Origin of the sequence: Flavobacterium tistrianum, from assembly GCF_003254545.1 — a bacterium.
Lineage (GTDB): Bacteria > Bacteroidota > Bacteroidia > Flavobacteriales > Flavobacteriaceae > Flavobacterium > Flavobacterium tistrianum.
This window is the reverse complement of record NZ_QJRH01000071.1, coordinates 288,357-346,027: the sequence shown is the minus strand read 5'-3', so window position 1 is coordinate 346,027 and position 57,671 is coordinate 288,357. Positions and strand designations below refer to the sequence as shown.

Below are 57,671 nucleotides of genomic sequence, written 5' to 3'. Positions count from 1 at the left end.
ATAGGCTCTAAACTTTGCGATTCTGCGACTTTGCGAGAAATAAATCTTTAACAATTTAATTATGATCAAGCATAGTAAAATTTCAGATTCAGAACTTCGAAATAAAATTAAAAAAGGCGAAATTTGTTTTGGTGGCAACCAAAAACTAAAAATCTACGGAACGCTTAAATGTTCTTCGGGAAAAAGAATGAAACGGGAGAATCGTGTCTTCTTTTCTTCTGAAAATGACGCCAAACAAAATGGTTTCAGGCCTTGCGGTCATTGTATGAAATTGGAATATCAAAAATGGAAAAATGGACTTATTTAATCCGCAAATAGACGAAACAACCAATCTGCTTCCGAAAGATGGAACGGTGAATTATTACGGAAAATTATTCTCGAGAACAGAAGCCGATTTCTATCGTGATATTTTATTAAATACAATTGAATGGAAAAATGACGAGGCCATTATCTTTGGAAAATTAATTTTAACCAAAAGAAAAGTTGCATGGTATGGCGATCAGGAATTTGAATACACATATTCGAATACAACCAAAAAAGCTTTGCCTTGGACACCTGAACTTTTGGAACTAAAAAAAGTTATTGAAGAAAAAACAGGAGAAACTTTCAATTCCTGTCTACTGAATTTGTATCATTCTGGCGAAGAAGGAATGGCTTGGCACAGCGATGCCGAAAAAGATCTGAAGAAAAATGGCGCAATTGGATCTGTAAGTTTTGGAGCCGAACGTAAATTTGCTTTCAAACATAAAGAATCTAAAGAAACCGTTTCTCTTATTTTGGAACATGGAAGTTTATTGGTCATGAAAGATGAAACACAAACACATTGGCTTCATCGATTGCCTCCAACAAAAAGCACTCAGAAACCAAGAGTTAATTTGACTTTTAGAACTATTGTAAGATAGAAATGTTACTTCTTTGAAGCTACCGTTTCGTAAGATCGTATCAAGGCATCTTCAAGCATTTCGGGCCTCACTCTTAAAAGTTCGACAATTGTCCAGCCCTGTTTTCCCCATTTATTTGGAACTTCATAAAAGATCTTTTCGCTTGAAGCACAAAAGACTGATTGATCAATTTCGTTTAATTTTAAAACGGCTTGATTATTTTTTTCATCAAAAGTGGCAAAAATCTTCTTTTTAACTCGAAAGGAAGCTTTCTCAAAATGAGGCTCTTCGGTCGCATTAGGAAATGATAACGCTAATTTTCTAAATTCTTCAATTGAAATCATATCGGCTATTTTAGTTAGACCTAACAGGTTTTAAAAACCTGTTAGGTCTTCGTTATGTAAAATTTACCAGCCTTGATTTAATCCATTCTTCAAGACTTCTTTATATTTGTCCTTATCAAAAGAATATAAGTTTGGGGCTTTGTGGGCCACATTGCTTTTCTTTTCGTCAAGTTTAGTTAGAATTCCAATATTGGTAATTTTGCGTAAAAAATTTCGGCGGTCCAACTTTTTGTCCAAAATCGTTTCGTATAGTTTTTGCAATTCTGGAATAGTAAATTTTTCAGGCAATAAATTATAACCAATTGGCATTAAATTCAATTCGATTCGTAAAGTATCTAGAGCTTTATCCAAAATTTCACGATGATCCAAAATAAGTTCGGGAACTTCTTTATGGTCAATCCATTCTACAACTTGAAGTTTGCCTGCCGGATTTGGATGAATTTTAGAAAAATCCACCAAAGCATAATAACCAATCGTCACAAAACGACGCATAAGCCATTTCCCTTTTTCTTCTTCAATTTTCAGATATTCTAATATCTTTTTATCAAAATGCTGATCGTTACGATTTACTTTTCCAAAAGTTGCAAATTGTCTCAAGAAAACTCCATCAACACCAGTTCTGCTATTCAATACTGTGATTGCAGCCGTATCTATATCCTGATCAACAGGAATAAATCCGCCGGGTAAAGACCATTTATTGGCTCGTTCCACTTTAATCAATAAAACTTTTAACTGATTATCATGAAAACCAAAAATGACACAATCTATAGAAAGTCCCGGCTGGTAATTTTCGTTATTATCTATAATGTCTTTTAACATCAAAAATCTATATAAATTCTTCTTTTAATAACTCTGCAATTTACTTCATTTTTATAAAACACACGTATTTTTATAAAGAGATGATTTTCAATCAAAACAGAAGTGTCCAAACTACAATTTTAACGAAAATTTAAAATCAAATTTAAAAAAAATAAGTACATTGCGTCATAATAACACATTAATGATTTTAATTGTTAAAATTGAAATCAAAACAAAAGAAAAATAATACAAAACTACTATTTATCTTCAAAGTGAGTGTAGAAATTAAATGTAGAAAATCATGAATGCCAATCCGTTAAAAAATTTTAATCAGAAGATTAGAAGTAAAATTCTAAATTCTTTTGGGTTTGTTTCTAAAACCTATCTTTTAGAAGCCTCATTGAAATACAGTGAAGAACAAGAAAGAATTTTCAATGAAATGATTGTTGAAACTGATGCGAAAAACAAAAAAGAAAAGCAAGAAGCATTCGACAAAGCTTTGTACGCTTCTTATAAAGGAATTGGTGCCATGGATTTTGTAAATACTGTCATAAAATAACCTTGTCCCTGTTTATAATTTATAATGTGGCCTCACTTTTAGTGAGGCTTTTTTTTTATTATAAATTTCACAATAAAATGAAAGAAAATGGTCATTTATTAATTATTTTAGCTGTTTTAAAAGTAAGAATATACCCCTATAGAAAAAGTACATGGAAAACATCATTGAATCAGAAAGCTACAAAATTCAAAAACCAGAAAGCTGGGCGCCTACAATTAACGACGATCAACTTATTGACTATATAAAAGAATCCGATTTCTCGAACAAACAAGTTGACGAAGGACGTGATTTCTGCTATTTCTTAGATAAAGTTTATTACACAAGCGATACTGAAAACAGTGAATATGCTTGCGTTGCTTATACACTTAACGAACCATCAAACCTAGAAAGTGCTTCGGTACGAGATGTTGTTGTAGAAGAAAACGAGACTTATGTTATTCATAGAATCAGTGTTTTAAGAGATGGCGTTTTAATTGATAAAATCGCAGATACTAAAATTAAAGTTTTAGATAGCGAAAATCAAAGTGAAGGCGGTATCCTGAGCAGCAATAAAAAAGTAAACATTACTATTAAAGATTTACGTCTTTATGATGTCTTGATTACCGAAGATTCTCGCACAAAGGTTTTTACAGATCGCGATTTTATGCGAAAAGAATTTCTTAAATATGTGTATGTAACGCCAAGTTCTTATTGGGCTTACGGAAAGTATAAGTTTTCTTTTATCAATGATAGAAAGGAAACAATCGCTTACAAAAAAACATTTTTCAGAAATGAAGAAGGGAATGTTATAGAACCCGAAATCAATCACCTGAAAAAAGGAGAGCGTTTTATTATTGAAAAAGAGAATTACATTAATTCTTTTGACGTTAATAGAGAAATTGCTCCTTTTATTGATTTTGCTACAGACCGTAATTGGATCGATTTATCTAATTATATTTCTCCGCTCTATGAAGAAATATACAATAAAGCTTCTCTAAAAGAATTTGCTCCAAATCTTGTTGAAAAGCTCGATGCCATTGCAGATCAGGACGAGAAGCTGCAATTTGCGATTGATTATGTACAGAATCACGTCTACTATATTTTTAATGCTGATGAAATGAACGGCCACAAACCGCAAGAACCATCAGTAACTTATGAAAATAAACAAGGTGATTGTAAAGCAAAATCGGTTTTACTGAAAGTGGTTCTAGATTATATTAATGTTGATTCTTCTGTCGTATTGGTAAACTTTAACTCAGATCATTACATCAAATATTACCTTCCGTCGCTGTTGACTTTTAATCATGTTATTGTAAAAATTAATTACAAAGGCGAAACTTATTTTGTTGATGCAACTTCGAGAGATGAATTTGGTTTAATTGAAAACCGTGGCTACATCTATTTTATGCATTATTTGGAAGTGAAACCAAATCAGGAATTGGCGATTAAAGAACCTCATAAATTTTCTTATTATGGCATAAATGAGAAAGTAGATTTTAGTGCTCAAAATAATACTGGAAAGCTAAAACTGGTTACCACTTACAAAGGAAATCGTGCCAATTATATGCGTAAATATTTCAAAAATACTAACAAAAGAGAAATCATTGACAGCTGGAATAATTTCTTGTTTTATGCTTTAAATTATTCTAGTGATCGAAACGGAACCGATATCAGAACTATTTTTAAAGATGCAGCAATTGAGATTGTAAGTGATGACAAAAAGCTGAACGAGTTTACAATTCAGTATAACACTTCGATCGAAAACCCTTATTTTACAGATACTGAAAAGAATCGTTTTTTAATGTATTTTGATAGAAATGTGGTTAAAAATTCTGCGCGCGATTTTATGCACAGCGATCTTTCTTTCTGGCATAATTTTGATAACGAAAAATACGAGATCAATTTAACGACAGATCAGAAAATAGATACTCAAGAGAAATATACTATTCAGGAAAGTACCATTGCTAATCCGTATTTTGATTATACTAGCCGTAAAAAAGTGACTAAAAATGGCGCTTCTATAATTGTCGATTTTAAACCGTTGATCAATCTAGAAATTCCAAGTGAAGATTTTGAAGATTTTAGAAATGCACATCATGAAGTTGCTGACAGTAATTTCGGAATTGGAATTGATATTATTGAAGAAGGTTTATTGAATATGCTGAAATATAGTTTTAAGAAACGACTTAAATAATTTTGATAAAAAAACGGGGCTCAAAAGAAGCCCCGTTTTTTATTTAGTTTACTAATTCAAAATCAGATTTTAATTTAATATCTGCTGACGAAGCTCCGATCATAACTTCGAAATCTCCTGGTTCAGCAACCCATTCCAACTTATTGTTGTAGAAAGAAAGTTTCTCTTTGTCAATTGTAAATTCGATTGTTTTAGATTCTCCAGCGTTTAATTTCAATTTTTGGAAATCTTTCAATTCTAAAACTGGTCTCACAACAGATCCAAATTTATCTTTCAAATACAATTGAACTACTTCTTCCCCGGCAACTTTCCCTGTATTTTTCAATTGGAAAGAAACTTTAATTGTTTCATTGCTTTTTATTTTCGTTGAAGATAATTTCAATCCAGAATAATCAAACGTTGTATAGCTCAAACCGTATCCAAAAGGAAATTTTGGAGAATTCTTTAAATCGATATAAGCCGAAACATAATTTGTTGAGTCTTCATTTTTAGCTGGTCTTCCTGTACTGAAGTGATTGTAATAAATTGGCACTTGTCCTACTTCTCTTGGAAAAGTCATTGGTAATTTTCCTGATGGATTGTAATCTCCAAATAAAACATTTGCAATTGCATTTCCAGCTTCAGTTCCTAACCACCATGTGTACAAAATTGCAGGAACATTATCTGCAGTCCAATTGAAAACAAGAGGTCTTCCTGCATTAATTAAAACTACAACTGGTTTTCCTGTAGCCATAACTGCTTTTATCAAATCTTCCTGAACTCCTGGCAAATGAATATCGCTTCGGCTTTTCGCCTCACCGCTCATATCGTGTCTTTCACCAACACTCAAAATAACAACATCAGCTTGTTTGGCAGTTGCAACAGCTTCTGCAAAACCATCTTTGTTGTCCCCCGTAACCTCACAGCCTTTTGCGTACAATAGTTTAGTGTTTTTGCCTACTTTATTTTGCAAACCATCCCATTGAGAAACTACCCATTTATCGTAATTTACTTCTGGTAATTCTACAGCCCAAAAGCCCATATTAGCTTTGTATTCTTTTACCATTGGTCCGATAAAAGCAATTGTTTTGGTACTTTTTGAAATTGGTAAAGTCTGATTTTCATTCTTTAATAAAACGATACTTTTCTCAGCCATTTCAAGAGCTGCTTTTCTATGTTCAGGATTTCCCAAAGCCTTTTCTTCTCTTTTTGGATCTGAATATTTATAAGGATCATCAAATAATCCTAATTCAAATTTCTTGCGAAGAATACGTCTTACAGCATCGTCAACTAAATCTATAGAAACTCTGCCTTCTTTTACTAACTCTGCCAAATTCTTGCGGTATGCATTACTTTCCATATCCATATCGCTTCCCGCAGTAATTGCCGAATAAGCGGCTTCTTTTAGATCTTTAGAATAACCATGAGCAACCATTTCTCCAATTGAACCCCAATCTGAAACTACGAATCCTTGAAAGTTCCATTTTCCTTTTAGAATATCTCTTTGCAGATGTGCATTTCCAGTTGCTGGAATTCCGTTAATATCGTTGAACGAATTCATGAATGTCGCTGCTCCAGCGTCTAAAGCTGCTTTGAAAGGAGGCAAATACGTTTCTAAAAGCATTCTTTCGCTCATATCTACAGAGTTGTAATCTCTTCCTCCAACACCTGCACCATAAGCTGCAAAGTGTTTTACGCAAGCCATAACCGAGTTTAAATCTCCCAATTTATTGCCTTGAAAACCTTTTACTCTGGCATAAGCAATTTTAGATCCTAAATAAGTATCTTCTCCTGCACCTTCCATCACACGCCCCCAACGCGGATCACGGCCAATATCTACCATTGGCGCAAATGTCCAGTGAATTCCGCTTGCTGCAGCTTCTGTCGCTGCAACTCTTGCGCCTAATTCGATTGCAGCTAAATCCCAGCTTGCAGCTTCTGCTAAAGGAAGAGGAAAAGTAGTTTTGTATCCGTGAATTACATCTTGTCCAAACAACAATGGAATTTTAAGTCTTGACTGCATTGCCAATTCCTGATATTGTCTGGTATATTTTGTTCCGATAACATTTAGCATCGAACCAATTAAACCTGCTTTTATTTCGGCCTGTTTGTTCGGATTAATTGTAATTGGACCTGTTGCCTGATTGTCGCCAGTATACTGATTCAGCTGGCCGACTTTTTCTTCAATTGTCATTTTTTTCAACAGATCGTTGACTTTCTGATCTATTGTCTGCTGTTGTGCCGACGCAAAAAGCGAAAGTATAAACAGTGTAATTGTAGTTACTTTTTTCATGTATTTAAAGCTATTTACCAAACGTAAGTTGCAACTGCACCTGCGTTTAGAGTGGTTGTGGTTTGTTTTTGGTTGTATTTGATATTAAATGTTTCAGCCGAAGCTCCATCATTTTCTACAATTAAAACGGTTTGTCCTGATGGAGTTTTGAAAGCCACATTATATAAGCTTCCTGCAATATTACTTCCAATCCTTACGGAGCCTTCTGGAACAAATTTAGAAGCATGTCCGATAATATAATATCCTACTTCTCTTTTGATGTTCTGATTCTGATCAATCATCAAGGCTCCTTTACAAGTTGAACATCCTCCTGGCGTAAAAGGTTTGTAGAACTCATCATTTGCCAATCCCCACGAAAGTGCATTTTTACTCCAGTTTCTCATAGAACCAATTACCACATTTTTCACGCTCCATTTTAAATCAGTTTCAAAATTGGTTCCTGTTCCTGTATATTGTTCTGTAAAATACAAATCTTTATTTGGAAATTCATTATGAACAGTTGATAAAGCGCTGATATCTCCTTCGTACAAATGGAAAGCCGATCCTGTTACAAACGGATTTGCTTTTGGATCTCTTAAAATTGTCAAAGGGTATTCTGGTTTGTTACAGTTGTGATCATAAACGATAATTTTGGTTTTGATTCCTGCTTTCGCGAAAGCGGGACCTAAATGATTCCCGATAAAATCTGCCTGCTGTTCTGCCAACATTAACAAACTCGGATTGTTTCCTGGGTGCAATGGTTCATTTTGCGGAGTAATCGCATCAATAACAATTCCGTGCGATTTCATTGCTTGAATATATTTTACAAAATACTGCGCGTAAACTCCATAATATTTTGGCTGTAAACTTCCGCCTTTAGAACTTCCGTTGTCTTTCATCCAAACTGGAGGCGACCACGGAGAACCCATTATTTTAATTTTAGGATTTATAGCTAAAATCTCTTTTAAAACCGGAATTACATCGTCTAAATCTGGACCAAGATTAAAGTGCTCCAAATTCATATCGGTTTGTCCTTCTGGCATATCATCATACGAAAAAACTTTTTCATTCAAATCTGATGCTCCAATACTTATTCTTAAATAACTTAGACCAATTGCATTGTCTTTTCTTGAAAATAATTCCTGAAGTAACGCTTCTCTTTTTTGCTTATCTAATTTTTTGATAGCTTGAGCGCTTCCTCCTGTTAATGAGAATCCGAAACCTTCTATGGTTTGAAATTTCTCTGCTGGATTTACTTCAATAGTCTGATTTGAATTTGTTTCTGAATTAAAAACTAAATCAGTTTGTTTTTTAAGTTTTGAAGTTTCATCTGTAGTAGTAATCCAAGATTCTACTTTTCCAGAATTGGCAGTAACACTTTTTGAAGATCCACAGTTAAACTGCATCGCAATTAATGGCAGCAAAACTAGGATTTGAAGTTTTTTGTTGATGTTTTTCATTTTTAATCTATTTCTATTAAGACAGGCAAATGATCTGACGGATATTTTAAATCTTTAGAATCACTTAACACTGCGTGTTTTTGAACTTTTAAACCACTATTTTTTGAGATAAAAATGTAGTCTAATAATAAGGTTACGGGTTCATTGTGTTTGAAATCATTGAAAGTTCCTGAAGGTCCGAAAGGTTTTTCTATTGAAACATCTTTGGTATCGTCCATCACTTTTTTGATTTCTCCAATTTGCGTTGTGCTCGGTTCAGAATTAAAATCACCCATTAAAAAAGCTGGGTAATTTTTGGTGTTAAGCTCTTTCATTTTAGAAAGAACAAGCTGCACACCTTTCACTCTCGCTTCTTCTCCCATATGATCTAAATGCAAATTGAAAACCCAAAATAGTTTTTTAGTTTTTAAATCTTTAAAAAGTCCGTATGTGCAAACTCTGTTGCAGGCTGCATCCCAACCTCTTGAAACTACATTTGGAGTTTCAGATAACCAGAAAGTGTTAGATTGTTCGACTTTAAAACGGTCTTTTTTATAATAAATCGTACAAGCTTCTCCCAATCCGCCTTCTTCTCTTCCTAGTCCGAATCTGTTATAATTTGGCAGAGCCGATGCAATATCTAAAACTTGATTTGGCGTTGCTTCCTGAACTCCAAAAATTTCTGGACTATAAAACCCAATCTGAGAGGTGAAATAATCCTTTCGTTTTGGCCAAGCATTTTCTCCATCTGAAGCAACATCCAAACGGATATTATAAGTCATAATTTTTAAATTCTGACCATAAAATGAGTTCACGGTTAAAAGCAGCATTACTGCAAAAACAAGTTTGTTTATCTTTTTCATGTTAAAAAATTTTAATCTTGTAAAGCTAGTGTTTACGTGACTTTAAAGAAAAAAATCTATTTAAAAGTTATGTTAATTGTATACTCTTACGTAATCAATTTCGTAAGTTGCTCTTTGAAAGTTTGGATCTACAGTTCCTCCAAAATTTCCTCCCATTGCTAAATTTAAAATCACAAAGAATTTGGCATTAAATGGAGTTGTACTTGAATTTTTGTAGGTATAAAATAAATTATCATCTACATAGAATTTGATGTTTTCGGCATCCCATTCGGCAGCATAAATATGAAACTCTGTTGTCGAATTTGGAGCTGTAGTCGTTTTTGTATCTGGTGTATTTCCTGAACGTCCCGGAGAATGCAATGAAGAATGAATCACATTTGGATTGTTTCCAACTGATTCTAAAATATCAATTTCCCCGCATGACGGCCAACCAACTGTGTCTATATTATCTCCCAACAGCCAGAAAGCTGGCCAAGTACCACCTCCTACAGGTAATTTTGCGCGAACTTCTGCTCTTCCATATTTAAAAGAAAATTTACCTCTCGTTAGCATCCTTGTCGAAGTATATTGGCTTCCTTGGTAAGCTTCTTTGATTGCTGTGATTTTCAAAAGACCTCCTTCGATTTTTACATTTTCAGAGCGGTTTGTATAATATTGTAATTCGTTATTCCCAAAACCATTTCCATTTCCTAAATCATAACCCCATTTATTAGAATCAGGAGCTCCATCTGTATTAAATTCGTCTGACCAGATTAATTTTCTGGCTACGAAAATATTTACTGTTGTAGAAGTATTAGTATATTTTATTCCATTAAATGCGGTAACATCAATAGTATAAGTTTTGGTTCCAGGTTGTGTAAACTCATATGAAAAATTGTTTGTTGTAAACTCTTTTGTTTCGTTGTTTACCACAACTTTATATGACTTTGCATTAGGAGCATCGATCTTTAGATTAATTTTTCCGCTTCCGTCTCCATTTGGCAATTCAGCAGTTTTTCCAACTACATCAACTTGTACTGAGATTTTATCAGGAGCTACGACAGGAGTATCGGTCGTATCATTGTTACTGCTGCAAGACTGAAATACAAACAATAGGATTAAAGTAAATACTGCTGCTCTATTTGCGAGATTGATTATTTTCATCTTTTTATTATTTAAATGGTTTAGTTAATAAATTGAATATCAAGATAAATATTATTTCGTCTACTTTTTGTTTTTGTTTATGACAAAGTCAAAATAGTTCAGATTAAAACCTCCTTTTTCAAATACAGCTTTTACTTTATTTGAACCTGATTTCAATACAACATTAGATAAAACAACCGTTTTCCATTTATCATTTCCTCCCGTTGCAGGAAGCGAAATAACTGCTGATTTTGTTCCTCCATCAATTTCTAAATACAATTTCCCTTCTGCTTTTTCGCTCGAATAACGAATCGCAACATTGTAAGTTCCTTCTTTTCCATCGATAGTGTACTGAATCCATTCTCCATCTTCGATAAATGAAACTTGATAACCGTTTGAATCTTTATCCTTGCATGGTAAAATATCAACGCCATCATTTCTCATACTGTTGCCGCGATTCCATTGCTCGTCTTTTCCAGTTACCGATCTGTAATTTATAAAATCATTATCCGAATAAGCTTTTCCGTTGGTTCCTAAATCGTAATGCGTTGCCGCAATTTTGCCCGGAACTGCGTTCTTCTTGTATGGTTTTGTATCGTCGGTTTGCACTTGTCTAAACATCGCGTCTATTACATCTGGCTTAACAGTTACGTTTTCCATTTTGTAATTGTCTGCTATTTTCATCAAGGTCTTTTTTGCAAATTCTGGTGATGGTTTCTGACCGCCATCTTTCCAATATTTCAACAAAACATCGTATTCTGGAATTTTAGTAACTGATGTTACTCCAGCAATGTTGTCTATTTTTTTCATTGGCCAGAATGCCCATCCGATGTTGTTTGTTTCAACCAATGTCAATGCATCTTTAAACCAAACATTAGAATTTTCACCACTTTCTCCCATCCAGATTGGCACATTGTATTTTTCTCTGTAGCCCAACATCTGTTCGATCGAAGCTTTGTCAGTATAATTCCAATATTTGTGGAAACTTAAAGCTAGATTGTCATCCCATAACGGAAAAATACCGTTGTAGTTATTTCCCCAGCAGTTTCCTTCAATAAAAATTAAATGATTGGTATCAACTTCACGAATGGCTTTTGTAACTGCAACCATCAAATCTCTTAAAGGTCCGTTTGAATTTTCGTCGCAACCATTTTTATTTGATCCTGTGAAATTCCAGTTTGGTTCATTGATGATATCATAAGCTCCAATCCAAGGATTATCTCGATAACGAGAAGCCAATTTTTTCCATAAAGCAATCATTTTTTTCTGATTGGCTTCGCTCTGCCAAAGCGCTGGTTTTGTCGTATCAAAATCTGAAATCGCAGCGTCATTTCCTTGTCCACCTGGAGCAGCGTGCAAATCTAAAATCAGATATATTTTATTTTCTGCACACCATTTCAGCAAATTGTCAGTCATAGTAAAACCTTCTTCGATCCAAGTTATTTCACCGTTTTTTTCCTGCTCAATTGGTGGAGTATAAAGATTGTAATGCATGGGAAGACGAATAGAATTGAATCCCCATTTTGCTAAAGAATCGATATCTCGTTTAGTGATTCCGTTTGCTTTGTACGCTGCGTAGAATTCTTTTGTTCCCTCCACGCCAATTACGTCTTCTATTTTTTGTTTTATCTTATATTGCGGACTAGCAAATGGCTGTGTCTTTAGCATATAACCTTCCTGCACCATCCATCCGCCAAGGCCTAAACCTCTTAAAAGAACATTTTTGCCATTACCGTCGACAATTTTTTGTCCGTCTCTATGCAAAAAACCTTGTCCAAAAGAAGCTATCGAAATGAGAAGCTGTATTGTTAGAATTATTTTTTTCATACTGAATTGTCTTTAAATTTATTTCCAAGTGTAAGTTCCAACTGATCCCGCTTCAAGCGAAGTTGTTACCCATTTCCCGTTAAATTTAATGTTGAATGTTTCTGTTGCAGAGCCATCATTTTCAACGATCAATACTTTAGAACCCGAAGGCGTGATAAAAGCCACATTTTGTAAATTTCCGCCAGAATTGCTTTCAATTCTAGTAGATCCCATCGGAACAAATTTTGAAGCATGCGCAATAATGTAATATGCTACATTACGCTCAAAACTATCGCCTGAAGTTATAGTTATAGCACCTTTACACATGTTACATCCGCCGTCTGTATGAGGGCCAAAACTTGAATTGTTAGCCAGATTCCACTCTAATGCATTTCTACTGTAATTTCTCATTGATCCGATAATTACATTTCGAAGATGCCATTTTAAATCGCCTTCAAATTTTCCGTCAGAAGAAGTCCATTGCTCTGTAAAGTAGACGTTTTTGGTCGGGTACGAATTATAAACTTCTGTGAGAGCACTAATATCTCCTGCATATAAATGAAAAGCTGATCCATCTACAAAAGGAAATGCATCTGTATCTGCTAAAATTGTTTTTGGATAATTTGGATTATCGCAATTGTGATCGTAAGCAATGATTTTTACGTTTAGATTTGCCGCTTTAAATGCTGGACCTAAACTATTTTTTATAAAACTTGCCTGATCTGTTGCAGACATATACATACTTGGATTGTTTCCGTCATGCAAAGGTTCGTTTTGAGGAGTTACAGCATCAATCGTAATTCCTTCAGCTTTCATTTGCTGAATGTATTTTACAAAATATTTAGCGTAGACATCATAATATTCTGTTTTCAGTTTTCCGCCTTTAAAACTAGCAACATCTTTCATCCAAATAGGCGCAGACCAAGGTGTTGCTAAGATTAAAATTTTAGGGTTAATTGCCAAGATTTCTTTCAGCATGGCAATTAGATTTTTGTCTTTTTCTAAGCTAAATTTATCTAGATTTAAATCTGCTTGTCCAGTCGCAAGATCATTATAAGTAAAAGGAATTGCATTTAAATCTGAAGCTCCAATACTAATTCTAATGTAACTTACACCAATTGAGTTTTCGCCAGAACCAAATAACTCCTGTAAAAGAGCAGTTCTTTTTGTTGCATTTAATTGGTTTATAACATCTACACTTCCTCCAGTCAAAGTATATCCAAAACCATCAATGGTCTGATATTTTTGAGCTGCATTCACTTCAATATTAGCATAAGCATTTGCTGTTGTGCCAAATCCCAGTGTTACTGTTTGTTTCTCTAACAATGCACTTTGGTTTCCTTTTGTCAGCCAAAAATCGACATCTTTTGTAACTACCACTGGCGGATTTACCACTGGATCTACAGGCGGATTTTCTACAGGATCACTTGAAGAAGAGCATTTTACTTGAGCCAATACGGCTACCATTAAGAAAAATGCTTTTATGGTATTCTTTAAATTAAACTTCATTTTCTGTGGTTTTTTAGTTAGTCTGACAATTAATATACAATAGTCTGTATAGCGTGTGCTGGAATTGTAATTGTCGATTTTCCTATTTGATTTTCTAAAGAATAAACAATCTCTTTTTCAGATTGATTCATTACAATCGTAATCAATTGTCCGTCAGAATTTTTAAAAGAAGTGCTCAATAAAGATTTATCGCTTATGGTTTCAAGCACTCTTTTTGCGTTTGGTTTAATGAATTTTGAAAAATGCCCGATGTAGTAATACATTGGCGTATAAATTAATTCATCTTTTGTAGTATCAGCATGAATTGGCGCAAAACAGAAATTACCAACGTGATTTGGACCTCCATTCTGGTCTAAGAGAATATTCCAGTCTGTCCAACCAACCGTTCCGTTATTAAAATCATGAATCATATTGATTCCGTAACGCTCTGCATTTCCCCAAAACTGATATTTTGAAGCATCAAATTTTTCGATGCATCCTTCTGTAAAAAGCAGGTTTTTATTCGGAAATGCTTCATGAACTTTTGCCACAGACTCGAATTGAGGCGGGCCACCATTCCACGTTTCGTACCAATGAAATCCAATTCCCCATGCGTATTTAGAAACTTCTGGATCTGAGAAAACGAGATTCGCTCTTCTAGTTAGCATGTCTCCACGATTATGATCCCAAATAATAACATTTTTAGAGCCCAACCCTTCTTTTTCTAAAGTTGGTCCAAGATGATTTTTAAGAAAATCTCTTTCTGCTTCTGGAGTATAGATGCAAGATTCCCATCTTTGTTTGGCCATTGGTTCGTTCTGAACCGTCATTCCCCAGATTGGAATTCCTTCTTTTTCGTATTCTTTTATGAATTTGGTGTAATACAATGCCCAAGCTGGAGCAAATTCAGGCAATAAAACGCCGCCGTGCAAAATATCATTATTGTCTTTCATGAAAGCTGGGGGACTCCATGGGCTAACAAATAAGGTTAGTTTCCCGCCGGCTGTTTCAATTGCTTTTTTGATTAAAGGAATTCTATATTTTCGATCGTGGTCAATATTAAAAGTCTTTAGGTCTTTGTCTCCTTCAGAAACATAAGTATAGCTGTCACTGCTGAAATCGCAACTGTGAATGTTTGTTCTTGCCAAAGAATATCCAATACCTTTGTTTTTATCGTAATAGGCATTTAAGAATTCCTGTTGTTTTTTTGGCGATAATTTTGCAAAAACTTCTGCGCTTGCATCTGTAATTGCACCTCCAATTCCGAGGAAGGTTTGATCTGTTTTTTCAGTATTTACAAGAATAGATACTGTTGATGTTTTTTGTTGTTTAGTGTTGTTTTTTGAAATTAAATCATTCGATAATGACAATTTCATGCTGGTATTTTCGGCAGTAGTATAAACCTTTATTTTATTATTTTTTTGAGCTGTTATTTTTGAAGTAAAACAACTTAATTGCATTAAGACAAAGGCTGATAGAAATATTTGAGAGGTAACTTTCATGTTGCTTAAATAATCGTTTTAAAATTAAAAGCAAGAGAAGACTAAAATGGATGATTCAAATTAGTCCTCTACATTACTTTACTACAAAATATTAATAAACAAGTGTTTGTATAGCGTGCGGCGGAATTTTTACTTCTGCCTTTTTATCTCCAATAATCAAATTGTAGGTAAGGTCATTTGCTGATTGGTTCATGACGATAGTTGCCATGGTTCCGTCAGCATTCAAAAAAGATGTGCTCAATAAAGCGCTTTTGCTTACTGCAGTACTTACTCGCACAGCATCTAGACGGATGAACTTTGAAAAGTGTCCGATGTAATAATAAGATGGTGTGTAGATTAATTCTCCTGTTGTAGTATCTGCATGTATTGGTGCGAAACAGAAATTTCCAACATGATTTGGTCCACCGTTCTGATCTAGAAGAATATTCCAGTCTGTCCAGGCAACTGTTCCGTTATTAAAGTCATGAATCATATTGATTCCATAGCGTTCCGCATTACCCCAAAATTGATATTTCGATGCGTCAAATTTTTCGATACACCCTTCAGTAAACATTAATTTTTTATCAGGATAAGCTTCATTTACTTTTCCAACATTGTCAAACATTGGCGCTCCACCAGACCAAGTTTCGTACCAGTGAAATCCCATTCCCCAAACATATTTTGATGCTTCAGGATCTGAGTAAATTACATTAGCACGATAATTCATTAAATCACGGTTGTGATCCCAAACAATGATTTTTTTATTGCCAAGATTTTCTTTTTTCAAAGTTGGCCCAAGATAATTTTTGATAAAATCTCTTTCAGCTTCAGCTGTATAAATACAAGATTCCCAAGTCTGAACTGCCATTGGTTCATTTTGTGTTGAAGTTCCCCAAATTGGAATTCCTTCTTTTTCATAAGCTTTAATAAATTTCACATAGAAATTTGCCCAAGTCTGATAGTATTCAGGAAGTAAGGTTCCTCCTTTTAATACATTTTTGTTGCTTTTCATAAAAGCATTTGGCGACCAAGGTGCAGCGTATGTTGTCAATTTTCCTCCAGCTTTCTGTATAGCTTGTTTTATTAATGGAATACGGTATTGTCTATCATGATCAATAGTAAAAGTCTTCAGATCTTTGTCTCCTTCTTCGATATAAGAATAGCTTCCACTGCTAAAATCAGAACTTTGAATTGTTGTTCTTAGCAAAGAATAGCCGATTCCTTTCTGTTTATCGTAATAAGCATCTAAAAATTCTGCTTGTTTTTCTTTTGAAAGTTTAGCAAATATTTCGGCACTAGCATCTGTAATAGCCCCACCGATTCCCATAAAAGTTTGAAATTTTTTAGCTGGCTGTACAAAAACAGAAGTTTCTGTTTCTAGAGGCTGTTTTGCGGCAGAGAAAGTTAAATTATCTGTAGTGGTTAATCGTAACTTTGAGTTTTCTGCGGTAGTATAAACGGTTATCTTTTTTCCGTTGGTTGTAAACTCTTTTTTTGTTTTTGGCTGTTGTGCAAAAGCTGCAGCAGAAAACAAAAGGCATAAAATTTTTAGGCTATTTTTTTTCATTCGCTCCCAATTATTATGTTTTTAAATTGAAGTTTAGAAGAAATCAAAATCGAGTTCTACCTATAAAGGATTTAAAAAATAGCCCATACTCATAATGATTATGGGCTATTTACAACCAAACTTAAACTTAAACTTAAACTTAACTTAACTTTTTATTTTCGTCGGAATTCAACTTTTATTGGTAGTTAGGATTTTGTTTCAATTTAGTACCGTTAAGTTCTGTGTACGGAATTGGGAAAATCTCATCTGTTCCAGCATCAAAACCTCTGTCAGATAATGCAGCTGCTGCATCTCCCCATCTTACTAAATCAAAAAATCTGTGTCCTTCACCTGCTAATTCCATTCTTCTTTCATGCTTGATAGCAGCTAATGTTACTGGTACGTGAGGTAGTTTTACTCTATCTCTAACTGCATCAAGTAATGCCTGAGCTCTTGGTCCAGATCCTAAAGCTTCTGCTTCCATTAAGTATGTATCTGCAAGTCTGATTACATAAGAGTTTTGTTTGTAGTTCAACTCTGAGTTACCACCACCTGTACTAACATCTGACTGTCTTGGAAGATATTTGTTCAAGAAATATCCTGTATCTTGGTAAGCTGGAATATAATTTGCTTTACCTGCTGCTTTTAATGCTTTTAAATCAAGAATTGTAGCATCTTTACGTGGGTCACCTTGCATTGCATCATATAATTTTTGAGTTGCAACGTTGAAAGCCCATCCTGAAGGAAGGTTTGGTGCAGTAGAACCTGCTGGTCTAGAATATCCTCTAGGTCCAACCATAATGTTTAAAGAGTTTCCTTCGTCTCTACCAGATCCCCAGAATGTCCAATCAGAGTTACCTGCACTACTGTGAGATACTTCAATTAATGACTCTTCGTTAAATTTGTTTGATGTTACCCATAAATCATTATAATCATCTAATAATTTATTACCATATTGGTTTACAGCTCCTGGTGTACCATTTACTTCTGCTAAAACAGCAGCAGCTTCTGTCTTTTTACCTTCAAACAAATACACTTTTCCTAAAAGCGCTTGAGCTGCTCCTTTGTTAAATCTTCCAGCTTCAGTATCTTTCACCACAGTATTTGGTAAAACTGCAATAGCCTCAGTTAAATCTTTCTCGATTTGAGCATAAATTACTTCTGGTGCAACTTGCTCAGGATTATAGATTGTTTCTGTAGATAATGGCTCTAAAACTAATGCGATGTTTTTGAATAGTCTTACTAGGTTAAAATAGTAAAAAGCACGTAATGTTTTAGCTTCGGCAGCAAATCTGCTTCTAACAGCATCATTCATTGATGCTGCCGGTAATTTCTGTAACAACATATTCGCTCTAGAAATACCTTGGTAGTGATCATTCCAGTAACTTCCAGGAATAGTAATGGAAGTAAGCGAGTGTGTAGAGAAATTCTGTATTCCTGTTCCATCTGTAGAACTACCTCCTCCAGCATAAAAATCATCAGAACCAGCATTTAGCATTGCTACCAAATTTTCAAATCCGCCTGTATTTTTTCTAATTGGATCATACACCCCAATTAAAGCGGCATAGCATTGCTGTTCATTAGAAAAGTAAGTATTTGTATCAAATTTTCCTTTTGGGTCAATGGTCACAAAATCTTCAGAACAAGATCCTAGCACTGCCATTGCCACAGCTACATAAATATATTTAAATTTTATCGTTTTCATGATTCTTTAATTTTTTTAAAATTGAACGTTAGCTCCAAACAGAATAGATCTTGCTTGCGGATAAACTCCTTTATCTACACCATAAACCTGACCTCCAATTTCTGGATCAAATCCAGTGTATTTTGTAAAAGTCACTAAGTTTTCTCCTGTTAAGTAAAAACGAACTTTATCTGCTCCAATTTTAGATGATAAATTAGTTGGCATTGTGTATCCAACAGTTACCACTTTTAAACGTAGGTAATTTCCATCTTCAAGATAAAAATCAGACATGTTTGTGTAGTTTTTATTTGGATCATTGTTTGTCAATCTTGGATAATCGTTTGAAGTTCCTTCTCCATGCCAACGATCTAATGCTTTAGTTTGGTAGTTTGCATTCAATACATCTAACCTTCTTAAACCTTGGAAAATTTTGCTTCCAGCAGCTCCTTGAGTAAATGCCATAAAGTCAAAGTTTTTGTAGTCTAAGTTAACAGTAAAACCAAAAGTATATTTAGGCACGTTAGTTCCTAAGAATTGTTTATCATCATCAGTAATCTTTCCATCGTTGTTAGCATCTACCCAACGGAAATCTCCAGGTTTAGCATTTGGCTGAAGTAATCCGCCGTCTTTGTTTTTGTATGCTGCAACTTCTGCATCATTTTGGAAAATTCCAGCTGTTTTAAATCCATAAAACTCGTTAAATGAGTGTCCTACTTGTGTTCTAGTTACAGGTCCCATAGATTGGAAAGTAGCATCTCCAACAATGAAGTTTGTAGATGATCCTACGTATGTAATTTCGTTTTTCAAGTAAGCAAGGTTTGCATTAACACCCAAATTGAATTCTCCAAGTCTTTTCTTGTATCCTAATTCAACCTCAAAACCACTGTTATCCATATCAGCAATGTTTGCAGATGGTGCATCAACTACCCCAACATATCCAGGAATTACAATGTTTCTTAAGATTCCTTTTGTTGTTTTTTTGTAGTAATCAAGAGTAAGGGTAAAATCATTAAATAATTTTGAATCAAGACCAACTGTAGTTTGAGATGTTTCTTCCCATCCTAAGTTTGCATTTGGAAGAGTAGAGTTTCCATAACCTGTAGTAATACCTCCTGAAGTTCCAACAGCATAGTTATAACCTCCAACAACTGTCGCTCTATATTTGAAATCATCAATATTGTCGTTACCTACAACTCCATAACCTCCGCGTAGTTTTAAAGTATTAACTACATTATTTTCTTTCCAGAAACCTTCTTTTGAAACTACCCATCCTAAAGAGAATGATGGGAAAACTCCCCATTTTTTGTTTTCACCAAAACGAGTTGATCCATCACGACGAACAATACCTGTGAAAAGATATTTCTCCATGTAATCGTAGTTAGCACGTAAGAACAATGAAGATAATTTGTGCTCTACGAAGTCACTAGCTCTGTTAACTCTATCAGATTGTGGAATATCGAAGTTAAAAGAAGCATCCTTGTAGCTCGTAATTGGCAATCCGAACATTGTTACACCGATAGAACCACCAATATTTTCAACATAAGCTCCTTGTCCAGCTAAAACACTTACGTTATGATCTCCAAATTTGTTAGCATAGCTTAAAGTATTTTCAAGTGTCCATGCTAAAGATTTATTGTTGTTTTGGCTGTAGTTATTTCTATCAGCTTTCATGTTTGGGTTCAAGAAGAAAACTGGAGTAAACATTTGATCTCCCCAATAAGCTAATTTACCACCAAGGGTAGTTCTAAATTTTAAGTGGCTTGTAATATTAGCCTCTAAATAAGCGTTACCAACAAAATCATCTGACCAGCTGTATCCTCCTAATCTTGTTTGGATATATCCAAGAGGGTTTGTCATCTCTTGTTGTACTAAAGAAGATATTCCGTAAGGATTACCATTTGCATCTCTAACAACATTTGGATTAGTATAAAATCCTGAATTTGCTTCCGTCGGATCAGTAACCACAAGTGGAGTAAGCGGGTCTAAGTTAATCGCAGAGCTTAAAGGTCCACCAAACTCACTGTTTGTATTACCAATACCTTTTGTTTTTTGGTGTGTATATCCAAAAGTTTGTCCAAAAGTAAAGTAATCAGAAATTTTGTGTGTAGAGTTTAATCTGAAGTTTTTCTTTGTGTAGTTAGAAATATCTGTAGTAACGATACCTTCCTGATCTTGAAGTCCGAAAGAAGCGTAGAATGTAGATTTTTCACCACCACCACTAATACTTAATTCATGTGTGTATCTGAAAGCAGAATCATTAAAGATTGCATCCTGCCAATTTGTACCTTTTCCAAATGCTGAAGGATTTTGGTATTTAATTGCACCACCGTCGTTTAAAGATTTTTCATTCATTAAAGTTGCATACTGAGTAGCATTCAACATATCTAATTTTTTTGCTGGAGCTGATATACCTGCAAAACCATTATAGTTTACAGAAATTTTCCCTGCTTTACCTTTTTTAGTTGTAACTAAGATAACCCCCGTAGCCGCACGAGTACCATAGATTGCAGCAGAAGCAGCATCTTTAAGAACCTCGATAGACTCAATATCGCTTTGGTTGATAAAACCAATTGCGTTTGCATCTACAGCGATACCGTCAACAACCCATAAAGGGTCATTTCCACCTTCTCTAAATGTAGTGATACCTCTAACACGAACTTTTGACTTTTCACCTGGCTGTCCAGAAACGGCAGCAACAGAAACCCCTGCTACTCTACCCTGTAAAGCCTGCTCAACTCTTCCGTTTGGTACTTTTTCAAGATCAGCAGATTTTACACTAGAAATAGCTCCAGTTACAACAGATTTCTTTTGAGTACCATATCCAACAACTACAACCTCATTTAAAGATTGTGATTCTGGTTTTAATTGAATTGTGATTTTTGTTCTTCCGTTTACTGCTTCCGTTACTGTAGCGTAACCAATAAAAGTAATTGTTAATGATCCATTTGAAGGTGCCTGAATCTGGAATTTTCCGTCAAAGTCTGACGCAGTAGATTTTGTAGTACCTTTTAATAAAACTGTTGCGCCTGGAACAGGCAAACCATTTTCATCATTAATTATTCCATTTACTGTGACATCCTGAGCCACAGCTATAACCGAGAATAATAAAGATGAAATACAAAAAACAAGTAATTTTGTTAATTTCATTTTTCTAAAAATTTTGGTTAATTAATTAGTAATTTGATGCAATACTAAAACTAAATTTTCACTTTTCACAGGCAAAAATCATTACAAAAACACATCAAAAAGAAAAAAATAATATTATAAAAACACATCAAAAAAAATATAATAAATTGATTATTAGCATTTTAAAAAAATAAAAAATAGTACTAAAGAAAAGTTAATTTCAAAAAAGAACACTACACCATATTTGTAAAGGAAAACTCTAGCAAAAATTATTAAAACTACAACGTGGTAGTAGCACTAAACACTTCGTAAATGGCTATTTATTAAATAATTACAAGGACAAAGTCTTTATTTTTCATAAAAATCAAAAAATAAAGAATATGATATTTTTACCCTACTTTTTTTACATTATTGGCAATAATTTTTAAAGAAGGAAAAATCTTATTTTTGATAAATTTATAAAAAATACCTTACTTTTAATAAGAACTATAAGCAAGAAAAAACGAAATTTCATCTTCTAAAATTGGGAAAAAAGTCATTTTTTTATAAAAATGATCAAGCAAGTCTTTTTAATGTGTAATTCTAAAATCTTGGGTTGTTTTTTTTATTTAAAATACTTCCGAGGAGACTAAGCATCAAAACAAGCAAAAAATAATGTTCGCTAATATTTGATCTTTTTAACACTGCTTGCATATATGTAGGAAAATGGCATTTAGGTCAAATACACCCTTAAAATTGAACTTTCGCAATTTCATATACACTTTATCTTTTCCATTCATACCATATTTTGCAATAATTCGACCTTGATGATAGTAAAAAAAAAAAAAAAAGCCCATAATCGAAATTATGGGCTACCCAGGCAATAAACTTAACTTAAACTAACCATAGTTTAAATCTTAAAATATGCTTGCACAATTTAGAGGGAAGCATAAAATGTTTGAAATTCGAAAAAGGAATTTTTTAATCTTCCTTTTTCGAAATAACTAACACAAAATATATTATTCAGGTCTGTAAACAAATGTCCAGCCAGTTCCAGCGTCTTTTAAACTTCTAGGAACATACAGCACTAATTTGTCTTCTGTTAGTGTAATAATAGTATACTCATTAGCTGTATTTCCAGCTTCATATCCTAAAATTTTTGATTTATTAATGAATAATTTTTTATTGGCAATATCCATAATGAAACTTCCTTTTTCAGCTGCTGCAGAAGCGGTTTGATAGTGATTATAATTTGCGGCACCATTTAAGTCGAAATGCATTTTACCGCTTGCATCCAAAGGAGGGCAGCAATCACCTGCATTCCACCAAGCACTCATAGCAGAATCTGGATTATCTGGAGGAGACATAAACCAATACTGATCACCTGTACCTGCAACACCATCAAAGACCCATGTCTTACCAGCAGCAGTATTGTTACTAACTAAATCGTACCAGTCCTGATCTAATGGAGTGTCAAGTTTATCAACCTGCACGTCAATGGTTTTAGTAAAGAATTCTGCACCTAAAGTACCCACGAATGTAAAAGTAGATTTTCCTGGAATTGGATAAACAATAGTTACTTCGTTAGTTAGCGCTTTTCCTAAATTATAATCCCAATAGCCTGTAACACCAGGAGTGTTCATGCTTAAAGTAATCTTATTTCCGCCAGCAGGGCTTTGCGAACTCTTTAATTCAACCCCCGCAACGTCAGTAGAATTCTGTAAATGCTGTTCATCTACAATCGGGTCACATGCTGCAAAGACCAGCATAAACGCAACAATTAGTAAATATTTTATATTATGAATTTTCATTTTTCTAATTATTAATAGTTATTAAATATTACCAACCTGGATTTTGATTGTAAACCCCATTTAATAGTCTCATTTCTGTTTCAGGAATCGGAACTAATCCTTTTGTTTCTGCTCTATATTTCACGCTATAATTAGCATCAACACCAGAGTTTCTAACTTGGATTACGTCATTAAACGCTGTGTCAACATCTCCCCAACGAATCAGATCAAACCAGTGAAGACCTTCAAAAGCCAATTCGTGCAAACGCTCCGTTTTAATATTTTCAAGAGAATATGCAACAGCAGGTAATTTAGCTCTCGCTCTTACAGCATTCATACCATTCGCTGTTTTAGTAATTTCAGAATGCATTAATAATACATCTGCAAAACGCATGAAAATAAAATCCTGCGCATGCATTAATTGCATATCTGCATTTGGCCAAGCATACATCTGAACAAACATACCTTTATTTGTCCCTGTACCATCGTTGTGCTGTAGTGAAGTGTATTTTTTATTGAAATATCCTGTTTCGTGATCTCCTTTATCTTTGGCGTAGCCAGCCGTACCTTGATCAGCTCTACTCACTTCAAGTATAGAACCTCTTTTTCTAGGATCGGCATCGTCCCAGCCACTATATAATTTTGGGTTTACCGTACACCATCCCCAGCCTTCACCAAAAGGAACTAATGAATTACCACGTAACGAATTAAATAAAGCAAGTCTGTTGGTATAAATATTACCATTTGTCCAACCCCAGTCACCAAAAGAAAACCTTTGAACAAACATAGTCTCAAAATTTCCTGTTCCAAATGTTGGAGTAACACCATCCTGTCCCACCCATGATAAACCTTCTGCAGCTGCCCAAGGCAATACGGTATTATCTCCTGCACTTTTATTTACATAAGAATAAGGCCAAAGATTTCTAAAATCAGGTGTCAATTTATGCCCACTGTTATTGATACAGTCATCTAAATAAGCTGCAACTTGAGCTCCAGTCAGAGAGCCTCCTCCTACCAGTGGTAAATCTGTTGTTGCTTGCTTTTCAATATTACTCATATATCCTGTGTAAAATAGAAATACACGTCCCATATATGCTTCTGCAACCCACTTATTTGCATGTCCATATCTAGAAGTTGGAATACTTGGAAACGGTGTAGCAGGCATAGTTTCGATAGCCAACTTTAAATCAGATGCTATTTGCGCAAATGTTTCAGTATAAGTTGACCTCGCCACCAATCTATCTCCGTCATATTTTACAATTAATGGAACTCCTCCGAAAAATTTAGCTAATCTGAAGTAAAAGAAAGCTCTCATAAACAAAGCTTCTCCAAGAGCTTGTTTTTTAAAATCTTCTGCTTCTTGTGGCGTATTAAAATGTTTTGAAAAATCTGCTAATGGCACTTTTTCAATAATCGCATTTGCTCTAGAAATTCCATTATAGGATTGCTTCCACATGTCACGATACGTATCTTCTGCAGGATCTTCAAAGTTATCTACCCATTTAGCCGATTTATCATCAGGACCTCCACCACCAAACATCATATTGTCCATTAAATTGGCAGCAACTTGTTCTTCGCTATGAACATTTGCTGTATAGATAGCATTGTAAACCCCTGCCATTGCTTCGTTTATATCTGTCGGACTTTTATAAAAACTGTCTAAGCTTTTTTCTGAAAGATTCTCGGTATCCAGATAGTCGTCGCAGCTTGATGCAACAAACATTGCCGAAATTGCTATTATATATTTTAGTTTTTTCATTGTGATTGTATTAATATTAAAAATCAGCGCTAAATCCAAACATCACTGTTCTAGATTGTGGATATAAACCAAGATCAACTCCTGAAGCCCATCCATAATTTTGATTATCTCCTCCCCAACGAACCTCTGGGTCCATACCATCGTATTTTGTGAATGTATATAAATTATTTACCGCTACGTAAAATTTAAGATTTGAGATAAACTTAACATCTTTCAATAATTCATTAAAATTATAACCTAGCGTTAAATTATTAATTCTTAAAAAGTCTGCATTTTGCATATAGATATCAGAAATATAATTTGAGTTTCTATTTGATACAGAGCTTAAACGAGGCATTTTGTTTGAAGTTCCTTCACCATGCCAACGATCAAAAACATCAGAAGTATAATTTTGTTTTGGATTGTCTGCAAACGATCTGTAAGATTGCATTACTTGCATTCCGTATTTTCCAGCCATTGTAGTGTTCAAATAAACATTTTTGTACTCGAAATTTAACTGAATACCCAATTGAAAGTTTGGGTTTGGATCACCTAACATTACTTTATCTTTTTCATCAATCACCCCATCATTATTCTGATCTACAAAACGAACGTCTCCAGGGCGCTGATCATTAAAATATGGCTGTCCTGTTGGACCTACATAAGCATCAACTTCTTGTTGGTTTTGCAAAATCCCAGCAGTTTTGAACCCATAAAAAGACCCGATAGGATAACCTACTTGTGCTCTTGAAATCTCCGAAGTTCCTTGTGATAGCACGTGTGACAATCCATTAATGATACCATTTCCGTTAGCAATTCTAGTCACTTTATTTTTGTTAAGTGCACCGCTTACAGTCGCTCCATATTTAAAACCGCCAATTTTATCTTTCCAAGTTAGAGAAAGTTCAAAACCTTTGTTTTCAATATCTCCCCCATTAATATATGGGTCATCTGCACCAGCAGTTCCAGGATATTGAGCTTTTACTAGCCAATCTTTAGTTGTTTTCTTATACCAATCAAATGTAATTCCTAATCTTGAATCGAATAAACTTGCATCCAATCCAAAATCTAGCTGTTCTGATGTTTCCCAGCTAACATCTGGGTTTGGTACTGTTGAAGGATATGCGGTCTGTCCTGAAACTGGTTTTGTATCTCCAAAAAAGTAACCAGGAAAAGCATATTTAATACTTGATGAATAATAGAATGCATAATCTGTATATTGATTACCATTTTGCCCCCAACTTCCTCTCAATTTCAAGAAATTAAGATATTTTGAAGTACTAGACATAAAATCTTCTTTAGTAACTACCCAACCTGCTGATACTGAAGGAAAATTACCATACTTGTGACCATCACCAAAATTAGAAGATCCGTCACGGCGTATAACAGCAGAAAAAAGATATTTTTCTTTATAGTCATATTGTGCTCTGGCAAAATATGACATTATTCCTCCGCCACCTGCAGCAGTATCAAAACCTGTAGTATTAATATCAGCTACAGAACCAGGATTTTTTGTATTATTTAAATAAGCATATTTTGGATCATTTGGAAACAATAAACCGTTTCTAGAACCATAAACATTGTTATTTACGACATTCTGAAGCAACTCAGTACCGATAACCGCATTAAGATTATGATTCCCAAATTGTTTTTGGTACGAAAGTGTGTTTGTCCAAGTAGTATTCGCACCGAAATATTCAGATTGCGAAGCACCATCAACAGAATCATTGTAAAGCAATCCTAAGTGATAAGTCGGGTTCATAGATCTACTATAACCAAACCAAGAATCAACACCGTAAACCGTTTTAAATCTAAGATTTGCAATAGGTTCAATTTCTGCAAAAACATTTCCTGTTATCTTGTGGTCTCTTGGATAGTTGTAATTGCTTCTATAGTACATTACCGCTAAAGGATTGGTCTGACCTGTAGATAGACCATCCAAAGTTGGAGTAAAACCATACTCATTAATATTTCTGTCTATAGCAGTTTGCCAATATGCTGGTTGTAATGGATTTTGCGTAAGAGCATTATGCAAGTCATTGCTATAAATGTTTCCATTTGAAACATCTCTTTTTTGGATGTTTGTATAGGTTAAATTTTCTCCAACTGTTATAATACTGTGGCTTTCATTCTTTTTTAAAACCATTTGAGTATTCATTCTTGCAGTTAATCTTTTATAGCCTGCATCGATTATATTTCCTCCAATTATACCATCTTGATCAAAGTAAGAAAATCCAAATGAATAGATAATATCCTCGCTACCACCAGTAATATTAAGCGAATGATTTACAACTGGAGCATCTTTTTTAGACATCTCATTTATCCAGTTAGTCCCTGTCCATCCATTTTGCAGTTTCGCCCAAACTTCTTCTCCCAATTGCTTTCCTGCACCAGGATAATTATTATCCAGCCAAGTATTATTAGTAAGCATAGCATGCCAATCGTTTGGAGCAAGTCCATCATTTACACGACCTTCATCCATGATATACATATATTCTTGTGCATTTAAAGGATCAAGATTCTTGTAAATGTTTTGAATTCCGTAATAAGAATCATAGCTAATTTTTGCAGGTCTTCCTTTGCGTCCTTTAACAGTAGTTATCAAAACGACTCCATTAGCAGCTCTCGAACCATATATCGCCGCTGATGCCGCATCTTTAAGAACATCTAAAGACTCAATATCAGAAGGGTTTAGATAATCAATATCTCCTACCTGTACACCATCTACAATGTACAAAGGGTTTGAATTTCCAATTGTCCCGATACCACGGATCACCACTTTTGTACCTGCACCCGGCGTACCACTATTTCTGGTAATGCTAATACCTGGTGCAATTCCTTGGAGTGCTTCCATCGCAGAGCCTGTATTTAATTCCTGCAATGTTTCTCCTTTAAAATTTGTTGAAGCACCCGTAACCAAAGCTTTCTTTTGTGTACCGTATCCGATAACCACAACTTCATTTAAACTTTGTGACACCGCTTTCAGAGCAATTGTAAGCTTGGTTTTTCCGCCTATTGCCTCATTTACAGTTTCAAAACCAACGAAACTAATTATTAAAGTTCCGTTAGAGGGAGCGCTGATCTGAAATTTCCCATCAAAGTCAGAAGCAGTTGCTTTATTGGTACCCTTTACTAAAACCGTCGCACCTGGGACGGGTAATCCACTTTCATCATTAACGATTCCGTTTATAGTCACATCCTGAGCAAATGCGACAACTGAAAACAGTAAAGATGAAACACAAAAAATAAATAATTTTGTCAATTTCATTTTTCTAAAAATTTTGGTTAATTAATTAGTAATTTGATGCAATTATAATGTTAAATTTTAATAAGTATTAGATTAAATTTCTTTACAAAAACACTTCAAATTAAATTTTAACACTCTACAAAAACACAACATTTATTACATAATTAATTAATTTACAGCTGTTTAATTTAAAAAAAAAAATGTTACAAAAATGTTAATTAAAAAAAACGTATATTACATTAATTTAACAGTCACATTTGCGTTATAAATTAAAAATAATTTAAAAATTACGATTTATTCTAATTGATAAATCAACAATTTAAAACCAAAATAAAGCATTTATAATAAAAATATATTTAAAATTTTATGAAATCCATAGCTACATCTTTTGCATTGATTTTATTATTTTTCTTACAAATAAAAAGTTTTTCTCAAGTAAAAAATATCGGAATTCCAGACATAAAAAATTATAAAAGATCAGAATATAAAGGTGGAACTCAAAACTGGAGTATTGATCAGGATAAAAATGGAAACATTTATTTTGCAAATAATAGCGGTCTAATTCAATTTGACGGTTCAAACTGGCATAAATATTCCTTACCAAATAAATCTGAGATCAGAAGCTTAAAAATTGATGCTATAGGAAGAATATTTGTTGGAGGAAATAATGAATTTGGGTATTTTAAAAATGACGAAAAAGGAATTTTAAAATATCATTCTTTATACAATCTATTAAGCCCGATAGACAAAGAAAACATTAATCTTATCTGGAGAATTCACATCTTTAATGGAGAAGTTATTTTTCAGTCCTTTAGCAAAGTATTTTTTCTAAAAAATGAAAAAGTAACTACTTTAACTGCTCCGCATAAATTTCAATTTTCATTTTTGGTAAACAACCGTCTGTATTTTCAGGACAAAACTTTAGGTCTGCTAGAATATAAAAACAGAAAACTTACTGCTATAAAAGGCACTACTGTTTTTAATGATAAGGAAATATGGTCTCTTTTTCCATTATCAAACAACAGATTATTATATGCCACTTTGGAGAAAGGGCTTTTTGTGTCTGAAAATGGCATTATCAAACCATGGACAACAGAAGCCAACGAGTTTATCAAGAAAAACACTTCTCTTGGAGGAGCCATTATCAAAAACAAATTTATAATACTTAATTCTGTTTTAGACGGGGCTATTATCTGCGATTTGAATGGAAAAATAATTCAGCATTTAAACCGTCAAAAAGGAATTCAAAATAATACCATTTTGGCTTCTTTTGTAGACAAAAAAAACAATATCTGGCTGGGACTTGATAATGGTATTACTTTTATAAATGAAAATTCGCCCTTTTCTTATTTTGATTACAGCTACAATATCGGAACAGTATATGCCTCAACAACTCATAATGGAAATCTATACGTAGCAACAAACCAAGGCTTATTCTATCATCCTTGGGGAGAAACATTTAAAGACAGTCCATTTACAAGAGTTGAAGGAACAATTTCTCAAGTGTGGAATATTCAGGTTATCAACAATGTACTAATATGCGCCAGTAACAGCGGAGCATTAATTATTGAAAACAATAGGGTATCAAAAATACTAGACAATAAAGGATATTTTGGGTTTAAAAAAATACCTGATCATGAAAACTATATAATAGGCGAAAGTTATAACGGATTTTCAGTTTTCAAACGATCAGCATCAGGATACGACTACTTACATCAGGTGAAAGGTTTTGATGAAACGACCAATAATTTTTCTGTAGAAATAGACGCAAATTATTTATGGCTGAAGAAAAATCCTTTCCTTTATCAGGTAAAGCTTTCTGAAGATTTACAAAGATTCGATTTCATAAAAAAGCATGTTAACATTTCGGAAAAATTTAAAGGAATAAATAGTCTTCAAAACATTAACGGCAAAGTATATTTTCAAGTAAAAAATCATTTTTACAGATATTCTGTCGAACAGGAAACATTTTTTGAAGATAAAAAAATCACCAATTTATTCAACGGAATCCCAACAATCAATACTTTAATCGAGGATTCAGCAGGAAATCTTTGGTATGCATTTAATGAATCGCTCGGCGTATTAGTCAAAAATAAAAATGGAACTTTTACGAAGAAACAAGCTATATTTTCTAATTTAACAGGGAATCTAGTAAACAATTATATTTCAGTTAATGCGATAGATCCTCAAAATATTTTCATTGGTCTAACAGATCGTTTGGCACATTACAACTCGACTATTCCGAACACTTTCATGACAAAACCGAAAGCTTTTATTGAAAGCTTTACCAATCCTGGAGATACAATTTTAACCGGCAATCTTACAAGTAAACTGGAATCATACAGCATACCTTATAAATACAATCGTGTCAAATTTACTTTTGCATCACCAACGTATGAAAATCAGGAAAATGTAATGTATTCGTATAAATTAGAACCTTTTGAAGAAAATTGGCGCGGCTGGTCGTCTACTGCCATCAAAGAGTATACGAATTTAAGGGAAGGCAATTATGTAATGAAGTTGAGAGCCAGAAACAGTTATGGCATAGAATCAAATATTACTGAAGTAGAATTTACTGTATCACCTCCTTGGTACAGACATTTTTTGGCTTATTTATTTTACTTGGTACTCATTTTACTTGGAGCTTATTTAATCTCTATCAGAATCAAATTGAAGATTAGAAAAAACAGATATTACGAAACCATCGAACAGAGAAGATTATACCTTGAAAAGGAATCAAAAATCAGGCATGAACAACATGATTTGGAAAAAGAAATTGAAAAACTAAAAAACGACAAGCTTCAAATTAAAATTTTAGCAAAAGATAAAGAACTAGTAAACAACTCGTTACAAGTTGTAAAAAAGAATAAAGTTTTAAATGGAATCATTCATAAACTGAAAGATATCGATACTGCAATATTGGATGAAACTACCAAAGCAGAGTTCAGCAAACTGCACAAAAGTATTGTAAAAGAAGTAAATACAGATAAGAGCTGGAAAGACTTAGAAAAACATATTAAAAACGTTCATTTTGAGTTCTTAAAGCGTTTAAAAGGACAATATCCAACTATTTCTCCAAGAGAATTAGATTTGTCTACTTATTTATTAATGAACATGTCTACAAAAGAAATAGCCGAAATCATGAACATTTCAACTGGCGGAGTCGAATTGGCGCGTTACCGCTTAAGAAAGAAATTAGGCTTAAACAAAAAAGAAAATCTAATCGGATTTCTAATGAGCATTTAAAAATAAAGCCATTCGTATAGAATGGCTTTATTTTTTTTTTAAATATAATCTAATGTCCTCTCTAAGGCCATGCCTCGCGAACCTTTTATTAATATCATATTAGAATCAAATTTGAAATCTTTTAGAAATTCAGCAAAGGCATCAAATGTTTCAAAAAACTGAATGTTCTCATTCGAAATCTTATTAGCAAAAAAAGATTTTCCCAATAAGAAACATTGCGATTCTTTCTGATTTGCTAAAGAATCAACGATAACCTTATGCTCATAAAGACTTTCGTCTCCAAGTTCGAACATATCGCCAAGAATCATAATTTTATTTTTCTTGTCTAATTGCAGGAAATTGGTAATTGCAACAGCCATACTGCTAGGATTAGCATTATAAGCATCTAAGATAATCTCATTTGAGCCTTTTTGCATCATCTGAGACCTATTATTTGCTGGAATATAATTTTCGATAGCGTTCTTTATATCGCTTTCTTTTACATCAAAGTATTTTCCAATTGCTACAGCTGCATTAATATTATTAGCATTGTAAAGTCCAATTAAATGAGATTCTATAGTAAAATCATTGTATTCAATTGCTACAAAAGGATTAGCTTTAATATTCTGAATATTTAAATCTGCATTTTCCTTTTTTACGCCAAAAGTAAATGATTTTATTCCTTTTGATTTTTCAATCTGAACGAGATCTTCCAGATTTACAAAAACTGTTTTCTGGTTTGCAGCAAGGTACTGATACATTTCGCTTTTACCAGCAATTACTCCTTCAACCCCGCCAAAACCTTCCAAGTGCGCTTTTCCGAAATTAGTTATATATCCAAAATCAGGTTGTGCAATCTGGCATAAAAACTCGATTTCTTTTTGATGGTTGGCTCCCATTTCAACAATACCAATCTCAGTTTCTTTGGTAAAAGAAAGCAAAGTCAATGGTACGCCTATGTGATTGTTTAAATTGCCAATAGTAGCTTTTGTCTTAAACTTTTTTGACAACACAACGTTGATTAATTCTTTTGTTGTTGTTTTTCCGTTACTTCCTGTCAGAGCAACAATCGGAAGAGCCAAATAAGTTCTATGGAATTTTGCCAATTCCTGAAGCGTTTGAAGGCTATTTTCTACCAAAATAGTTCTATCATCAATGAAATAAGATTCATTGTCTATAACAACAAACAAAGCCCCCAAGTCTAAAGCTTCTTTAGCAAATGTATTAGCATCAAAATTCTCTCCTTTAATAGCAAAAAACATCGAATTCTTTTCGATTTTTCTTGTATCAATTGATAGAGAACTGCATTGTAAAAACAAGTTATGAATGTCTTGAATATTCATTTATATATTTTTTAATAAGTCATAAAAGTAGAAAAAAACAATAAAAAAATTCCAAATTCCAGACCGAATATTCAGCTTTTGGAATTTGGAATTTTTATTATTTGAATTCCTAAATATTAGTTTCTAGGAGATTTTCTTCTTTCAGATTTTGAACCTACTCTAGACATTGCACATCTGAAACCAATGTAATCAGTTGCCATATCTTGAGGGAAGTATCTTCTTTGAGCTGGATCTAACCAGTAAGCTCTATCTCTCCAAGATCCTCCTTTGTAAACTCTAACTTTATCATCGATCAAAGTTGTACGTTTACTAGAGTTATCATATTTTCTTATCATTTTTCCTAAACTGTCTGTTGTAACGTTGTGTTTAGGAGAGTTGTACATTGCCTGATCTGCTTTAGGTCCAGACTCTGAATCACCAAAATCAAAAAATCTAGAAGATTGCTTATCACCATCTCTGTAGTTGATGTTGTCGCTTGTACTGAAATTTTGTCTTAAATAAGTTTCTTGTTCGTCAACTGGTACTTGAGCAATTTCTCCTGGAAGGTTTCTTGCAATAACTTTACCGTTGCTTAAAGTGTCATATTTAATAGTAGATGTTGTAACGATTTCAATTTTACCATCTTTACCAATTTTGTTTTTCGCATATTGGTTACCTCTGTAATAGTTGAAATCATTTGCTTCGTTATCAATAATAGGTCTATAAACGTCAGCTACCCATTCTGCAACGTTTCCTGCCATATCATATAGACCGAAATCGTTTGGCGCATAACTTTTCACAGCATTTGTGATATCTGCTCCGTCATCTGACCAACCTGCAATTCCACCGTAGTCACCGTTTCCTTGTTTAAAGTTAGCCAATTGGTCACCTTTGTTTTTACGTTTGTTAGAACGAGTGTAATCTCCAGACCAAGGATATTTCTTTTGTCCTTTGTAGATATTATATTCTCTTTGTCCAACATCAGCTGCAGCTGCATATTCCCATTCTGCTTCAGTAGGAAGTCTGTATTCTGGTAAAATAATTCCAGATGAACGCTGTGCATAAACATTTTTCTCTTCTGGCACAACACCATCTTTACCTGCTTTAGGTCTTCTTCCGTCAGGATTTTTCTTTAATACGATTTCTTCACTTGCACCACGTGATGTACTTGGAGACATTAAATATCCTTCAGTATTAAATGCATTTTCAGCATTTACATCATTTGTTTTAGCTCCTTTTTTAAGATAACCGTTTTTCTCTAATACAGCCTCGTTAACACGGTCTGTTCTCCATTTACTAAATTCAACAGCTTGAATCCAGTTAACACCAACTACAGGATAGTTAGCATAAGATGGGTGTCTTAAATAGTTGTTGGTCATCGTTTCGTTGTATCCTAAACGATTTCTCCATACTAATGTATCAGGAGATGCTCCTTCGTAAATGTTTTTGTAATTTTCTTCTGTTGGTGGAAAAACTTTCTTTAACCACTCTAGGTATTCTAAGTACATACCGTTCGTAACTTCGGTTTCATCCATATAGAATGATTGAACGTGCTGTTGAGTTGGTGTGTTATTCCAATCGTGCATAACATCATCCTGTACTTTACCCATAGTAAACGTACCTCCTTCAACAAAAACTAAACCAGGACCAGCCTGTTGTTTTTTACCTGCATTTCTGGCAGCAGTTCCATTCTGACTATCTACATCCCAGCCAGTAGCTCTAGAAGCGTGAGTGGAACTCGATTTTTTGCTACAACTAGCCGTGCCCAACATCAATACCATTGACATCATTAACTGCAAGACTACAATTTTGTTTACTTTCATACTCATTCTTAGGTGATAAATTTAGGTGCTGCAATATAATAATTAACATTTAATTGGCAACATCTGTTCTAATAATTTTATTTAGCTGTTTTTTACCAGAAAATAACCTTTAGTTACGAACGCAAAAATATACTTTTTATTATTACTATAACATGAAATACTATATTTTTACTTACTAATTATTTTTTAATTAAATTTCGCCTTTTTAACCGATGAAGCAAGCATACCTAATTTACTTTTTTTTAATTCCAATTCTCTCGTTTTCACAGACAAATGGGGCTATAACAATCGATTGGCAAAATAAAAAAGAGGTAAATTATGGCGAAAACAAAATCATAATTCCGTACTTCTCAGGAAGCAGTTTTCGTTTCGACATTACAAAAAAAAGCATAATGTTGCTTCAAAACTTAAACCAGCGTGGCCTTTCAAACGGTAATTCAGCACAAATTAGCAACATTGTTTACGAATCAATTTCCAGAGTTGATTTAGGCGATTTAGCACCTGAAAACATTCCTGAAAAACCAAATGAATCGGTAATAGTTACAAACGCAAGAGACATACAATATTCTTTCCTTTCTCTTTCTCCTATAATTAGGGAAGGAAACAATTACAAACGCATAAAGTCCTTTTCCTACTTTATTAATAATTCAACTGCACGGACTGCTTCAGCTTCTTCATTTCAAAAATCTGCGGCAATTGTAAATTCTGTTCTGGCTTCAGGAGAATGGTATCGGTTTTACGTTCAGAAATCAGGAGTTTATAAAATAGATAGGTCTTTTTTACAAAGCCTAGGATTTGACCCTTCCAAAGTCGACCCGAGAAGAATAAAAATTTATGGAAATGGCGGAAGAATGCTTCCTCTTGCCAACAGCATTTATTATCCAAATGATTTAACTGAAAATGCAATTCAGATATCTGGCGAAAACGACGGTGTTTTTAACAATGAAGATTATATTCTTTTTTATGCAGAAGGAACTGATAACTGGAATTCAGAAAGCCAAACCAATTTAAACTTATACGACACGAAGTCCTATTATTATATTACAGTTACTGGAGGTGATGGAAAGCGAATTCAGAACCTAAATCAACCCATAGGAAACAGCACTTTAGAACTAAACACGTTTGATGACTATCAATACCACGAAATTGATCAAACCAACATTGTGCATCTTGGACGTCAATGGCTCGGAGAATCATTTGACATCAATCAGGAGCAAGAATTCTCTTTTAGTTTTCCAAACCTAGACACCACTGTACCTGTAAAAATAGAGGTAAGTGCGGCAGCTGCATCTTTTTCCACTACTTCTTTCGCCATAACAGCAAATGGACAAAATGCAGGCTCTATAAGCTTTCCGTCTTTAATAGCGAACTCTGACACAAAATACACAATAGGCAAACTTCCTGCAAATACTCAATTTACAGGAACAGACAACATCAAAATAAAGCTTACCTATAATAATAATGGCGTTCCAGGATCAAAAGGCTACTTAGACTACATCAATCTAACCGCAAAACGAAAACTTTTAGGAACGGGCAAACAATTTCATTTTCAATACAACGCCGCAGGCTCTACGGCTGGAATTGTTAATTATACAATTGGAAACGCATCAGGAATAGCACAAATCTGGGACGTTACAGATCTATATAATGTATCTAAAGTTGAAACTGCAAGTCAGTCTTCTTTTAGCTTTAAAGCTAATTTAGGAGAGGTTAGAAAATACATTGCAATAGATCCTTCCGATTATTATGCTCCATTAAAAGAAAATCAATCAAAAGTTGCCAATCAGAATTTAAAAGGAACGCTTTTTAGAAACAGCCAAAATACTTTTCAGGATATTGATTATGTAATAATAACTCCAAAATCTCTTGCATCTCAAGCGGAGAGATTAGCCAATTTTCATAGAACCAATTCACACTTAAATGTAAAAGTCATTTCGCTAGAAAACATCTATCAAGAATTTTCGTCTGGCAAACAAGACATTGCCGCTATTAGAAATTGTGTTAAATATATTTATGACAATGCTTCCTCTACAGAGAGAAAAGTACGTTACTTAAATTTATTTGGAGATGCTTCTTATGATTACAAAGACAGAATTTCAAACAACACTAATATTGTACCTATATATCAATCCTTAATAAGCAATACTGTCGGCGAAGCTTCATTTGCTTCTGATGATTTTTACGGACTAATGGATCCTAACGAAGGAGTTATCATTCCGTCACTTGCTGGGATTGATATTGCTTTAGGAAGAATGCTGGTTTCAGACAACGCACAAGCTCAAGAAATGGTCAACAAAGTCATAGAATATCATGACACAAAATCTTATGGGAATTGGAGAAATAATGTTGTTTTAATTAGCGACGATTCCGACAAACCAGGCGATCAGACTTTGCAAGCAAATCAAAATGCTCTTGCAGATCAAATCGCAACTGAAAAGCCTTTTTTTAATATTGATAAAATTTTCCTAGATGCTTACACTCAAGAAGCGTCTGCGGGAGGATCTCGATACCCGAAAGCGAGAACTGACTTCTTTAATGCTTTTGAAAAAGGCGCTTTAATATTTAATTATTTAGGTCATGGTGGTGAAGATGGTTTAGCCAGCGAAAGAATTTGGGAGAAATCTGACGGACAAAACCTTACCAATCAATATAAATATCCGCTATTTATCACTATTACTTGTGAATTTTCACGTTTTGACGACCCCACAAGACCTACCGCTGGAGAATACGTGTATTGGAACCCAAAAGGAGGTGCAATTTCAATGTTAACCACAGTTCGCGAGATTGGACAGACAAATGCCGAAGAATTCAATAAAACAATTAGCAAAAATCTGCTTTCTTATGGTTCAAATCAATACAATACTATTGCCGAATCTTTAAGAATATCCAAAAATGAAAATCCGAGTTCTTCCAGCAATGTTGTTTTTTATATAGGAGATCCTGCATTGATGCTTGCCATTCCAAAACCGCGAATTAATTTAACGAAAGTAAATGATATTGTGATTTCGCAAGCAATTCCTGACCTAAAATCATTATCAAAAATCAAAATTTCAGGAGAAATTACAGACGAAAACAACACGCTTTTAAGCAATTATAATGGAGAATTGGCGACTGCTATTTTTGACAAACTAATTACGAATACGACCTTAAATAATGACGGTTTTAGTCCTCCAATGCAATTTAAAACTCTAGGAGAAACCATTTTTAGAGGAAATGCGTCTGTTACAAACGGACAATTTGAATTTAGTTTTGTAGTTCCTAGAGACATTAGAATTCCTGTTGACAATGGAAGAATCAGTTTTTATGCGAAAAAAAATGAATCTTTAGAGAACCAAACTGGCTACAATAATACAATCAAAATTGGGGGAATTAACGAAAATGCACCTCAGGACAATATAAGTCCGAAAGTGAAGTTATATATGAACGATGAAACTTTTGTGTCTGGAGGAATCACAAATGAATCGCCATTTCTTTTGGCATTTTTAGAAGACGAGAACGGAATTAACACAGCAAGTGGAATCGGTCATGATATTGTCGCTATTTTAGATGGAGACGTAAGCAATCCTTATATTTTGAATGATTACTATCAAACAAAATTAGACGATTACACCAACGGAAATTTACGTTTTCCTTTCCGAAATTTAGCTCCTGGACTGCATACTATAAGTTTTACTGCTTGGGATGTTTACAATAATCCCGTTACGAGTGAAATTCAATTTACAGTTGTAGGAGACGATTCCCTGACATTATCACACGTTCTTAATTACCCAAATCCATTTTCAACTTATACGCAATTTTGGTTTTCTCATAACAGACCTTATGAGCCATTAGACGTACAGGTTCAAGTAATGACTATTACAGGAAAAGTAGTTTGGACAAAAAATCAAACCGTTACAACAGAAGGATTTTTATCAAGAGAAATAACATGGGATGGAAGAGACGATTTTGGTGACAAAATCGGAAAAGGAGTGTATATTTACAAACTGACTGTAAAATCTAATTTAACAAATAAAAAGGCAGAAAAATACGAAAAGCTTGTTATCCTATAATATTATATATATTTGCATCACCAAAACACAAGTCCCATAAATGAAAAAACTATCACTTTTACTAATTTGTATTTTTAGCATTTACAGCTCAAAGGCCCAAGAATCAAGGCCTATTGTTACTGGAGTACCTTTTTTATTAGTTGCTGCTGATGCTAGAGCAGCTGGTTTAGCAGATCAAGGAGTAGCCACTTCTGCTGACGTTTTCTCACAACAATGGAACCCTGCAAAGTATGCATTTTCTGAAGATGCGCAAGGTCTTTCTATCAGTTACACCCCTTATTTAACAGATCTTGCCAATGACATTTCGTTAGGCCAGATCACATATTACAACAAAATCAATGAACGAAGCGCCTTTGCAGGAAGTTTTCGCTATTTTGGTTTTGGAGGAATCGAACTAAGATATACTGGTGACCCAAATGAGGCCGTACGAGAAGTAAATCCAAACGAATTTGCTTTAGACGGATCTTATTCACTTAAATTAAGCGAACAGTTCTCTATGGCAGTTGCTGCTCGTTTTATTAACTCAAATTTAAAAGTCGCTTCAGAAGAAGTTGATGCAACATCTGCAAGTTCATTTGCTGTTGACGTGGCTGCTTTTTATCAATCGGAAGAAATTGCTTATCAAGATTTCAACGGAAGATGGAGAGCTGGTATCAACCTTCAAAACATGGGGCCAAAGATCAGTTATGATCACGATAATGTAAGTTCAAACTTCTTACCAGCCAATTTAAGATTAGGAGGAGGATTTGATTTTATTTTTGACGATTACAACAAACTTACTTTAAGCGCCGAACTTACTAAGCTTTTAGTTCCAACTCCTCCAGGAATTGGAACACCAGTAGATGTAAATGGTGACGGAGATTATGACGATCCTGAAGATATTTCACAACAAGAAGCAACAGATATTGGATATAGAAACTATAACGACATTGGTTGGTTTCAAGGAATGTTCAAATCTTTTGGAGATGCTCCAGGCGGATTTAAAGAAGAAATGAAAGAGGTAACTTACAGCATTGCTGGAGAATACATGTACCAAGATGCTTTTGCATTCCGTTTAGGATATTATCACGAAAGTCCAGAAAAAGGCGCTAAGCAATTTTTCTCTTTAGGAGCAGGATTTAAATACAACATTATGAAAATTGATGTTTCTTACCTATTCTCTGCATCTAAAATAAAAAATCCTTTAGAAAACACACTTCGTTTCTCTTTAACGTTTAACTTTGGAGACAAATACGAAACTTATTAAGAGAAAGTTCAAAATAAAAATAATTCAATCCAAATTCCGGCATTTTAGGAATTTGGATTTTTTTTCCCTTATAAACAGATGAAAGAAATTAATATAACCTCTTCATTTACAATATTTGATAATTTAAATGAACTTCCAGCCGAAATTCAGGATTTAATGAATCAAGCTGTAGAAATCAGAAAAAAAGCCTATGCTCCTTATTCGAAGTTTAAAGTTGGCGCCGCTTTACTTTTAGACAACGGAAAAGTTATTTTAGGCTCCAATCAAGAAAATGCCGCTTATCCGTCTGGACTTTGTGCTGAACGAACTGCTATTTTTTATGCGGGAAGTGCTTATCCAGAAGCAAAAATTCTTAAAATGGCAATTACAGCCGCTTCAGACACTAATCAGACTACTGCTCCTATTCCGCCTTGTGGATCTTGCCGACAATCAATAGCAGAATATGAGATAAAACAAGACACTCCAATAGAAATCTTTTTTATGGGAGAAATTGGTGAAATTTACAAATCATCATCTTTAAAAAATTTGCTCCCATTGATGTTTGATAAAAAGTTCTTGTAAAAAAAAGCCAAAAAGTAGTCATTTAATTTTAGTTCTTAAATGTAATGTCTTATTTTTGCATCCCGACCTTTCGGGCGCAAATTTGTGGGAGGAAACTATTTTGCGTTACAGGCACAATAATCGATAACACAAACAACTTTAGCAAAAGAAAGAATTCAGATGAAAGAAGTTACAAAAGAGGTATATTTAAAGTGGTATGAGGACATGCTGCTTTGGAGAAAGTTTGAAGACAAACTTGCAGCATTATACATTCAACAAAAAGTTAGAGGTTTTCTACACCTATATAATGGTCAAGAAGCTGTATTAGCTGGCGCACTGCACGCTATGGATTTGACCAAAGATAAAATGATTACTGCTTACAGAAATCACGTACAACCAATCGGTATGGGAGTTGATCCTAGAAACGTAATGGCAGAACTTTTAGGAAAAGCTACAGGTACTTCTAAAGGTATGGGAGGTTCTATGCACATTTTCTCTAAAGAACATGGTTTTTATGGAGGACACGGAATCGTAGGTGCTCAAATTCCTGTAGGAGCTGGTATTGCTTTTGCAGACAAATATTTTAATACTGGTGGTGTTACCCTAACTTATTTTGGTGACGGAGCTGCTAGACAAGGTTCTCTTCATGAAGCTTTCAACATGGCTATGTTATGGAAACTTCCAGTTGTATTTATCGTTGAAAACAATGGTTACGCAATGGGAACTTCTGTAGAAAGAACTGCAAACCACACTGACATCTGGAAATTAGGTTTAGGCTACGAAATGCCTTGCGGACCTGTTGACGGAATGAACCCAGTAAAAGTTGCTGAAGCAATGCACGAAGCTATCGAAAGAGCTCGTCGCGGAGATGGACCAACTTTCCTTGAAATGAAAACGTACCGTTACAGAGGACACTCTATGTCTGATGCACAATTATACCGTTCTAAAGAAGAGGTTGAAGAGTACAAAAAAATCGACCCTATTACTCAAGTTCTTGATGTAATTATGGATCAAAAATTTGCTACTGAAGAAGAAATTGAAGTAATTGACCAAAGAGTTAAAGACTTAGTTGAAGAGTGTGCGAAATTTGCTGAAGAATCTCCATACCCAGATTTACAACAATTATACGATGTAGTATACGCACAAGAAGACTATCCATTTACACCTCATAAATTATAATATCATGGCGATTAAAGTAACAATGCCTCGTTTGAGCGATACTATGACTGAAGGAACGGTAGCAACTTGGCTTAAAAAAGTAGGCGATAAAGTAAGCGAAGGCGATATCTTAGCTGAAATTGAAACAGACAAAGCAACAATGGAGTTCGAATCTTTTAATGAAGGAACTCTTTTACATATCGGAATTCAAGCTGGAGAAACTGCTCCGGTTGATTCATTATTAGCTATCATCGGTAAAGAAGGAGAAGATATTTCTGCTCTTTTAGCTGGCGGTAATGCTCCTGCTGCTGAAGCTCCAAAAGCGGATGCTCCTGTTGCCGAAGCAAAAACCGAAACCGCTGCTCCTGCAAAAGCAGCTGAACTACCAAAAGGTGTTGTAGTGGTAACTATGCCACGTTTAAGCGATACAATGACTGAAGGTACAGTAGCAACTTGGCTGAAAAAAGTTGGCGATACTGTAGCTGAAGGAGATATTTTAGCAGAAATTGAAACAGACAAAGCTACTATGGAGTTTGAGTCTTTCAATGCTGGAACATTATTATACATCGGAATTCAAGAAGGAAGCACTGCTCCTGTTGACAGCTTATTAGCTATCATCGGACCTGCAGGAACTGACATTTCTGGAGTTGCTGATAACTTTACTGCTGGTGGCGCTGCAACTGCAAGTGCTCCTGCTGCTGAAGAAACAAAAGCTGCACCTGCTGCTGCACAAGCTACAGAAGCTGTTGCTGAAACTTCAAACGGAGGAAGAATTTTAGCTTCACCTTTAGCTAAAAAAATCGCTTCTGACAAAGGAATTCAATTAAGCCAAGTTAAAGGATCTGGAGAAAACGGAAGAATCGTAAAAAGCGATATCGAAAACTTTACTCCATCTGCGCAAGCACAAACTGCTGCTTCTGCTCCTTCTGCTAAACAAGAAGCATCTGCTCCTGCTGCTCCAAAAGTATTTGTTCCTGCTGGTGAAGTTTACACAGAAGAGATCAAAAACTCTCAAATGCGTAAAATTATTGCAAAACGTCTTTCTGAATCTTTATTCACTGCTCCTCACTACAACTTAGTGATCGAAGTAAGTATGGACGAAGCAATGCAAGCTAGAGCTGCTATCAACAGCGTTCCAGATACAAAAGTATCTTTCAACGATATGGTAATCAAAGCTTGTGCTTTAGCATTGAAAAAACACCCAAAAATCAACTCTACTTGGAAAGAAGATGCTATCATCATCAACCACCACGTAAACATTGGTGTTGCTGTAGCTGTTGAAGATGGATTAGTTGTTCCTGTATTGAAATTTACTGACGCTATGAGTTTATCTCAAATCGGTGGTTCAGTAAGAGATCTTGCTGGAAGAGCTAAAAACAAAAAATTAGGACCACAGGAAATGGAAGGAAGTACTTTTACAGTATCTAACCTTGGTATGTTTGGTATTACTGAATTCAATTCAATTATCAACCAGCCAAACTCTGCTATCCTTTCTGTAGGTGCAATTGTTGAGAAACCAGTAGTTAAAAATGGTCAAATCGTAGTTGGAAACACAATGATGCTATCATTAGCTTGCGACCACAGAACAATTGACGGTGCAACTGGAGCTCAGTTCTTACAAACATTAAAACAATACATCGAAAGCCCAGTTACAATGTTGGCGTAATCGTTGTTAATTTTATAATTAAATCCCGTTTTGTTTATTCAAAACGGGATTTTTTGTTTAATTTTCATCCTCAAATTCAAAACCTCACAAAATGAAGAAACTAATTCTTGTCGCTTTATTTCTGACAGCAATTGCTTGCCAGAAAAAAGAGCAAACAGAAAAAACAGCTGCTGTTACAGACGAACACAGTTACTCTAAACCAGAACTTGCTGTTGCAAAGCATCTTGATCTTGACATCAAAGTTGATTTTGACACAGAAACTATTTCAGGAAAAGCATCTTGGACAATTGACAACATCAGTAAAGGAAACGAAATTATTTTTGACGAAAACACTTTAAACATTACAAAAGTAACTTTAGGTGACGACGAAAAAGAAACCAAATTTGAGCTTGGAAAAGACACAGAATTTCACGGAAAACCGCTTCATATCACCATTGAGCCAAACACAACCAAAGTAAATATTTATTACAATACAACTAAAGACGGTGTGGCATTACAATGGCTAAAACCAGAGCAAACTGCAGACAAAAAGAAACCTTTTGTTTTCTCTCAAGGCGAAAGTGTTTGGTCTAGAACTTGGATTCCTTGTCAGGATTCACCTGGAATTCGTTTTACTTATAATGCAAAAGTTACCGTTCCTAAAGATTTATTGGCGGTTATGAGTGCTGTAAATCCGCAGAAGAAAAATGATACTGGAGTTTATACTTTCAAACAAGACAAAGCAATCCCTTCTTATTTAATGGCGATTGCAGTTGGAGATATTGAATTTCAAGCAATCGATAACAGAACTGGAGTTTATGCAGAACCTTCTGTTCTAAAAAGCGCAGCATACGAATTTGCTGAGCTTGGAAAAATGGTAAATGCTGCAGAAAAATTATACGGCCCTTACAGATGGGGACGTTATGATGTTTTGGTTTTACCTCCAAGTTTCCCTTATGGCGGAATGGAAAACCCAAACTTGACTTTTTTAACTCCAGGAGTACTTGCCGGAGATCGTTCGCTTACAAGCTTACTAGCACACGAATTAGGACACAGCTGGAGCGGAAACTTAGTCACAAACGCAACTTGGGATGATATTTGGCTAAACGAAGGTTTTACTACTTACGTTGAGCACAGAATTGGAGAAGCAATTTTTGGTAAAAAAGAATTTGACATGCAAAACGTCATCACCAACAAAGAATTGATTGACAATGTTGCTGAATATGGAAACACAAATCCAGATACAAGATTAAAAGTTAGTTTGACAGGAAGAAATCCTGACGACGGAATTAGCATGATTCCTTATGTAAAAGGATATTCTTTTTTAAGAGTTATTGAAAATGCCGTTGGACGCGAAAAATTCGATCCGTTTATTAAAAACTATTTCGATTCTCATGCTTTCCAATCTATCACAACAGAAGATTTTGTAAAGTATTTAAACGAAAATCTTATTAAAGGAGATAAAGCTTTAGCAAATAAAATCCAATTAGACAACTGGATTTACAAACCGGGAATTCCATCAAACATCGTTCCTGTAAGTTCAGCAGAATTTGATGCTATTGATGCCATTCAAAAAAGCTGGAGAGAAACTGGCGTTGCTGGTTTAAGCAAAAAAATCACCACAACTGCGGAAAAACAACATTTTATAGATCATCTTCCAGCTGATATCACAGTAAAAGAAATGGAAGCAATTGATAAAGAATTCAACTTTACTAAAGGCGGTAATTTTATCATTAAACGTCAATGGTTTGTTCAGGCAATTCGCCATCAATACAAAGCTGCTGATTCTGCAATTGAACAATTCTTAATTGGAAGCAGCAGAACTGGATCTATCATGATGCTTTACAAAGAAATGGTCAAAACTCCAGAAGGAAAAGTTTGGGCCAAAAAAGTTTTTGATAAAGCAAAATCTGGTTATCATGCAACCACTATTCAGGATGCTGCAAGTGTTTTGAAATAATTTTTTCAAAAATATAAGTTTAAAAGAGTCTGTTTTTTTTTTAAAGAACAGACTCTTTTTTTATTCGCAATATTTGTCATTCCGAGGAACGAGGAATCTCATTAGAAATTCCGCAAAACAATCAACACAATCTTGTCATTTCGAGGAACGAGAAATCTCCGCAAGTAGCTCAACAAAGATTGTTGATTCTGGTAGCGGAGTTACATACGGAGATTTCTCGTTCCTCGAAATGACAAACTAAACAGGAAACAATGCAGAATAAACCCAATCTTTGTAGAATTCCGCGTGCGATTTCTCCCTTCGGTCGAAATGACAGACTAAACGAAAACATTCTTATGAAACCGAGTGCCCTAGCCCAGATTGAAGTGGAAAGCCCAGAGCTTGAAACCCTGATTTTTCTTGCCAGAAAACAGCGACCAACGGAAGCTCGTTTTGTGGCTTAGAAAAATCAGGGTTTTGAGTGAGGACTTGAAGTGGAAAGCTGGATTAGCTCCTCAAAAAACTAGAAAAAATTATCCATCACATAGCGTACATTGTTTTAAAATCTGCAATCGTCGCAACTTTGTAATGTCAAAAGACAAAACAAATAATAACATTAAAAATTAAATACAAGGCACGATTAACGGCATTAAACCCAGAAGAAGTAAGTAATCAGCTACAGTCTACCGATTACTGTAAAACTGTTACTGATTACTTGTTTTTTGCTTCAATCCATTTTGACATGTACATGGTGCTTTTAAATGCATGATGCTGCAACAGATTTCCCATAAAATTATGAAGACGATGACTTTTTGAATCAATCAAAAGTGAATTTACCTGTGAAATCAATTGATTAGAATAATTGCTTTTTTGGTAGCATTCATTAATGATTGCAATTCCATTTTTCTGAGATTGCTTCCAAAGATTTTCATTTTGATACAGTTCAATAGCATTTTTAGCAAATTCAGCTGAATCATCTTCTATAAAACCATTCCAAGGCAAATCGGCATGCATGGCTTCAGAACCAACAGATGTTGTTACACTTGGCGTTCCGCACTGCATGGCTTCTAATAATTTTCCTTTCAAACCTGCTCCAAAACGAATTGGCGCTAAAACAATTCTGGCTTTTTTCACAATTTCATTGGCATCTTCTGCCCTTCCCATAATATAAAAACCATTTTTAGGCTGATGCAATTGTAACACTTTCTGCGAAGGATAAGCACCATAAACTTCCAAAACCGCTTCTGGAAAATCTTTTCTTATAAAAGGCCAAATAGATTCTTTCAAATGCTGAACGGTATTCCAATTTGGCTCATGAAGAAAATTTCCGATAAAAACAAAATTCTTACGTTCTTCAAAAGAAGGCAATTTCTGCAATTCTTCTTCATTCATTTCATCAACCAAAAAAGGAAGATAAAAAAGTAAATCTTCATTGATTTTGAAAACCTCTTTTAGAATATTCATTTCAAATTCAGAAATGATTAGAGACAAATCGCATCTTAAAACACTGGCAATTTCTCTTTTTGCCACTTCTTCAGACAGTAAATCTTCTATTTCAAAAGTGCGATTTTCTTTAAAAGCTTTTTGCCTTGCAGTTCTTAAACAATGCAAATCTTCGGTATCCAAAATTCGAATTGCTTTTGGACACTTTTCAACAACTCGCCAACCAAATTGTTCTTCGACCATAAAACGATCAAACAAAACAACATCTGGATTTAATTCTAAAATAAAATCATCAAAAGTAGACGAATTAAGTTCGATGCTTCTTTTTATTACTCCAAATTCAGACAAATCAACCATAAAATCGCTATCCTGAGCCGCACTTGCAAATGTAATTTCAAATCCATTTTCCCTGAAAATAGAAATCAACTGCATCATTCTTCCGCCTGCAGCAGAAGACTTTGGCTCGGGCCAAACAAACCCAACAATTAAAAGTTTTTTTATTTGATTCATAAACTTTGTTTCATATTACAAAATAATACTTTTTCCCGCTGATTTGCACCCAATTTCCTGAAATTCGGTCGTAAAAAAACACTAATTTTGCAAAATCTAAATGCTGGGAAATTATGTTGGGATTAAAATTAGCTACAGACCCTCGCTGGGTAAATATAGTTGAGTCAAATATCGAAGAAATTTTAACGGATCATGCTTGGTGCGAGCAAAAAGCGGCTTCAAATGCGATTAGTATCGTGACTTACAATTCTGAAATCGAAGAATTGGTAACCGAAATGCTTGAAATTGCCAGAGAAGAACTGGAACATTTTCAGATGGTTCATAACATCATAAAACAACGTGGACTTACTTTAGGTCGTGAGCGAAAAGATCATTATGTAAATGAGCTTTTTAAATTCATGAAAAAAGACGGAAGCCGAAGAGATGCTCTTTGCGACCGATTATTGTTTTCGGCAATGATTGAAGCCAGAAGCTGCGAACGTTTTAAAGTGCTTTCAGAAAATATTCAAGATCCAGAATTAGCTAAATTCTACCGTGATTTAATGATTTCTGAAGCAGGACATTACACTACTTTTTTAGGATTTGCCAGAAAATATCAAGATAATATCGATATCGATAAACGCTGGAAAGAATGGATTGAATATGAAGGTTCTATTATTACCAATTATGGTAAAAGTGAAACAGTTCACGGATAAATTACGCTCTTTTTTCAACTCTATTTTTATATTTAAAAACCACAATTCGTTATGCAAAAAAGTAAATCGAGATCAATCGTTTTTAAAATTGCTAAGTATACCGGAATAACTTTCGCAGTTATTATAGGATTATTATTTTTAACGCCTATTGTCTTTGAGGATCAGATTAAAGAACAAATTAAGAAAACAGCCAACGAAAGGTTAAGCGCAGAATTGAATTATTCTGATGTTTCGGTGTCGTTTTTCCACCATTTTCCTTCACTTACTTTAACCTTAGACAATTTAAGTTTGAATGGTTCGGCACCTTATACAAACGAAAAATTCATTACCGCAAAAGAGGTTTCTTTCGGAATAAATGTGGCGAGTCTGATTTTCAGCAAATCGGTAAAAATTGATCAGATTTATTTATCAGATTCTTTTATAAACGTAAAAGTGAATCCTGAAGGAGAAGCGAATTACAATATTTATAAATCGCAAGAACAAGCTTCTAAATCTAAAGATAGTAGCGATACGGCGCTTAAACTGGAACGAATTGAAATTTTAAACAGTAAAATTGTTTATGATGATAAATCGACTAAAGTTCATTTTGACGCATTCGGTTTTAATTATTTAGGAAAAGGAGATTTAAACAAAGCTGTTTTTGATTTATATTCTAAAGCAAACATCGAAAAATTAAATATCGTTTATGAAGACGAACCGTATTTAATGAACAAAAAGGTTGATGCCGATTTGATTACAAAAGTAAACATCAATTCGCTTTCTTTCTTTTTTCAGCAGAATAACCTTAAAATCAATCAGCTTCTGGTAGATTTTAAAGGGAAGTTTGATTTTTTGAAAGATGGCTACAATATGGATTTTGTTATTAAATCCAATAACAGCAAGCTTTATGATGTTTTTACAGCCTTACCTCCAAAATATATTACTTGGCTTTCTAAAACAGATTTAAAAGGAAATGCAGATCTGCTCCTGACTTTAAAAGGAAAATATATTGCTTCTGAAAATATTGCTCCTGATTTGGATTTGGATGTAAAAGTAACTGACGGTTTTGTCAATTATAACAAAAGCGCATTTCCAGTTTCAAACCTAAATTTAGATGTTAAAACAACCGTTCCTTCTCTAAATCCAGATTTGACAATTGTTGATGCCAAAAACCTATCGCTAAAGATTAATCAAGATTATTTAAAATCGAAATTCTTGGTTAAAGGTATAAACACGCCAGATATTAATGCTGATTTTAAGGCCAAAATCGATCTTGAAAAACTAATGAAGGCACTTGGAATTCCAGATATTGAATTAAAAGGAACTCTGGCTGGTGATGTAAAAGCAAATGGAGTATTTGACCAAAAGACTAAGCGTTTTCCTGTAACAAACGGAGTTCTTAATTTGGATAATGGATATTTAAAAACGCCATATTATCCAAATCCAATTACTGATATTACGATTAAATCGAAAATAGAAAACCAGAAAGGGACATTTGCCGATCTGAAAGTAAACTTACAGCCGACTCAATTTACTTTTGAAGGAAAACCTGTTTTTGTACAGGCTGACTTAAGCAATTTTGATGATTTGAGTTATGATGTGAAGGCAAAAGGTGAATTGGATATCAGCAGAATTTATAGAGTTTTCTCGCAAAAAGGTCTTGATTTTGATGGTTTTGTAAAAGCTGACGTATCTTTAAAAGGAAAACAAAGCGATGCCGAAAAAGGGAATTACAGCAAATTAAATAATAAGGGAACTCTTGAATTAAGAAACATTGGAATTACTTCTGAATATCTTCCGAAGAAATTCATCATCAAAGAAGGAATTTTCAAAATCAATCAGGATAAAATGTCTTTCAATAATTTTCTTGCTGCATACGGGCAATCTGATTTTAAAATGAATGGTTATCTTCAGAACGTTTTAAATTATGTAATGACCAATACAGGAGTTTTAAAAGGTTCTTTTAAAGTTACATCAAGATATATCAACGTTGATGAATTCATGTCAAGCGTAGATCCGAATACATCTGTAACACAGACTTCTGCTCCAAAAACCGAAACCAAACCATCTGAAAATACTCAGACAGGCGTTATTATTATTCCAACCAATTTAAACTTACAATTATTTGCCAATGCACAAAAGGTAAATTTCGACAAATTAAATCTTCAAAATGCAACTGGAAATTTATCCATGAAAAATGGTAAATTGACCATGCAAAACACTGGTTTTAATTTAATTGGTTGCAACGTTTCAATGAATGCCAATTATCAAGCTGTAACACCACAAAAAGCCAATTTTGATTATTCTATAAAAGCAACAGATTTTGACATTAAGAGAGCGTATAATGAAGTTGAAGTTTTCAGAAAAATGGCGAGCGCCGCAGAAAAAGCGCAAGGAATCGTTTCTTTAGATTACCAATTAAAAGGCCGTTTAAACGGAAATATGGATCCTGTTTACCCTTCGCTTGTTGGAGGCGGAACTCTTTCTGTAAAAGATGTAAAAGTGAGAGGTTTGAAAATGTTTAATGCTGTAAGCAAACAAACCAATTCTGAATCGATGAAAAATCCAGATCTTTCTAAAGTTGATATCAAAACAACAGTTAAGAACAATATCATAACCGTAGAACGCTTTAAATTTAAGTTTGCCGGCTTTAGACCAAGAATTGAAGGAACAACAAGCTTAGATGGAAAATTAAACCTAAAAATGCGTTTAGGATTACCTCCTTTTGGAATTTTCGGAATTCCACTAACTGTTACGGGAACTCAAGATAATCCTAAAGTAAAAGTCGGTAAGAAAACCGAAGATTTGGAAGAAACGAAAGATACCGAATAAACAAAACTCTAATTCTAGAAATTCCAATTCTCACTATAGACCTTTGTCAAAGTTTAAAACTTTGACAAAGGTTTTTCTTTAGAGATAGCTTAAACTGTAAATATTTGCGCAGAAAGGTATAAAATCCCTTTACCCATTAACCATAACAACAAAGCTAAACCAAGCAATTTCCAAGCCCAGCCCCTTCCTCTTTTCCAATCTGAGAAAAAAGAAAAAACCTCCATATATTTTATTATTATAAACAGAGTTGACCCTATAATTGCAAACCAGATAACTTCATTTAAATGAAGATAAAAACCATATATAAAAACGGAACAGAGAAAAAAGAACGTAACAAATTGTATAAAATAATAGTTTCTTGAACTATGTTTGTGATTCATTTTTAATGACAAAATTAAAAATGACAAAATCAATAAACTTATTAAAGCCGAAATAATATTATAAAAAACAAGGCTTTCTTGCCATGCAAAAACTATCGTGACAACAACTGCAACAACAGTACAGGCTGCTAGAGAATTAATACTTCTATCTCTAAAATCTTCTTTATAAAAAGGAAATAAAATAGGATAAATATACTTTTCTAAAGAACGCCAGAAAGGCAAAGCATAAATCGCAGCAATTCCTGATAATACTACTTCGTAATTATAAAAAACATCGGCAGGAACTTTATACAATACATATAAAAGCGCAATTGTAACTATAAAAGCTGGAAAGCATATCGTTTTTATGGTTTCCCAAGAATTTTTACCCCAAAAGTTATTTTCTATTTCGTAAACATATTTCTTAATCCAATATTCTTTAGTAAATAAAGCTGTAGACTGGCTCCATAATAAAAATAAGCCTAGATGAATAATTACGGTTCGCAGCACAAATTCTTCAACCATACAGCCGTAAATTATACACGCCGCGCCAATTAAAAGCAATTCTAAAGTCAGTAAAACTGGTGAAAACAAAATTTTTAATACTGGAGCAATATGACGAACTATAAACTCAATTATCAGATTCCAATACCTTTTAAACAAAGCAACAACGGCGCAAATAGCTACGAATGCAGAAAGATAAAACATCCAATTGGTCAGCAATTGCGTCTGCATCCACAATTGTACAGCAGAATCTTTTTGTGGAGTATAAATAATATCTGAATTTAGAAAAACTTCCCTAGCTAATTCATCTCTCAAATTATTACTTAAACTAGGAAATTCATTTTTATGCGCATTCCAAAACTTATCTGTATTGAAACCATTCTTTTTTAGAACTTCAAATTCATACAGAACATTTTTCTGCTTATTGTTTAGCGCGCTCAAATGAATGGCAACACTATCTGTCACAACTTTACCATAAGTGCTTATACAGAATAAAAGGGCAAATACGACTATTTTTTTCAACTTATACATTTTAAAGAATTGAAGATATCGAATTATCTTCGGTCTTGCAAATGCAAGTTCCTACCAAACTGTTTTAAGTTAAAAATAAAAAACCCGTTCTTTTCAGAACGGGTTTCCTATAAAAAATAATCTATGATTATTACGCCTCAAATGGGATAATAGATACATAAGATTTGTTATCTCTTTTCTTTTGGAACTTAACAACTCCAGCAACTTTAGCATGTAAAGTGTGATCTTTACTGATGTAAACGTTTTCACCTGGATTGTGTTTTGAACCTCTTTGTCTAACGATGATGTTTCCAGCAATAGCAGCTTGACCACCATAAATCTTAACGCCTAGACGTTTTGATTCTGATTCTCTACCATTCTTCGAACTACCGACACCTTTCTTGTGAGCCATGACGTATGAGTTTAAATATTGTTATTATTCTTTAGTAGTCTCTTTTTTTGCTTTTGGAGCTGCTTTTTTTGCTTTTGGAGCTTCTACTTCTTCAGTAGCTGCTTCTTCTGCTACAACTGCTTTTTTAGCTGCTGCTTTTTTAGTTCCTCCTGCTGCAGTAATACCTTCAATTACAATTTGAGTAAGATATTGTCTGTGACCATTTCTTTTTTTGTATCCTTTTCTTCTTTTCTTTTTGAAAACGATAACTTTATCTCCTTTTAAGTGTTGTAACACTTTAGCTTCTACTGAAGCACCTTCTATAGCTGGGGCGCCTAAAGTTACATTTCCATTGTCATCTAATAAAAGAACTTTGTCAAAAGAAACTTTTGAACCTTCTTCATTAGCTAAACGGTGAACATAAACCTTTAAGTCTTTGCTTACTTTAAATTGTTGCCCTGCTATCTCTACGATTGCATACATATCAAATTGATTTATTGAATTTTAAGGTTGCAAATATACAACTAATAATTTACTATGCAACCCATAAAAGCAAAAATATTTTTACTCAAAAAAACCTTGTTTTTCAAGCAGTTCCACATAGAAAACAAAATTAATTTAAAGTAAAAGATTGTTAAAATCGCATTTATTTGAAAACAAATCTGTAATACATAACTAAAAAAAACTATTTTTGGTGTAACCAAAATCAACTCTTGTCTACCTACTATTGTTGATATTTTAAAATTATTAATCTTTATGAAAAAATCAATAATGATGTTAAGTGCTGCATTAATGCTTGGCGGAGTGGCTCATGCCCAAAAAGTAGCTTTTGAAGAATACGATTTAGACAATGGATTGCATGTCATTTTACATAATGATCCTTCTGCTCCAGTTGTCATAACTTCGGTAATGTATCATGTTGGATCAAAAGACGAACGTCCTGATCGAACAGGTTTTGCGCACTTCTTTGAGCATTTATTATTTGAAGGAACTCAAAATATAAAACGTGGTGAATGGATGAAAATCGTTACTGCGAATGGCGGAGTTAACAATGCTAACACTTCAGACGACAGAACATATTATTATGAAGTTTTTCCTTCTAATAGCCTAGAACTTGGTTTATGGATGGAATCTGAGAGATTAATGCATCCTATCATCAATAAAATTGGTGTGGACACTCAAAATGAGGTCGTAAAAGAAGAAAAGAGGATGCGTTACGATAATCAGCCATATGGAAATATTTTGCCAGAGGTAAAGAAAAACATGTTCAAAAAGCACCCTTACAGATGGACAACTATCGGTTCTATGAAGGATCTGGACGCCGCAACTCTTGAAGAATTCCAAGCTTTCAATAAAAAATTCTACACTCCAAACAATGCTGTTTTAGTCGTTGCTGGAGATTTCGAAAAAGCAAAAACAAAAGAATGGATCCAGAAATATTTTGGGCCAATTCCGAAAGGTGAAGAAGTTAAAAAACAAACTTATGTTGAAGACCCGATTACGCAGCCAATCACAGCTACTTACGAAGATCCAAACATTCAGATTCCGATGATTGTGGCGTCATACAGAACCCCTTCAATGAAAACCAGAGATGCCAGAGTTTTAGATTTGATTTCTTCTTATTTAAGCGATGGAAAAAGCTCGAAACTTTACAAAAAAATTGTTGACGACAAAAAAATGGCGTTACAAATTGGCGCTGTAGGTTTTAGCCAAGAAGATTATGGAACGTATATTCTTTATGGTCTTCCGATGGCACCATACACAATTAATGATATTTTAAAGGAAATGGATGAGGAAATTGTAAAAATTCAAACTGATCTTATTTCTGAAAAAGATTACGAAAAATTACAAAACAAATTCGATAACAATTACGTAAATGCTAATGCAAGCGTAGAGGGAATTGCAGAAAATTTGGCTTCTTATTATCTTCTATATGGCGATGTCAATCTAATTAATACTGAAATCGACATCTATCATTCTATTACAAGAGAAGAAATTAGAGAAGTTGCCAAGAAGTATTTGAACCCAAATCAGCGTTTGATTTTAGATTATATTCCGACAGCCAAATCTCAAAACTAAGAATATCGAATCATGAAAAAAATATATACTTTTTTAATCCTTACTTTCCTAACTGGAATTATGCAAGCACAAGATCGTCCACAACCCAAACCAGGAAATGCCCCAGTAGTCAACATCAAAAAACCGCAGACTTTTGTTTTATCAAATGGCATGAAGGTTTTGGTTGTTGAAAACCACAAATTGCCTAGAGTGAGCTATACACTTACTCTGGATAATGCTCCATTTACTGAAGGCAATAAAAAAGGTGTTGACGAATTGACCAGTAGCCTAATCGGAAACGGAACTAAAAAAACAACCAAAGAAGCTTTTAACGAAGAAATTGATTTTTATGGAGCCAACATCAATTTCACTTCTCAAGGCGCTTACGCAAGTACATTATCAAAATATTCTGGACGTGTTTTAGAGCTTTTGGCAGAAGGAGCTTTACAGCCAAACTTTACTCAGGCAGAATTTGACAAAGAAAAAGCAAAACTTTTAGAAGGCTTAAAAGCCGACGAAAAAAGCGTTCCTGCAATTTCAAACCGAGTAGTTGATGTTTTAGCATTTGGAAAAAACCATCCTAACGGAGAATATCTTTCTGAAGAAACTGTAAAAAACGTAACGCTTGCTGATGTTCAAAACAATTACAATACTTATTTTGTTCCTGAAAACGCTTATTTGGTCGTTATTGGCGATGTAAAATTTAAAGATGTAAAAACAGCTGTTGAAAAATTATTCAACGGATGGAAAAAGCAAAGTGCTCCAAAAAACACGTACCCAAATCCGACAAATGTTTCAAACTTACAAATAGATTTTGTTGACGTACCAAATGCAGTTCAATCTGAAATTTCATTGGTAAACACTGTAAATTTAAGAATGATCGATCCAGATTTTTTCCCAGCGGTTATTGCCAATCAAATTCTTGGAGGCGATTTTAATAGTTATTTAAACATGAATCTTCGCGAGCAGCACGCATGGACTTACGGCGCAAATTCAAGCATTGGAAGCGGAAAATATGTAACTAAATTCAAAGCATCTTCGGCGGTTAGAAATACCGTAACAGATAGTGCTGTTGTACAATTTGTAAAGGAAATTAAACGAATCAGAACCGAAAGAGTTGATCCAGAAGTTTTAAGAAACGTAAAAGCGGGTTACATTGGGAGATTTGTAATGCAAGTTGAAAAACCACAAGCTGTTGCACGATATGCCTTAAATATTGAAACAGAAAAACTTCCAATTGATTTCTACGAAAAATACATTCAAACCATCAATAACGTTACTGCTGACGATATTTACCGCGTTGCCAACAAATACTTTTTATTGGACAATATGCGAATTGTCATTGTCGGAAAAGGTTCTGATGTTATTCCTGGTCTAGAAAAATTACAGATTCCAATTTCGTATTTCGACAAATACGGAAATCCAGTTGAAAAACCTTCAGCAAAAAAAGAAGCGCCAAAAGATATTAGTGCGAAAACAGTTTTTGAAAACTATATTAAAGCTATTGGTGGAGAACAAGCCGTTACAGCCGTAAAAACATTATACATGAATGGCTCAACAACGATACCGCAAGCTCCTAGTCCATTGACATTTACATCTAAATTAGATTCAAAAGGAAAAATGATGGTTTCGCTGTCTATGGGAACAATGAATTTAATGAAACAGGTGGTTAACGAAAAAGGCGCTTACGTTGAACAACAAGGCCAAAGAAAAAACCTTGAAGGGGAAGATTTAGCCGAAATGAAAGCCAATGCCGCTCCTTTTGAAGAACTGCAACTTGTAAAAAGAACTGATCTAAAAGTGGAAGGAATCGAACCGATTAACGGAAGTGATGCTTATGTGATTAAAGACGGTAAAACAAAGTATTATTACGATATTAAATCAGGCCTAAAAACTGCCGAATCTAAAGTTCGTGAACAAGGCGGAAAATCAGTTGAACAAATCACTAATTTCAACGATTATAAAGAAGTAAAAGGCGTTAAAGTTCCGTTTAACTTAGTTCAGAATGTTGGTTTTGAATTGGATATTAAAATGTCTGACATCAAGATTAACGAAGGAGTTTCTGAGAAAGATTTTTTATAGCAGGTTCAAAGTTGCAAAGGCTCAAAGGAACAAAGGTTTTGTCTGAGTCTTTAAAAATAAAATTCTTAAGAGCTTTGTCAAAGTTTGAAACTTTGACAAGGCTCTTTTTATCTACTAAGTTTTATCAAATCAAGCTAAGACGAAGCCCACTCATAATTCATAACTTATAATTCAAAACTCAAAAAAATCACTTCTTAGCCGACAAATAAACCCCTATCAAAATAATAAAAGCTCCTACAGATTGAATTGGCGTCAAAAATTCGTTATCTAACAATCCCCAGAAGAACGCTACAATTGGAATTAAATACGTTACTGACGTTGCAAAAACTGGTGATGACATTTGAATCAGTTTAAAAAAAAGAATATTGGCTATTCCTGTTCCTAAAGCTCCTAAAATCATTACAAATAATACAGAATGCTGCGTTTCCGTAAAATGTATTTTTTGACTTATATCTGTCGTACTCAAAATAATTAGTGCTGGTATAAGCAAAACCGCAAAATTTCCTGTTGTTATACTTACCGAATTTAAATCGTGTAAATATTTTTTAATCAAATTTACATTTATCGCATAACTTAATGTTGCAATAACAACCAATGAAACGTAAAAAAAATTTTGAGTCCCTCCAGAAGATCCTCCGCTCCATATTAATAGCAGACAGCCTACAAGCCCTACTAAAACCCCCAGAACTTGTCGTTTCTGAAATTGAATCCCAAAAGCTATAATTCCTAAGATCAAAGTATTTAAAGGCGTTAAAGAATTCAAAATAGCCACAATCGAGCTATTAACCTGAGTTCCTGCGATAGCAAAAAGATATGCCGGAATGAAAGTACCAAAGATTGAAGTTATAACAACAAATTTCCATTGGTGTCGAGAAATCTTTTTTAAACTCTTAAATCCAACAATCAATAAAAACAATGCTGCAAAAACGATTCGAAAAGAACCAACCTGAATAGCTGTCAAACCTATCAGCCCTTTTTTTATCAGAATAAAAGAACTTCCCCAGATAAGAGAAAGAATAGCTAGGTAAATCCACTTTAACTGTTTT

The 57,671-nt window shown here is 34.1% G+C and carries 37 protein-coding genes (1 of these 37 only partly in view); 15 read left to right on the top strand and 22 right to left on the bottom strand.

Annotated elements, in window-relative coordinates:
* Nucleotides 1-61: 61 nt before the first annotated feature.
* Together DMB71_RS16455 and DMB71_RS16450 are read left to right on the top strand one after the other, a co-directional pair.
* On the top strand, nucleotides 62-307 hold the full coding sequence (locus tag DMB71_RS16455; RefSeq protein WP_111367931.1) for an Ada metal-binding domain-containing protein: 246 nt from the start codon (nucleotides 62-64) through the stop codon (nucleotides 305-307).
* A complete protein-coding gene (locus DMB71_RS16450; RefSeq protein ID WP_111367929.1) occupies nucleotides 294-902 on the top strand; it encodes an alpha-ketoglutarate-dependent dioxygenase AlkB family protein in 609 nt (202 codons plus the stop codon). Before DMB71_RS16455 ends, DMB71_RS16450 begins: the two co-directional genes overlap by 14 nt.
* A 5-nt stretch (nucleotides 903-907) precedes the next feature.
* Here DMB71_RS16450 and DMB71_RS16445 read toward each other — a convergent pair whose 3' ends face one another.
* The gene (locus DMB71_RS16445) at nucleotides 908-1,225 is read right to left on the bottom strand and encodes an MmcQ/YjbR family DNA-binding protein (RefSeq protein ID WP_111367927.1); all 318 of its coding nucleotides are present in this window, start codon (nucleotides 1,223-1,225) and stop codon (nucleotides 908-910) included.
* Nucleotides 1,226-1,288: 63 nt separating this feature from the next.
* Entirely contained in the window at nucleotides 1,289-2,044 is a 756-nt protein-coding gene (locus tag DMB71_RS16440) for an NUDIX hydrolase (RefSeq protein ID WP_111367925.1), read from the bottom strand.
* A 280-nt stretch (nucleotides 2,045-2,324) separates the two neighbouring features.
* On the opposite strand from DMB71_RS16440, the gene DMB71_RS16435 reads away from it, so the two are divergent.
* The gene (locus DMB71_RS16435; protein ID WP_111367923.1) at nucleotides 2,325-2,582 is read left to right on the top strand and encodes a hypothetical protein; all 258 of its coding nucleotides are present in this window, start codon (nucleotides 2,325-2,327) and stop codon (nucleotides 2,580-2,582) included.
* Nucleotides 2,583-2,733: 151 nt separating this feature from the next.
* A complete protein-coding gene (locus DMB71_RS16430) occupies nucleotides 2,734-4,755 on the top strand; it encodes a hypothetical protein (RefSeq protein WP_111367921.1) in 2,022 nt (673 codons plus the stop codon).
* A gap of 43 nt (nucleotides 4,756-4,798) precedes the next feature.
* Here DMB71_RS16430 and bglX read toward each other — a convergent pair whose 3' ends face one another.
* From bglX to DMB71_RS16365, 13 genes are all read right to left on the bottom strand, one after another.
* Complete coding sequence (gene bglX / locus DMB71_RS16425) at nucleotides 4,799-7,027, bottom strand: beta-glucosidase BglX (RefSeq protein WP_111367919.1); 2,229 nt, start codon at nucleotides 7,025-7,027, stop codon at nucleotides 4,799-4,801.
* Between the two features lie 14 nt (nucleotides 7,028-7,041).
* On the bottom strand, nucleotides 7,042-8,466 hold the full coding sequence (locus DMB71_RS16420; protein ID WP_111367917.1) for a glycoside hydrolase family 30 protein: 1,425 nt from the start codon (nucleotides 8,464-8,466) through the stop codon (nucleotides 7,042-7,044).
* Nucleotides 8,467-8,468: 2 nt separating this feature from the next.
* Nucleotides 8,469-9,308, bottom strand: coding sequence for an endonuclease/exonuclease/phosphatase family protein (locus DMB71_RS16415; RefSeq protein WP_111367915.1), 840 nt, complete (start codon nucleotides 9,306-9,308; stop codon nucleotides 8,469-8,471).
* 72 nt (nucleotides 9,309-9,380) lie between these two features.
* Nucleotides 9,381-10,451, bottom strand: a complete 1,071-nt coding sequence (locus DMB71_RS16410) for a glycoside hydrolase family 16 protein (protein ID WP_111367913.1) — start codon at nucleotides 10,449-10,451, stop codon at nucleotides 9,381-9,383.
* A gap of 60 nt (nucleotides 10,452-10,511) precedes the next feature.
* Complete coding sequence (locus DMB71_RS16405) at nucleotides 10,512-12,257, bottom strand: cellulase family glycosylhydrolase (RefSeq protein WP_111367911.1); 1,746 nt, start codon at nucleotides 12,255-12,257, stop codon at nucleotides 10,512-10,514.
* Between the two features lie 18 nt (nucleotides 12,258-12,275).
* Nucleotides 12,276-13,745: a glycoside hydrolase family 30 protein gene (locus DMB71_RS16400; protein ID WP_111367909.1), complete on the bottom strand. Its 1,470-nt coding sequence runs from the start codon at nucleotides 13,743-13,745 to the stop codon at nucleotides 12,276-12,278.
* 29 nt (nucleotides 13,746-13,774) lie between these two features.
* Nucleotides 13,775-15,184, bottom strand: coding sequence for a glycoside hydrolase family 30 protein (locus tag DMB71_RS16395; RefSeq protein ID WP_239452992.1), 1,410 nt, complete (start codon nucleotides 15,182-15,184; stop codon nucleotides 13,775-13,777).
* 133 nt (nucleotides 15,185-15,317) lie between these two features.
* Nucleotides 15,318-16,772, bottom strand: a complete 1,455-nt coding sequence (locus DMB71_RS16390) for a glycoside hydrolase family 30 protein (RefSeq protein WP_111367905.1) — start codon at nucleotides 16,770-16,772, stop codon at nucleotides 15,318-15,320.
* A gap of 175 nt (nucleotides 16,773-16,947) precedes the next feature.
* On the bottom strand, nucleotides 16,948-18,456 hold the full coding sequence (locus DMB71_RS16385; protein ID WP_111367903.1) for a RagB/SusD family nutrient uptake outer membrane protein: 1,509 nt from the start codon (nucleotides 18,454-18,456) through the stop codon (nucleotides 16,948-16,950).
* 15 nt (nucleotides 18,457-18,471) lie between these two features.
* Complete coding sequence (locus tag DMB71_RS16380) at nucleotides 18,472-21,582, bottom strand: SusC/RagA family TonB-linked outer membrane protein (protein ID WP_111367901.1); 3,111 nt, start codon at nucleotides 21,580-21,582, stop codon at nucleotides 18,472-18,474.
* A gap of 977 nt (nucleotides 21,583-22,559) precedes the next feature.
* Nucleotides 22,560-23,351 (bottom strand): hypothetical protein, encoded by a 792-nt coding sequence (locus DMB71_RS16375; protein WP_111367899.1) that lies wholly within the window; start codon nucleotides 23,349-23,351, stop codon nucleotides 22,560-22,562.
* Nucleotides 23,352-23,379: 28 nt separating this feature from the next.
* The gene (locus DMB71_RS16370; protein WP_111368066.1) at nucleotides 23,380-25,089 is read right to left on the bottom strand and encodes a RagB/SusD family nutrient uptake outer membrane protein; all 1,710 of its coding nucleotides are present in this window, start codon (nucleotides 25,087-25,089) and stop codon (nucleotides 23,380-23,382) included.
* 16 nt (nucleotides 25,090-25,105) lie between these two features.
* Entirely contained in the window at nucleotides 25,106-28,336 is a 3,231-nt protein-coding gene (locus DMB71_RS16365; RefSeq protein WP_111367897.1) for a SusC/RagA family TonB-linked outer membrane protein, read from the bottom strand.
* 345 nt (nucleotides 28,337-28,681) lie between these two features.
* On the opposite strand from DMB71_RS16365, the gene DMB71_RS16360 reads away from it, so the two are divergent.
* Nucleotides 28,682-31,561 carry a helix-turn-helix and ligand-binding sensor domain-containing protein gene (locus tag DMB71_RS16360; RefSeq protein ID WP_111367895.1) on the top strand — a complete coding sequence of 960 codons (2,880 nt, stop codon included), beginning with the start codon at nucleotides 28,682-28,684 and terminating at the stop codon, nucleotides 31,559-31,561.
* A 38-nt stretch (nucleotides 31,562-31,599) separates the two neighbouring features.
* Here DMB71_RS16360 and DMB71_RS16355 read toward each other — a convergent pair whose 3' ends face one another.
* Together DMB71_RS16355 and gldJ are read right to left on the bottom strand one after the other, a co-directional pair.
* Complete coding sequence (locus DMB71_RS16355; protein ID WP_111367893.1) at nucleotides 31,600-32,883, bottom strand: UDP-N-acetylmuramoyl-tripeptide--D-alanyl-D-alanine ligase; 1,284 nt, start codon at nucleotides 32,881-32,883, stop codon at nucleotides 31,600-31,602.
* A 116-nt stretch (nucleotides 32,884-32,999) separates the two neighbouring features.
* On the bottom strand, nucleotides 33,000-34,685 hold the full coding sequence (gene gldJ, locus DMB71_RS16350; protein WP_111367891.1) for a gliding motility lipoprotein GldJ: 1,686 nt from the start codon (nucleotides 34,683-34,685) through the stop codon (nucleotides 33,000-33,002).
* 212 nt (nucleotides 34,686-34,897) lie between these two features.
* Here gldJ and porU point away from each other — a divergent pair, with 212 nt between their 5' ends.
* The 6 genes from porU to DMB71_RS16320 all read left to right on the top strand — a co-directional run bounded on the left by porU (nucleotide 34,898) and on the right by DMB71_RS16320 (nucleotide 45,283).
* Nucleotides 34,898-38,734, top strand: coding sequence for a type IX secretion system sortase PorU (porU, locus tag DMB71_RS16345; RefSeq protein WP_111367889.1), 3,837 nt, complete (start codon nucleotides 34,898-34,900; stop codon nucleotides 38,732-38,734).
* Between the two features lie 40 nt (nucleotides 38,735-38,774).
* Nucleotides 38,775-39,980: a type IX secretion system outer membrane channel protein PorV gene (gene porV / locus DMB71_RS16340; protein ID WP_111367887.1), complete on the top strand. Its 1,206-nt coding sequence runs from the start codon at nucleotides 38,775-38,777 to the stop codon at nucleotides 39,978-39,980.
* Between the two features lie 78 nt (nucleotides 39,981-40,058).
* Nucleotides 40,059-40,541: a cytidine deaminase gene (cdd, locus tag DMB71_RS16335; protein ID WP_111367885.1), complete on the top strand. Its 483-nt coding sequence runs from the start codon at nucleotides 40,059-40,061 to the stop codon at nucleotides 40,539-40,541.
* 159 nt (nucleotides 40,542-40,700) lie between these two features.
* Nucleotides 40,701-41,699 (top strand): pyruvate dehydrogenase (acetyl-transferring) E1 component subunit alpha, encoded by a 999-nt coding sequence (gene pdhA / locus DMB71_RS16330; protein ID WP_111367883.1) that lies wholly within the window; start codon nucleotides 40,701-40,703, stop codon nucleotides 41,697-41,699.
* Between the two features lie 4 nt (nucleotides 41,700-41,703).
* Entirely contained in the window at nucleotides 41,704-43,344 is a 1,641-nt protein-coding gene (locus DMB71_RS16325) for a pyruvate dehydrogenase complex dihydrolipoamide acetyltransferase (RefSeq protein WP_111367881.1), read from the top strand.
* Nucleotides 43,345-43,435: 91 nt separating this feature from the next.
* The gene (locus DMB71_RS16320) at nucleotides 43,436-45,283 is read left to right on the top strand and encodes a hydrolase/aminopeptidase (protein ID WP_111367879.1); all 1,848 of its coding nucleotides are present in this window, start codon (nucleotides 43,436-43,438) and stop codon (nucleotides 45,281-45,283) included.
* Nucleotides 45,284-45,973: 690 nt separating this feature from the next.
* Here DMB71_RS16320 and DMB71_RS16310 read toward each other — a convergent pair.
* Nucleotides 45,974-47,215 (bottom strand): glycosyltransferase family 4 protein, encoded by a 1,242-nt coding sequence (locus DMB71_RS16310; protein WP_111367875.1) that lies wholly within the window; start codon nucleotides 47,213-47,215, stop codon nucleotides 45,974-45,976.
* Between the two features lie 113 nt (nucleotides 47,216-47,328).
* Here DMB71_RS16310 and miaE point away from each other — a divergent pair, with 113 nt between their 5' ends.
* Together miaE and DMB71_RS16300 are read left to right on the top strand one after the other, a co-directional pair.
* On the top strand, nucleotides 47,329-47,910 hold the full coding sequence (gene miaE, locus DMB71_RS16305) for a tRNA-(ms[2]io[6]A)-hydroxylase (protein WP_111367873.1): 582 nt from the start codon (nucleotides 47,329-47,331) through the stop codon (nucleotides 47,908-47,910).
* A gap of 51 nt (nucleotides 47,911-47,961) precedes the next feature.
* Nucleotides 47,962-50,721 carry an AsmA-like C-terminal region-containing protein gene (locus tag DMB71_RS16300; protein ID WP_111367871.1) on the top strand — a complete coding sequence of 920 codons (2,760 nt, stop codon included), beginning with the start codon at nucleotides 47,962-47,964 and terminating at the stop codon, nucleotides 50,719-50,721.
* Nucleotides 50,722-50,810: 89 nt separating this feature from the next.
* On the opposite strand, the gene DMB71_RS16295 is transcribed toward DMB71_RS16300, so the two are convergent.
* From DMB71_RS16295 to rplU, 3 genes are all read right to left on the bottom strand, one after another.
* Nucleotides 50,811-52,106, bottom strand: coding sequence for a hypothetical protein (locus DMB71_RS16295; protein ID WP_239452991.1), 1,296 nt, complete (start codon nucleotides 52,104-52,106; stop codon nucleotides 50,811-50,813).
* Nucleotides 52,107-52,245: 139 nt separating this feature from the next.
* Nucleotides 52,246-52,506, bottom strand: a complete 261-nt coding sequence (gene rpmA, locus DMB71_RS16290; protein WP_111367867.1) for a 50S ribosomal protein L27 — start codon at nucleotides 52,504-52,506, stop codon at nucleotides 52,246-52,248.
* Between the two features lie 24 nt (nucleotides 52,507-52,530).
* Nucleotides 52,531-52,968, bottom strand: a complete 438-nt coding sequence (gene rplU / locus DMB71_RS16285) for a 50S ribosomal protein L21 (RefSeq protein ID WP_026728576.1) — start codon at nucleotides 52,966-52,968, stop codon at nucleotides 52,531-52,533.
* A 273-nt stretch (nucleotides 52,969-53,241) separates the two neighbouring features.
* Here rplU and DMB71_RS16280 point away from each other — a divergent pair, with 273 nt between their 5' ends.
* Both DMB71_RS16280 and DMB71_RS16275 read left to right on the top strand, forming a co-directional pair.
* Nucleotides 53,242-54,564 carry a M16 family metallopeptidase gene (locus tag DMB71_RS16280; protein ID WP_111367865.1) on the top strand — a complete coding sequence of 441 codons (1,323 nt, stop codon included), beginning with the start codon at nucleotides 53,242-53,244 and terminating at the stop codon, nucleotides 54,562-54,564.
* A gap of 12 nt (nucleotides 54,565-54,576) precedes the next feature.
* Nucleotides 54,577-56,625, top strand: a complete 2,049-nt coding sequence (locus DMB71_RS16275; RefSeq protein ID WP_204251799.1) for a M16 family metallopeptidase — start codon at nucleotides 54,577-54,579, stop codon at nucleotides 56,623-56,625.
* 187 nt (nucleotides 56,626-56,812) lie between these two features.
* On the opposite strand, the gene DMB71_RS16270 is transcribed toward DMB71_RS16275, so the two are convergent.
* Nucleotides 56,813-57,671: the 3' portion of a DMT family transporter gene (locus tag DMB71_RS16270; protein WP_111367861.1), read on the bottom strand. 8 nt of this gene lie beyond the right edge of the window; only the last 859 of its 867 coding nucleotides appear in the window; its start codon lies beyond the right edge, outside the window; its stop codon occupies nucleotides 56,813-56,815.

Excerpts from the sequence above, each read along its gene's own strand:
- DMB71_RS16455 (WP_111367931.1), top strand. The coding sequence starts at position 62 with ATGATCAAGCATAGTAAAATTTCAGATTCAGAACTTCGAAATAAAATT.
- DMB71_RS16450 (WP_111367929.1), top strand. The coding sequence starts at position 294 with ATGGACTTATTTAATCCGCAAATAGACGAAACAACCAATCTGCTTCCG.
- DMB71_RS16445 (WP_111367927.1), bottom strand. The coding sequence starts at position 1,225 with ATGATTTCAATTGAAGAATTTAGAAAATTAGCGTTATCATTTCCTAAT.
- DMB71_RS16440 (WP_111367925.1), bottom strand. The coding sequence starts at position 2,044 with ATGTTAAAAGACATTATAGATAATAACGAAAATTACCAGCCGGGACTT.
- DMB71_RS16435 (WP_111367923.1), top strand. The coding sequence starts at position 2,325 with ATGAATGCCAATCCGTTAAAAAATTTTAATCAGAAGATTAGAAGTAAA.
- DMB71_RS16430 (WP_111367921.1), top strand. The coding sequence starts at position 2,734 with ATGGAAAACATCATTGAATCAGAAAGCTACAAAATTCAAAAACCAGAA.
- bglX (WP_111367919.1), bottom strand. The coding sequence starts at position 7,027 with ATGAAAAAAGTAACTACAATTACACTGTTTATACTTTCGCTTTTTGCG.
- DMB71_RS16420 (WP_111367917.1), bottom strand. The coding sequence starts at position 8,466 with ATGAAAAACATCAACAAAAAACTTCAAATCCTAGTTTTGCTGCCATTA.
- DMB71_RS16415 (WP_111367915.1), bottom strand. The coding sequence starts at position 9,308 with ATGAAAAAGATAAACAAACTTGTTTTTGCAGTAATGCTGCTTTTAACC.
- DMB71_RS16410 (WP_111367913.1), bottom strand. The coding sequence starts at position 10,451 with ATGAAAATAATCAATCTCGCAAATAGAGCAGCAGTATTTACTTTAATC.
- DMB71_RS16405 (WP_111367911.1), bottom strand. The coding sequence starts at position 12,257 with ATGAAAAAAATAATTCTAACAATACAGCTTCTCATTTCGATAGCTTCT.
- DMB71_RS16400 (WP_111367909.1), bottom strand. The coding sequence starts at position 13,745 with ATGAAGTTTAATTTAAAGAATACCATAAAAGCATTTTTCTTAATGGTA.
- DMB71_RS16395 (WP_239452992.1), bottom strand. The coding sequence starts at position 15,184 with ATGCAATTAAGTTGTTTTACTTCAAAAATAACAGCTCAAAAAAATAAT.
- DMB71_RS16390 (WP_111367905.1), bottom strand. The coding sequence starts at position 16,772 with ATGAAAAAAAATAGCCTAAAAATTTTATGCCTTTTGTTTTCTGCTGCA.
- DMB71_RS16385 (WP_111367903.1), bottom strand. The coding sequence starts at position 18,456 with ATGAAAACGATAAAATTTAAATATATTTATGTAGCTGTGGCAATGGCA.
- DMB71_RS16380 (WP_111367901.1), bottom strand. The coding sequence starts at position 21,582 with ATGAAATTAACAAAATTACTTGTTTTTTGTATTTCATCTTTATTATTC.
- DMB71_RS16375 (WP_111367899.1), bottom strand. The coding sequence starts at position 23,351 with ATGAAAATTCATAATATAAAATATTTACTAATTGTTGCGTTTATGCTG.
- DMB71_RS16370 (WP_111368066.1), bottom strand. The coding sequence starts at position 25,089 with ATGAAAAAACTAAAATATATAATAGCAATTTCGGCAATGTTTGTTGCA.
- DMB71_RS16365 (WP_111367897.1), bottom strand. The coding sequence starts at position 28,336 with ATGAAATTGACAAAATTATTTATTTTTTGTGTTTCATCTTTACTGTTT.
- DMB71_RS16360 (WP_111367895.1), top strand. The coding sequence starts at position 28,682 with ATGAAATCCATAGCTACATCTTTTGCATTGATTTTATTATTTTTCTTA.
- DMB71_RS16355 (WP_111367893.1), bottom strand. The coding sequence starts at position 32,883 with ATGAATATTCAAGACATTCATAACTTGTTTTTACAATGCAGTTCTCTA.
- gldJ (WP_111367891.1), bottom strand. The coding sequence starts at position 34,685 with ATGAAAGTAAACAAAATTGTAGTCTTGCAGTTAATGATGTCAATGGTA.
- porU (WP_111367889.1), top strand. The coding sequence starts at position 34,898 with ATGAAGCAAGCATACCTAATTTACTTTTTTTTAATTCCAATTCTCTCG.
- porV (WP_111367887.1), top strand. The coding sequence starts at position 38,775 with ATGAAAAAACTATCACTTTTACTAATTTGTATTTTTAGCATTTACAGC.
- cdd (WP_111367885.1), top strand. The coding sequence starts at position 40,059 with ATGAAAGAAATTAATATAACCTCTTCATTTACAATATTTGATAATTTA.
- pdhA (WP_111367883.1), top strand. The coding sequence starts at position 40,701 with ATGAAAGAAGTTACAAAAGAGGTATATTTAAAGTGGTATGAGGACATG.
- DMB71_RS16325 (WP_111367881.1), top strand. The coding sequence starts at position 41,704 with ATGGCGATTAAAGTAACAATGCCTCGTTTGAGCGATACTATGACTGAA.
- DMB71_RS16320 (WP_111367879.1), top strand. The coding sequence starts at position 43,436 with ATGAAGAAACTAATTCTTGTCGCTTTATTTCTGACAGCAATTGCTTGC.
- DMB71_RS16310 (WP_111367875.1), bottom strand. The coding sequence starts at position 47,215 with ATGAATCAAATAAAAAAACTTTTAATTGTTGGGTTTGTTTGGCCCGAG.
- miaE (WP_111367873.1), top strand. The coding sequence starts at position 47,329 with ATGTTGGGATTAAAATTAGCTACAGACCCTCGCTGGGTAAATATAGTT.
- DMB71_RS16300 (WP_111367871.1), top strand. The coding sequence starts at position 47,962 with ATGCAAAAAAGTAAATCGAGATCAATCGTTTTTAAAATTGCTAAGTAT.
- rpmA (WP_111367867.1), bottom strand. The coding sequence starts at position 52,506 with ATGGCTCACAAGAAAGGTGTCGGTAGTTCGAAGAATGGTAGAGAATCA.
- rplU (WP_026728576.1), bottom strand. The coding sequence starts at position 52,968 with ATGTATGCAATCGTAGAGATAGCAGGGCAACAATTTAAAGTAAGCAAA.
- DMB71_RS16280 (WP_111367865.1), top strand. The coding sequence starts at position 53,242 with ATGAAAAAATCAATAATGATGTTAAGTGCTGCATTAATGCTTGGCGGA.
- DMB71_RS16275 (WP_204251799.1), top strand. The coding sequence starts at position 54,577 with ATGAAAAAAATATATACTTTTTTAATCCTTACTTTCCTAACTGGAATT.